The sequence below is a fragment of the Streptomyces hyderabadensis genome (genome assembly GCF_020404845.1).
GTDB classification, from domain to species: domain Bacteria; phylum Actinomycetota; class Actinomycetes; order Streptomycetales; family Streptomycetaceae; genus Streptomyces; species Streptomyces hyderabadensis.
Genome location: NZ_JAIOJZ010000052.1, coordinates 1 through 54,297, shown reverse-complemented (window position 1 = coordinate 54,297; position 54,297 = coordinate 1). Strand labels below are relative to the sequence as shown.

At 71.9% G+C, this 54,297-nt stretch carries 58 protein-coding genes and 1 pseudogene; 11 read left to right on the top strand and 48 right to left on the bottom strand.

Translation table 11 applies throughout. The features are described 5' to 3' along the window. Positions 1-55: 55 nt before the first annotated feature. Both K7854_RS30325 and K7854_RS30320 read right to left on the bottom strand, forming a co-directional pair. Positions 56-2,101: a serine/threonine-protein kinase gene (locus K7854_RS30325; RefSeq protein ID WP_226029743.1), complete on the bottom strand. Its 2,046-nt coding sequence runs from the start codon at positions 2,099-2,101 to the stop codon at positions 56-58. 101 nt (positions 2,102-2,202) lie between these two features. Next, the gene (locus K7854_RS30320) at positions 2,203-3,909 is read right to left on the bottom strand and encodes a glycerol-3-phosphate dehydrogenase/oxidase (protein ID WP_226029741.1); all 1,707 of its coding nucleotides are present in this window, start codon (positions 3,907-3,909) and stop codon (positions 2,203-2,205) included. A 301-nt stretch (positions 3,910-4,210) separates the two neighbouring features. Here K7854_RS30320 and K7854_RS30315 point away from each other — a divergent pair, with 301 nt between their 5' ends. Next, complete coding sequence (locus tag K7854_RS30315) at positions 4,211-5,428, top strand: nucleotide sugar dehydrogenase (RefSeq protein WP_226029740.1); 1,218 nt, start codon at positions 4,211-4,213, stop codon at positions 5,426-5,428. A gap of 632 nt (positions 5,429-6,060) precedes the next feature. Here the strand turns inward: K7854_RS30315 and K7854_RS30310 are convergent. From K7854_RS30310 to K7854_RS30295, 4 genes are all read right to left on the bottom strand, one after another. Then, positions 6,061-7,185, bottom strand: a complete 1,125-nt coding sequence (locus K7854_RS30310; protein ID WP_052839813.1) for a GuaB3 family IMP dehydrogenase-related protein — start codon at positions 7,183-7,185, stop codon at positions 6,061-6,063. A gap of 124 nt (positions 7,186-7,309) precedes the next feature. Continuing rightward, complete coding sequence (guaB, locus tag K7854_RS30305) at positions 7,310-8,815, bottom strand: IMP dehydrogenase (protein WP_226029739.1); 1,506 nt, start codon at positions 8,813-8,815, stop codon at positions 7,310-7,312. A gap of 138 nt (positions 8,816-8,953) precedes the next feature. Beyond that, a complete protein-coding gene (locus K7854_RS30300; RefSeq protein ID WP_031034860.1) occupies positions 8,954-9,541 on the bottom strand; it encodes a sigma-70 family RNA polymerase sigma factor in 588 nt (195 codons plus the stop codon). A 280-nt stretch (positions 9,542-9,821) separates the two neighbouring features. Continuing rightward, on the bottom strand, positions 9,822-10,433 hold the full coding sequence (locus tag K7854_RS30295; RefSeq protein ID WP_003948568.1) for a response regulator transcription factor: 612 nt from the start codon (positions 10,431-10,433) through the stop codon (positions 9,822-9,824). A gap of 381 nt (positions 10,434-10,814) precedes the next feature. Between K7854_RS30295 and K7854_RS30290 the strand changes: the two genes are divergently transcribed. Then, a complete protein-coding gene (locus tag K7854_RS30290) occupies positions 10,815-11,153 on the top strand; it encodes a WhiB family transcriptional regulator (RefSeq protein ID WP_029394253.1) in 339 nt (112 codons plus the stop codon). 80 nt (positions 11,154-11,233) lie between these two features. Here the strand turns inward: K7854_RS30290 and K7854_RS30285 are convergent, their stop codons facing one another. Then, a complete protein-coding gene (locus K7854_RS30285; RefSeq protein WP_226029738.1) occupies positions 11,234-12,148 on the bottom strand; it encodes a LysR family transcriptional regulator in 915 nt (304 codons plus the stop codon). A 95-nt stretch (positions 12,149-12,243) separates the two neighbouring features. Between K7854_RS30285 and K7854_RS30280 the strand changes: the two genes are divergently transcribed. Together K7854_RS30280 and K7854_RS30275 are read left to right on the top strand one after the other, a co-directional pair. Further along, positions 12,244-12,912 carry an MOSC domain-containing protein gene (locus K7854_RS30280; protein WP_226029737.1) on the top strand — a complete coding sequence of 223 codons (669 nt, stop codon included), beginning with the start codon at positions 12,244-12,246 and terminating at the stop codon, positions 12,910-12,912. 54 nt (positions 12,913-12,966) lie between these two features. Continuing rightward, entirely contained in the window at positions 12,967-13,740 is a 774-nt protein-coding gene (locus K7854_RS30275) for an SDR family NAD(P)-dependent oxidoreductase (protein ID WP_226029736.1), read from the top strand. A 228-nt stretch (positions 13,741-13,968) separates the two neighbouring features. Here the strand turns inward: K7854_RS30275 and groL are convergent, their stop codons facing one another. The 4 genes from groL to K7854_RS30255 all read right to left on the bottom strand — a co-directional run bounded on the left by groL (position 13,969) and on the right by K7854_RS30255 (position 18,043). Beyond that, positions 13,969-15,594: a chaperonin GroEL gene (gene groL, locus K7854_RS30270; protein WP_226029735.1), complete on the bottom strand. Its 1,626-nt coding sequence runs from the start codon at positions 15,592-15,594 to the stop codon at positions 13,969-13,971. Between the two features lie 119 nt (positions 15,595-15,713). Then, positions 15,714-16,022 (bottom strand): co-chaperone GroES, encoded by a 309-nt coding sequence (gene groES, locus K7854_RS30265; RefSeq protein ID WP_003974211.1) that lies wholly within the window; start codon positions 16,020-16,022, stop codon positions 15,714-15,716. A 357-nt stretch (positions 16,023-16,379) separates the two neighbouring features. Next, positions 16,380-17,108, bottom strand: a complete 729-nt coding sequence (locus K7854_RS30260; protein WP_226029734.1) for a polysaccharide deacetylase family protein — start codon at positions 17,106-17,108, stop codon at positions 16,380-16,382. Next, on the bottom strand, positions 17,105-18,043 hold the full coding sequence (locus tag K7854_RS30255; protein WP_226029733.1) for a polysaccharide deacetylase family protein: 939 nt from the start codon (positions 18,041-18,043) through the stop codon (positions 17,105-17,107). Before K7854_RS30255 ends, K7854_RS30260 begins: the two co-directional genes overlap by 4 nt. Before the next feature lie 90 nt (positions 18,044-18,133). On the opposite strand from K7854_RS30255, the gene K7854_RS30250 reads away from it, so the two are divergent. Further along, positions 18,134-19,306, top strand: a complete 1,173-nt coding sequence (locus K7854_RS30250) for a THUMP-like domain-containing protein (RefSeq protein ID WP_226029732.1) — start codon at positions 18,134-18,136, stop codon at positions 19,304-19,306. Positions 19,307-19,319: 13 nt separating this feature from the next. On the opposite strand, the gene K7854_RS30245 is transcribed toward K7854_RS30250, so the two are convergent. The 8 genes from K7854_RS30245 to tsaB all read right to left on the bottom strand — a co-directional run bounded on the left by K7854_RS30245 (position 19,320) and on the right by tsaB (position 26,024). Further along, positions 19,320-20,576, bottom strand: a complete 1,257-nt coding sequence (locus tag K7854_RS30245; RefSeq protein WP_226029731.1) for an RNA polymerase sigma factor — start codon at positions 20,574-20,576, stop codon at positions 19,320-19,322. A 64-nt stretch (positions 20,577-20,640) separates the two neighbouring features. Then, entirely contained in the window at positions 20,641-20,997 is a 357-nt protein-coding gene (locus tag K7854_RS30240; protein WP_226029730.1) for a YciI family protein, read from the bottom strand. 108 nt (positions 20,998-21,105) lie between these two features. Beyond that, entirely contained in the window at positions 21,106-22,143 is a 1,038-nt protein-coding gene (locus K7854_RS30235; RefSeq protein ID WP_226029729.1) for an LCP family protein, read from the bottom strand. A 147-nt stretch (positions 22,144-22,290) separates the two neighbouring features. Continuing rightward, positions 22,291-23,349 (bottom strand): LacI family DNA-binding transcriptional regulator, encoded by a 1,059-nt coding sequence (locus K7854_RS30230; RefSeq protein WP_226029728.1) that lies wholly within the window; start codon positions 23,347-23,349, stop codon positions 22,291-22,293. Between the two features lie 84 nt (positions 23,350-23,433). Continuing rightward, a complete protein-coding gene (locus tag K7854_RS30225) occupies positions 23,434-23,727 on the bottom strand; it encodes a hypothetical protein (RefSeq protein ID WP_226029727.1) in 294 nt (97 codons plus the stop codon). Next, complete coding sequence (gene tsaD, locus K7854_RS30220) at positions 23,724-24,845, bottom strand: tRNA (adenosine(37)-N6)-threonylcarbamoyltransferase complex transferase subunit TsaD (RefSeq protein ID WP_226029726.1); 1,122 nt, start codon at positions 24,843-24,845, stop codon at positions 23,724-23,726. The genes K7854_RS30225 and tsaD overlap by 4 nt, the downstream gene beginning before the upstream one ends. Continuing rightward, the gene (rimI, locus tag K7854_RS30215; RefSeq protein ID WP_372481089.1) at positions 24,838-25,374 is read right to left on the bottom strand and encodes a ribosomal protein S18-alanine N-acetyltransferase; all 537 of its coding nucleotides are present in this window, start codon (positions 25,372-25,374) and stop codon (positions 24,838-24,840) included. The genes tsaD and rimI overlap by 8 nt, the downstream gene beginning before the upstream one ends. Continuing rightward, positions 25,371-26,024 (bottom strand): tRNA (adenosine(37)-N6)-threonylcarbamoyltransferase complex dimerization subunit type 1 TsaB, encoded by a 654-nt coding sequence (gene tsaB / locus K7854_RS30210; protein WP_226029725.1) that lies wholly within the window; start codon positions 26,022-26,024, stop codon positions 25,371-25,373. Before tsaB ends, rimI begins: the two co-directional genes overlap by 4 nt. Positions 26,025-26,230: 206 nt before the next feature. On the opposite strand from tsaB, the gene K7854_RS30205 reads away from it, so the two are divergent. After that, positions 26,231-26,785 carry a hypothetical protein gene (locus tag K7854_RS30205; RefSeq protein WP_226029724.1) on the top strand — a complete coding sequence of 185 codons (555 nt, stop codon included), beginning with the start codon at positions 26,231-26,233 and terminating at the stop codon, positions 26,783-26,785. Between the two features lie 59 nt (positions 26,786-26,844). On the opposite strand, the gene K7854_RS30200 is transcribed toward K7854_RS30205, so the two are convergent. The 4 genes from K7854_RS30200 to alr all read right to left on the bottom strand — a co-directional run bounded on the left by K7854_RS30200 (position 26,845) and on the right by alr (position 30,320). After that, the gene (locus K7854_RS30200; protein WP_226029723.1) at positions 26,845-27,096 is read right to left on the bottom strand and encodes a hypothetical protein; all 252 of its coding nucleotides are present in this window, start codon (positions 27,094-27,096) and stop codon (positions 26,845-26,847) included. Between the two features lie 146 nt (positions 27,097-27,242). Continuing rightward, the gene (tsaE, locus tag K7854_RS30195; RefSeq protein ID WP_226029722.1) at positions 27,243-27,785 is read right to left on the bottom strand and encodes a tRNA (adenosine(37)-N6)-threonylcarbamoyltransferase complex ATPase subunit type 1 TsaE; all 543 of its coding nucleotides are present in this window, start codon (positions 27,783-27,785) and stop codon (positions 27,243-27,245) included. Further along, positions 27,751-29,010 (bottom strand): alpha/beta fold hydrolase, encoded by a 1,260-nt coding sequence (locus K7854_RS30190; RefSeq protein WP_226029721.1) that lies wholly within the window; start codon positions 29,008-29,010, stop codon positions 27,751-27,753. Before K7854_RS30190 ends, tsaE begins: the two co-directional genes overlap by 35 nt. A gap of 140 nt (positions 29,011-29,150) precedes the next feature. Continuing rightward, on the bottom strand, positions 29,151-30,320 hold the full coding sequence (alr, locus tag K7854_RS30185; RefSeq protein WP_226029720.1) for an alanine racemase: 1,170 nt from the start codon (positions 30,318-30,320) through the stop codon (positions 29,151-29,153). An 89-nt stretch (positions 30,321-30,409) separates the two neighbouring features. On the opposite strand from alr, the gene K7854_RS30180 reads away from it, so the two are divergent. Continuing rightward, positions 30,410-30,781, top strand: coding sequence for a holo-ACP synthase (locus K7854_RS30180; RefSeq protein ID WP_226029719.1), 372 nt, complete (start codon positions 30,410-30,412; stop codon positions 30,779-30,781). 3 nt (positions 30,782-30,784) lie between these two features. Here K7854_RS30180 and K7854_RS30175 read toward each other — a convergent pair whose 3' ends face one another. Further along, on the bottom strand, positions 30,785-31,411 hold the full coding sequence (locus tag K7854_RS30175; RefSeq protein WP_226029718.1) for a helix-turn-helix domain-containing protein: 627 nt from the start codon (positions 31,409-31,411) through the stop codon (positions 30,785-30,787). A gap of 79 nt (positions 31,412-31,490) precedes the next feature. On the opposite strand from K7854_RS30175, the gene K7854_RS30170 reads away from it, so the two are divergent. After that, entirely contained in the window at positions 31,491-32,951 is a 1,461-nt protein-coding gene (locus K7854_RS30170; protein ID WP_226029717.1) for an NAD(P)H-hydrate dehydratase, read from the top strand. A 60-nt stretch (positions 32,952-33,011) separates the two neighbouring features. On the opposite strand, the gene glmS is transcribed toward K7854_RS30170, so the two are convergent. Both glmS and K7854_RS30160 read right to left on the bottom strand, forming a co-directional pair. Then, complete coding sequence (gene glmS / locus K7854_RS30165) at positions 33,012-34,862, bottom strand: glutamine--fructose-6-phosphate transaminase (isomerizing) (RefSeq protein WP_226029716.1); 1,851 nt, start codon at positions 34,860-34,862, stop codon at positions 33,012-33,014. Between the two features lie 110 nt (positions 34,863-34,972). Next, on the bottom strand, positions 34,973-35,779 hold the full coding sequence (locus tag K7854_RS30160; protein ID WP_226029715.1) for a hypothetical protein: 807 nt from the start codon (positions 35,777-35,779) through the stop codon (positions 34,973-34,975). A 224-nt stretch (positions 35,780-36,003) separates the two neighbouring features. On the opposite strand from K7854_RS30160, the gene coaA reads away from it, so the two are divergent. Both coaA and K7854_RS30150 read left to right on the top strand, forming a co-directional pair. Next, positions 36,004-36,993, top strand: a complete 990-nt coding sequence (gene coaA / locus K7854_RS30155; protein ID WP_226029714.1) for a type I pantothenate kinase — start codon at positions 36,004-36,006, stop codon at positions 36,991-36,993. 35 nt (positions 36,994-37,028) lie between these two features. Continuing rightward, the gene (locus tag K7854_RS30150) at positions 37,029-37,976 is read left to right on the top strand and encodes a DUF389 domain-containing protein (protein ID WP_226029713.1); all 948 of its coding nucleotides are present in this window, start codon (positions 37,029-37,031) and stop codon (positions 37,974-37,976) included. A 128-nt stretch (positions 37,977-38,104) separates the two neighbouring features. Here K7854_RS30150 and glmM read toward each other — a convergent pair whose 3' ends face one another. The 4 genes from glmM to K7854_RS30130 all read right to left on the bottom strand — a co-directional run bounded on the left by glmM (position 38,105) and on the right by K7854_RS30130 (position 42,108). Then, entirely contained in the window at positions 38,105-39,463 is a 1,359-nt protein-coding gene (glmM, locus tag K7854_RS30145; RefSeq protein ID WP_226029712.1) for a phosphoglucosamine mutase, read from the bottom strand. Between the two features lie 224 nt (positions 39,464-39,687). Then, positions 39,688-40,200: a 30S ribosomal protein S9 gene (gene rpsI / locus K7854_RS30140; protein WP_052839842.1), complete on the bottom strand. Its 513-nt coding sequence runs from the start codon at positions 40,198-40,200 to the stop codon at positions 39,688-39,690. A 42-nt stretch (positions 40,201-40,242) separates the two neighbouring features. Next, positions 40,243-40,686, bottom strand: a complete 444-nt coding sequence (gene rplM, locus K7854_RS30135) for a 50S ribosomal protein L13 (protein WP_064729367.1) — start codon at positions 40,684-40,686, stop codon at positions 40,243-40,245. Positions 40,687-40,893: 207 nt separating this feature from the next. Next, positions 40,894-42,108, bottom strand: a complete 1,215-nt coding sequence (locus K7854_RS30130; protein WP_226029711.1) for a glycosyltransferase family 87 protein — start codon at positions 42,106-42,108, stop codon at positions 40,894-40,896. Positions 42,109-42,182: 74 nt separating this feature from the next. Here K7854_RS30130 and K7854_RS30125 point away from each other — a divergent pair, with 74 nt between their 5' ends. Beyond that, positions 42,183-43,091 carry a hypothetical protein gene (locus tag K7854_RS30125; protein ID WP_226029710.1) on the top strand — a complete coding sequence of 303 codons (909 nt, stop codon included), beginning with the start codon at positions 42,183-42,185 and terminating at the stop codon, positions 43,089-43,091. Between the two features lie 9 nt (positions 43,092-43,100). On the opposite strand, the gene truA is transcribed toward K7854_RS30125, so the two are convergent. The 18 genes and pseudogenes from truA to K7854_RS30035 all read right to left on the bottom strand — a co-directional run. Continuing rightward, a complete protein-coding gene (gene truA, locus K7854_RS30120; RefSeq protein WP_226029709.1) occupies positions 43,101-43,955 on the bottom strand; it encodes a tRNA pseudouridine(38-40) synthase TruA in 855 nt (284 codons plus the stop codon). A 143-nt stretch (positions 43,956-44,098) separates the two neighbouring features. Next, positions 44,099-44,602: a 50S ribosomal protein L17 gene (gene rplQ, locus K7854_RS30115; protein WP_226029708.1), complete on the bottom strand. Its 504-nt coding sequence runs from the start codon at positions 44,600-44,602 to the stop codon at positions 44,099-44,101. Between the two features lie 181 nt (positions 44,603-44,783). Beyond that, positions 44,784-45,806 carry a DNA-directed RNA polymerase subunit alpha gene (locus K7854_RS30110; RefSeq protein WP_003966937.1) on the bottom strand — a complete coding sequence of 341 codons (1,023 nt, stop codon included), beginning with the start codon at positions 45,804-45,806 and terminating at the stop codon, positions 44,784-44,786. A 133-nt stretch (positions 45,807-45,939) separates the two neighbouring features. Continuing rightward, positions 45,940-46,344 carry a 30S ribosomal protein S11 gene (gene rpsK / locus K7854_RS30105; protein ID WP_007443997.1) on the bottom strand — a complete coding sequence of 135 codons (405 nt, stop codon included), beginning with the start codon at positions 46,342-46,344 and terminating at the stop codon, positions 45,940-45,942. 66 nt (positions 46,345-46,410) lie between these two features. Next, entirely contained in the window at positions 46,411-46,791 is a 381-nt protein-coding gene (gene rpsM, locus K7854_RS30100; protein WP_004984507.1) for a 30S ribosomal protein S13, read from the bottom strand. Between the two features lie 188 nt (positions 46,792-46,979). Beyond that, entirely contained in the window at positions 46,980-47,093 is a 114-nt protein-coding gene (gene rpmJ / locus K7854_RS30095) for a 50S ribosomal protein L36 (RefSeq protein WP_003974245.1), read from the bottom strand. A 68-nt stretch (positions 47,094-47,161) separates the two neighbouring features. Then, a complete protein-coding gene (gene infA, locus K7854_RS30090; RefSeq protein ID WP_003948620.1) occupies positions 47,162-47,383 on the bottom strand; it encodes a translation initiation factor IF-1 in 222 nt (73 codons plus the stop codon). Positions 47,384-47,853: 470 nt separating this feature from the next. Beyond that, a complete protein-coding gene (gene map / locus K7854_RS30085; protein WP_226029707.1) occupies positions 47,854-48,690 on the bottom strand; it encodes a type I methionyl aminopeptidase in 837 nt (278 codons plus the stop codon). A gap of 165 nt (positions 48,691-48,855) precedes the next feature. Further along, entirely contained in the window at positions 48,856-49,509 is a 654-nt protein-coding gene (locus K7854_RS30080) for an adenylate kinase (protein ID WP_226029706.1), read from the bottom strand. Continuing rightward, positions 49,509-50,822 carry a preprotein translocase subunit SecY gene (gene secY / locus K7854_RS30075; RefSeq protein ID WP_226029705.1) on the bottom strand — a complete coding sequence of 438 codons (1,314 nt, stop codon included), beginning with the start codon at positions 50,820-50,822 and terminating at the stop codon, positions 49,509-49,511. Before secY ends, K7854_RS30080 begins: the two co-directional genes overlap by 1 nt. A gap of 256 nt (positions 50,823-51,078) precedes the next feature. Next, entirely contained in the window at positions 51,079-51,534 is a 456-nt protein-coding gene (rplO, locus tag K7854_RS30070; protein WP_023547373.1) for a 50S ribosomal protein L15, read from the bottom strand. A 2-nt stretch (positions 51,535-51,536) separates the two neighbouring features. Beyond that, positions 51,537-51,719, bottom strand: a complete 183-nt coding sequence (gene rpmD / locus K7854_RS30065) for a 50S ribosomal protein L30 (protein WP_003974250.1) — start codon at positions 51,717-51,719, stop codon at positions 51,537-51,539. A 2-nt stretch (positions 51,720-51,721) separates the two neighbouring features. After that, complete coding sequence (gene rpsE, locus K7854_RS30060) at positions 51,722-52,327, bottom strand: 30S ribosomal protein S5 (RefSeq protein ID WP_003974251.1); 606 nt, start codon at positions 52,325-52,327, stop codon at positions 51,722-51,724. A gap of 43 nt (positions 52,328-52,370) precedes the next feature. Then, complete coding sequence (gene rplR, locus K7854_RS30055; RefSeq protein WP_043381015.1) at positions 52,371-52,754, bottom strand: 50S ribosomal protein L18; 384 nt, start codon at positions 52,752-52,754, stop codon at positions 52,371-52,373. A 3-nt stretch (positions 52,755-52,757) separates the two neighbouring features. Then, on the bottom strand, positions 52,758-53,297 hold the full coding sequence (rplF, locus tag K7854_RS30050) for a 50S ribosomal protein L6 (RefSeq protein ID WP_165288014.1): 540 nt from the start codon (positions 53,295-53,297) through the stop codon (positions 52,758-52,760). Positions 53,298-53,321: 24 nt separating this feature from the next. Next, positions 53,322-53,720, bottom strand: a complete 399-nt coding sequence (rpsH, locus tag K7854_RS30045; RefSeq protein WP_026248232.1) for a 30S ribosomal protein S8 — start codon at positions 53,718-53,720, stop codon at positions 53,322-53,324. A 209-nt stretch (positions 53,721-53,929) separates the two neighbouring features. After that, on the bottom strand, positions 53,930-54,115 hold the full coding sequence (locus K7854_RS30040) for a type Z 30S ribosomal protein S14 (RefSeq protein ID WP_003948630.1): 186 nt from the start codon (positions 54,113-54,115) through the stop codon (positions 53,930-53,932). 5 nt (positions 54,116-54,120) lie between these two features. After that, positions 54,121-54,297 (bottom strand): annotated as a pseudogene (locus K7854_RS30035) (50S ribosomal protein L5); the annotation flags it as partial.

Genomic DNA, 54,297 nt, shown 5'->3' with positions numbered 1-54,297 from the left:
CAAACCCGGTGCCCGGCACCCCGGCACCGGCGCCCCCGCACCGGCTCGCCTCCGCTCAGGACTTGGGTTCGAAGGTCTTCGACAGGGTCCGCCAGGTGTCCCGGCGCAGATCGCCGCCCCAGTCGGCGGCCTTCGCGGTGTACATGAGCGCGTAGCCCTGGTGGTCGTTGACGACGAACCCCCGGTCCACGGTGCGGTACTTGGTGCCGCCGTCGGTGTAGGTGAACTCCCAGTCGGCCGCGTTCCAGCCCCGGTAGCCCACCTTCTCTATGCGGATCTTCCGGTAGTTGGAGCGGACCATGTACTGCTCCTGGTTCTTCCAGTCCGCCACCGGGTCGCCCTTGGGCGTGGAGGTCCAGGCGACCAGCAGCTTCTGTCCGCGGGGCCCGGTGAACCGGTCGCCCGAGGAGCCCGTGGTGGTGAACTTCCAGCCCTCGGGCAGCCCGATGCGGTACCCCTGGCCGCCCTCGTGGGTGGTGGCCACGCCCTCGTCGTCGTCGGACTTCCCCGCGTCATCCGACTCGCCGTCCGCCTCGCCGGAGGCGCTCGCTCCGGCGTCCGGGGCGCCGGTCGCGTTCGCGTCCCCGCTCGCGGCGGTCTCGGAGGCCGCCCCGTCGGTGCCGGTGCCGCTCTCCCCGTCCCGCTTGGTGTCGCCGCTCGCCCCGGCGGAGGCGACTGCCTTGCCGCCGCTGCCGCCCTCGGCGCCCTTGTCGTCGTCGCCCCCGCCGAGCGTGAGCGCCAGCACGGTGCCGAGCACCGCCAGCGCCACGACCACCGCGATGACGATCAGCGTCCGGCGCGGCACCACGTCGGTGAGCGGGGCCCGGGGCACGGGCCGGGCGGGCAGGTCCGGCGGCGGTACGACGGGCCAGCCGGAACTCTGCGCGCCCCCGGCGGCGTGCGACGCGCCGGGCCGTGCACCCGCACCCGGGGCCGACCCCGCCCTCGGGGCCGGCGGCGCGGCGGCCGTCCCGGCGGACCCGTGGGCCGCCCTCGTCCCCGCGGCTCCCGCCGTCGTCCGGTCCTCGCCGCCCGGCCTGGTCCGCGCGGCGGCCGCCGCACCGGCGGCACCGGCCCCGACGGCGGCCTTGCGCACGGAACGCAGTGCTCCGCGAAGCTTCTCCCCGGCCTCCTCGCCCAGCTTGCCGCCGGGCCCCTGGGCACCGCCGCGGCGCCTGCGCCCGTCCGGCTGCGGGGGCAGCGGCACCACCTTGGTGGCGTCGACCGGTTCGGCCCCGGCCGCCTGCTCCGGGGCGTGGATGACCTTGTTGAGCATGGCGCGGGCGCCCGCGTCGTCGAGCCGCTGGGCCGGGTCCTTGGTGAGCAGCCCGTAGATGACGTCCCGCAGCGGGCCCGCGTTCTTCGGCTCCTCCAGGCTCTCCGTCATCACCGCGGTGAGCGTCGCGATCGCCGAGCCCCGGTCGTAGGGCGGGGTGCCCTCGACGGCGGCGTACAGCAGTCCGCCCAGCGACCACAGGTCGGCGGCCGGTCCGGGCTTGTGGCCGCGGGCGCGCTCGGGCGAGATGTAGGAGGGGGCGCCGACGAGCATGCCGGTGGAGGTGATGGAGGGGTCGCCCTCGACCTGGGCGATGCCGAAGTCGGTGAGCACGACCCGGCCGTCCTCGGCGATCAGCACGTTGGACGGCTTCACGTCGCGGTGCAGGATGCCCTCGCGGTGCGCGGAGCGCAGCACGTCCAGGACGGCCAGCCCGACCTCGGCGGCCCGCTTCGGCTCCAGCAGGCCGTCCTCACGGATGGCCTCGGCGAGCGACTTGCCCTCGACGAGTTCCATCACGATCCACGGCCGGTCGTCCTCCTCGACGACGTCGTAGACCGTGACGGCGCTGTTGTTGCGGATCCGCGCGATCGCCTTGGCCTCGCGCAGCGTGCGCGTGATCAGGCGCCGCTTCTCCTCCTCGTCGATGTTCCCCGGGAACCGCAGCTCCTTGACGGCGACCGTGCGTCCGAGGGTCTCGTCCTCGGCGCGCCACACCGTCCCCATGCCGCCGCGGCCGAGCACGTCTCCCAGCCGGTACCGCCCGGCGAGGAGACGTGCGCTCTTGTCCGTACGGGATGTCCCCGCCCGCTCCGCCTCCGACATGCGTCCCCTCATGCAACCCGCCCTGACAGAGCCTTCATTGTCCCTCACCCGACAAGTGCTCTACGCCCAGGGTGCCCGCAGGGTTCCCTCCCGGCCCCTCCTCACCTCGCCACGATGTCCGGCGCCCCCAGCCTGGCCGCGTCGGCCGTCAGGTCGTCGGGCTGGCGCTGCGACTCGCGCTCGGCCTCGACCCGCTTCTCGTAGTGCTGGATCTCCCGTTCGACCTGGCCCTTGTCCCAGCCGAGGACCGGCGCCATCAGCTCGGCGGCCTCGCGGGCGCATTGCGTGCCCCGGTCGAAGGTCTCGATGGAGATGCGGGTGCGCCGGGTGAGTACGTCGTCCAGGTGCCGGGCGCCCTCGTGCGAGGCGGCGTAGACGACTTCGGCGCGCAGGTAGTCGTCGGCGCCGGTGAGCGGCTCGCCCAGGGAGGGGTCGGCGGCGACGAGTTCGAGCAGTTCCTCCGTCAACGCGCCGTACCGGTTGAGCAGATGCTCGACGCGCACGACGTGCAGTCCGGTGCGGGCGGCGATCCGGGCCCGCGCGTTCCACAGCGCGTGGTAGCCCTCGGCGCCCAGCAGCGGGGTCTCCTCGGTGACGCAGTCGGCGACCCGCAGGTCGAGCCCGTGCACGGCCTCGTCCACGGCGTCCTTGGCCATCACCCGGTACGTCGTGTACTTGCCGCCCGCCACCACGACCAGCCCGGGCACCGGATGCGCGACGGTGTGCTCGCGCGACAGCTTGCTGGTGGCGTCCGACTCGCCGGCCAGCAGCGGCCGCAGCCCGGCGTACACGCCCTCGACGTCGTCGCGCGTGAGGGGCACCGACAGCACCGAGTTGACGTGTTCCAGCAGGTAGTCGATGTCGGCGCTGGAGGCGGCCGGGTGGGCCTTGTCGAGGTCCCAGTCGGTGTCCGTGGTGCCGATGATCCAGTGCCGGCCCCAGGGGATGACGAACAGCACGGACTTCTCGGTGCGCAGGATCAGCCCGGTGGTGGAGTGGATGCGGTCCTTGGGCACGACCAGGTGGATGCCCTTGGAGGCCCGCACGTGGAACTGGCCGCGCTCGCCCACCATGGCCTGGGTGTCGTCGGTCCACACCCCGGTCGCGTTCACCACCTGCTTGGCGCGGACCTCGTACTCGCCGCCCGCCTCTACGTCCCGCACCCGCGCGCCGACCACCCGTTCGCCCTCGCGCAGGAAGGAGGTGACCCGGGCGCGGTTGGCGACCTTGGCACCGTACGCCGCCGCGGTACGCACCAGCGTGGCCGTGAAGCGGGCGTCGTCCATCTGGGCGTCGTAGTACTGCAGCGCGCCGACCAGCGCGTCCTTCTTCAGGGCCGGTGCCACCCGCAGCGCGTGACGGCGGCTCAGGTGCCGGTGCAGCGGCAGGCCCCGGCCGTGCCCGCGGGCCATGGACATGGCGTCGTAGAGCGCGACGCCCGAGCCCGCGTACAGCCGCTCCCACCCCTTGTGCTGGAGCGGGTACAGGAACGGCACCGGCTTCACCAGGTGCGGCGCCAGCCGTTCGAGCAGCAGCCCGCGCTCCTTCAGCGCCTCCCGCACGAGCGCGAAGTCCAGCATCTCCAGATAGCGCAGCCCGCCGTGGATCAGCTTGCTGGACCTGCTGGAGGTCCCCGAGGCCCAGTCCCGGGCCTCGACCAGCCCGACGGACAGGCCGCGCGTCACGGCGTCGAGCGCGGTGCCCGCACCGACCACGCCGGCGCCCACCACCAGTACGTCGAGCTCGCGCTCGGCCATGGCGGCGAGCGACTCGGCGCGCTGCGCCGGCCCAAGGGTCGCTGTCCTCACTGCTGCCTCCCGCTGTCGGTCGCGTCGGCCGCACCCGTCGGGCGAGCCCGGTTCCTGGTACCCACCATGCCCAGATTCTGACCGGCCTGCCCGACTTCGGCAGCCGCAGACCCCAACCTGTGGACAACTTCCCCACGGTCCCTACCGGCAGCCGGCGCGCCGTCGACACTCGCCGAAACTCCGCAGATCAATACCGCAAATCGGTCATATTTACTCCTAGTCTGACGTTGTGCTCGCCCGTCCTGTCCACCGGGCTTGCGCACCTGTCCCGCTTCGGCTACTGGGAAGGACGGCCCACGCCATGCCCGCAGATCTCGCCGTCATCGGACTCGGCCCGTACGGCCTGCCGCTGGCCCAGGCCGCCGTCGCCGCCGGCATCCCCACCCTCGGCTACCGCACCGGCCCCGAGGCCGACCCACTCACCCCCGCCGAGGTGCGCCGGATGCTCGCCACGGGCTTCCGCACCCCGACGGGACCGACCGGACCGGCCGAGCTGGGCCGGGTCCGCACCGCGGTCATCTGCGCGCCCACGCCGCCGGGCGCGGACGGCGGCCTGGACCTCACCCAGGTGGAGGCCGCGGCCCGCACCCTCGCCGCCCACATGCGCCCGCACACCACCGTCATCCTGGAGTCGCCGGTGCGGCCCGGGACGACGGAGGAGTTCCTGCGCCCGCTCCTGGAGCAGGGCTCGGGGCTGCGGGCCGGCCGCGACTTCCACCTCGCCTACTCCCCCAGCCGCGTGGACCCCGGCAACCGCGACTTCACCCCGGCCAACACCCCGAAGGTCATCGGCGGCCTCACCCCCGCCTGCACCGAGTCGGCCGCCGCCTTCTACAGCCGCCTCACGGACAAGGTGGTCCGCGCGCGGGGACCGAGGGAGGCGGAGACGGTCCAGCTCCTGGAGACCAACTTCCGGCATGTGAACATCGCCCTGGTCAACGAGATGGCCGTGCTCTGCGACGACCTCGGCGTCGACCTGTGGGACGTGCTGCGCTGCGCGGAGACCAAGCCCTTCGGCTTCCAGGCCTTCCGCCCCGGACCCGGCGTCGGCGGCCACTCCGTCCCCCAGGACCTCACCGGCCGGGCCCCGCACAGCCTGCGCATGGTGGAGCTGGCCCAGCAGGTCAACGCCCAGATGCCCCGCTACGTCGTCCAGCGCGCCGCCGCCCTCCTCAACGAGCACGGCAAGTCCGCGCGCGGCGCCCGCATCCTCCTGCTCGGCGTCACCTACAAGGCCGACCTCGCCGACCAGCAGGCCACCCCGGCCGAGGAGATCGCGACCCGCCTGATGTCCATGGGCGCCGCCGTGAGCTACCACGACCCGCACATCCCGTCCTGGAACGTCGCCGACCGCCCCGTCCCCCGCGCCGACTCCCTCTACGAGGCCGCCGCCGACGCCGACCTCACGATCCTCCTCCAGCAGCACCGCACCTACGACCTCCAGGGCTTGTCGGTCAAGGCCCAGCTCCTCCTGGACACCCGGGGCGCCACACCCACGGGGGCGGCGCACCGGTTGTGAGCCGGGGGCGCACGGGGGTGACCGTGCCACGGGGTTGGTGGTGGGAGGGCGGCTGCGCCGGTACGGTGAGGAGCGGATGGTGCCCACCGCAGGGGCTTTGCGGCCGGGTATGGGTGTCCACCCCTATTTCTCCTAGGGACGGCCGCTCACCATCCACAAAGGGTGGAGCCCACCGCACTGGGAATGCGGCAGGCTCCAAAGAAGTGAACGGAGTGTCCACCCCTACCTCTCATAGGGGTGGCCGCTCACTTCCCATAAATCCACAAGATGCACCTCCTCCGGAACTTCACCATCCGCAGACGGAGCCGGTCCCAGCGGGTGGACTTGCGGTGACGGCCCATGGCGCGCCCCCTTCCACGATGCCGCCCATATCCCGGTGGGGCGGTCCGTCTGGAATTCGGGCCGGGCCCCGAGGAGCGGGGTCCGGAACGGTTCCTTGGAAGGGGGCGCCCCAGAGAGCGGGTCGCCGATCAGGGACACTACCGATCCGGCACAGCCCTCCCGCGCGTATTCGCCCCGAACACCACCGCACGCCCCCGCGCCGCGTCACGCGCCCCCTCAGGAGCCCCCGAGCACGCGAAAGGGGCCGGTCACCCCACCCGGGTGACCGGCCCCTTCACATGCCGTGGCGGCTACCGCCGGTGCTGCGAGTCCGCGACCGTGACCTCGACGCGCTGGAACTCCTTCAGCTCGCTGTAGCCGGTGGTGGCCATGGCGCGGCGCAGGGCGCCGAAGAAGTTCATCGAGCCGTCGGGGTTGCGGGACGGGCCGGTGAGGATCTCCTCGATGGTGCCGACCGTGCCGAGGTCGACCTTCTTGCCGCGCGGCAGCTCCTCGTTGACGGCCTCCATGCCCCAGTGGTTGCCCTTGCCCGGCGCGTCGGTCGCGCGGGCCAGCGGGGAGCCCATCATCACGGAGTCGGCGCCGCAGGCGATGGCCTTGGGCAGGTCGCCGGACCAGCCGACGCCGCCGTCGGCGATGACGTGCACGTACCGGCCGCCGGACTCGTCCATGTAGTCCCGGCGGGCGGCGGCCACGTCGGCGACCGCGGTGGCCATGGGCACCTGGATGCCCAGCACGTTGCGCGTGGTGTGGGCGGCGCCGCCGCCGAAGCCGACGAGGACGCCCGCGGCACCGGTGCGCATCAGGTGCAGGGCGGCGGTGTAGGTGGCGCAACCGCCGACGATCACCGGGACGTCCAGCTCGTAGATGAACTGCTTCAGGTTCAGCGGCTCGTGCGAGCCGGAGACGTGCTCCGCGGAGACCGTGGTGCCGCGGATGACGAAGATGTCCACGCCCGCGTCCACGACGGCCTTGGAGAACTGGGCGGTGCGCTGCGGGGAGAGCGCGGCGGCGGTGACCACGCCCGAGTCGCGCACCTCCTTGATGCGCTGCCCGATCAGCTCCTCCTTGATGGGAGCGGCGTAGATCTCCTGGAGGCGGCGGGTGGCGTTGTCGGTGTCCAGCTCCGCGATCTCGTCGAGCAGCGGCTGCGGGTCCTCGTGCCGGGTCCAGAGCCCTTCCAGGTTGAGGACGCCGAGGCCGCCCAGCTCGCCGATGCGGATGGCGGTGGCCGGGGAGACGACCGAGTCCATGGGAGCGGCCAGGAACGGCAGCTCGAAGCGGTAGGCGTCGATCTGCCAGGCGATCGAGACCTCCTTCGGGTCCCGCGTACGGCGGCTGGGGACGACGGCGATGTCGTCGAAGGCGTACGCCCGGCGGCCGCGCTTGCCGCGCCCGATCTCGATCTCAGTCACGTCTGTGGCCTTTCCCTGATGCGTTGCAGCGCCTTCCAGTATCCCCGACGGGTGCGCCGGGGCACCGCAGAGGGCGGCCCCGGATGCTCCGGAGCCGCCCTCGGAAGGCTGCCGCCTGCGGTGCTTACTTACTGCGGCTGTAGTTCGGCGCCTCGACCGTCATCTGGATGTCGTGCGGGTGGCTCTCCTTGAGGCCCGCGGAGGTGATCCGGACGAAGCGGCCCTTGGACTCCATCTCGGCGATGGTGGCGGCGCCGACGTAGCCCATGGTCTGGCGCAGGCCGCCGACGAGCTGGTGCAGGACGTTGGCGAGCGGGCCCCGGTAGGGGACCTGGCCCTCGATGCCCTCGGGCACGAGCTTGTCGTCGGAGGCGACCTCGGCCTGGAAGTAGCGGTCCTTCGAGTACGACTTGCCCTGGCCGCGGGACTGCATGGCGCCCAGCGAGCCCATGCCGCGGTACGACTTGAACTGCTTGCCGTTGATGAACTGCAACTCGCCCGGCGACTCCTCGCAGCCCGCCAGCAGGCTGCCCAGCATCACGGTGTCGGCACCGGCGGCCAGCGCCTTGCCGATGTCGCCGGAGTACTGCAGGCCGCCGTCGCCGATCAGAGGCACCCCGGCGGCACGGGCGGCGAGGGAGGCCTCGTAGATCGCGGTGACCTGCGGGACGCCGATGCCGGCGACGACGCGGGTGGTGCAGATGGAGCCGGGGCCGACACCGACCTTGATGCCGTCCACACCGGCGTCGATCAGGGCCTGGGCGCCGTCCCGGGTGGCGACGTTGCCGCCGACGACATCGACGCCGACGCTCGACTTGATCTTCGACATCCAGCTCAGCGCGTTGCTGTTGTGGCCGTGCGAGGTGTCGACGACGAGGAAGTCCACCCCGGCCTCGGCGAGGGCCTGGGCGCGGTCGAGCGCCTCGGGGCTGGCGCCGACGGCGGCGCCGACGAGCAGGCGGCCCTCCGCGTCCTTGGCGGCGTGCGGGTACTGCTCGGCCTTGACGAAGTCCTTGACCGTGATCAGGCCCTTGAGGACGCCGTCGCCGTCGACCAGCGGAAGCTTCTCGATCTTGTGGCGGCGCAGCAGTTCCATGGCGTCCACGCCGGAGATGCCGACCTGGCCGGTGACCAGCGGCATCGGCGTCATGACCTCGCGCACCCGCCGGGTGCGGTCGGTCTCGAAGGCCATGTCGCGGTTGGTGACGATGCCGAGCAGCTTGCCCGCGTCGTCGGTGACCGGGACGCCGCTGATGCGGAACTTGGCGCACAGGGCGTCGGCCTCGCCGAGGGTGGCGTCCGGGTGGATGGTGATGGGGTTGGCCACCATGCCCGACTCGGAGCGCTTCACCAGGTCGACCTGGTTGGCCTGGTCCTCGATGGACAGGTTGCGGTGCAGGACGCCGACGCCGCCCTGGCGGGCCATGGCGATGGCCATCCGGGACTCGGTCACCTTGTCCATGGCCGCGGACAGCAGCGGGATGTTGACCCGCACGTTGCGGGAGATGCGGGACGAGGTGTCGACCGCGTTCGGAAGCACCGCGGAGGCGCCCGGCAGCAGCAGCACGTCGTCGTAGGTCAGCCCGAGTGTCGCGAATTTCTCGGGCACTCCGTCGACGTTGGCAGTCATGACACCTTCCCCAAATGGCCTTGATCGGTGCGGATGTCCATGCTAACGGGAAGTGGACGTGGCTCATTCCACGATCAAGGAAGCGTGCGGCCTTCGTGCTTTTGTACGAGGCGGACCGGTCCCTGGGCGCCTCGTGAACTACTGCTCCGCCAGCGCCCGCAGCCGGCTCAGCGCCCGGTGCTGGGCGACCCGCACCGCGCCCGGTGACATTCCCAACATCTGGCCGGTCTCCTCGGCCGTGAGGCCGACCGCGATGCGCAGCAGGAGCAGCTCGCGCTGATTCTCCGGGAGGTTGGCCAGCAGTTTCTTGGCCCAGGCGGCGTCGCTGTTGAGCAGTGCCCGCTCCTCGGGGCCCAGTGAGTCGTCCGGCCGCTCGGGCATCTCGTCGGAGGGGACGGCCGTCGAGCCGGGGTGGCGCATCGCGGCGCGCTGGAGGTCGGCGACCTTGTGGGCGGCGATGGCGAAGACGAACGCCTCGAAGGGGCGTCCGGTGTCCTTGTAGCGGGGCAGCGCGAGCAGCACCGCGACGCAGACCTCCTGGGCGAGGTCCTCGACGAAGTGCCGGGCGTCGCCGGGCAGCCGGGACAGACGCGTGCGGCAGTAGCGCAGCGCCAGGGGGTGGACATGGGCGAGCAGGTCGTGCGTGGCCTGCTCGTCCCCGTCTACGGCGCGGTGGACGAGCCCACCCACCGTCCCCTGGTCCGGGGGCGCCTCGTCGTCACGCATCGGTCCATGGTGCCTTGCGGCCGTCCGATCCGTGGCTCCGTGCCCGTTGTTGTGCACCGAAGCGTTATGAGCAGGTGCGCCGGAACTCATCCCCTGCGCCCTCCCCTTCCGCTCGACCGACTCGTCCCCGAGGAACTCCACACCTCAAGGATGCGTCATCCGCGGCGAAACGGGCAGCGGGCATCCGGCGGGTCGCCTTGTCACCCCCGCTCACCTCGCGATAAGCGGGGATCGCCATGCCCCCGACGGGCCCGGTCGGACTCCATCGCACGGGGAGGCCCTAGCGAACCAGGCCCCACCGGAAGCCGAGCGCCACGGCGTGCGCCCGGTCCGAGGCGCCGAGCTTCTTGAAGAGCCGACGGGCGTGGGTCTTGACCGTGTCCTCGGAGAGGAACAGCTCACGGCCGATCTCCGCGTTGGAACGGCCGTGGCTCATGCCCTCCAGGACCTGGATCTCACGCGCGGTGAGCGTGGGCGCGGCGCCCATCTCGGCCGAGCGCAGCCGGCGCGGGGCGAGCCGCCAGGTCGGGTCGGCGAGGGCCTGGGTGACGGTGGCGCGCAGCTCGGCGCGCGAGGCGTCCTTGTGCAGATAGCCACGGGCGCCGGCGGCGACCGCGAGGGCCACGCCGTCCAGGTCCTCGGCGACGGTGAGCATGATGATGCGCGCACCGGGGTCGGCGGACAGCAGCCGCCGGACGGTCTCGACGCCGCCCAGGCCGGGCATGCGCACGTCCATCAGAATCAGGTCCGAGCGGTCGGCTCCCCAGCGGCGGAGGACTTCCTCGCCGTTGGCGGCCGTCGTCACGCGCTCGACGCCGGGCACGGTCGCGACCGCGCGGCGGAGCGCCTCTCGGGCAAGCGGGGAGTCGTCGCAGACGAGGACGGAAGTCATGGCCGTCCTCCGCAGCTGATGCGCGTCACGTTGAGCCTCCAGGCTGGTACGAAATCGTCACCTGTGCGGTCGACCGTCCCGGACGCCCGCCCGAGCACTTGTTCCTTCAACCGCCTCCGCACTCTCAACGATGGTCACTCGAAAGAGTTACGGGGCTGTGTGTCGTCTTCGGCACTCTACGTGAGGGGGCGGCCACGCAGCAGACATGCGCGTGGGACCCGCGCCGTTTCATCACAAGCGGTGCCCCATTCAGCCGCTTTTCTTCCACTTCGCTGGTGTCTGCGGCTAGATTCGCAATGAGTCATATTTTCATCTCCTTAGATCGTAGTTGTACGGTCGTGGACACCGTATCCACCCAGAACGGCTACAAGGGGTCACGCAATGGCAGATTTCTCCCGCCTTCCCGGACCGAACGCGGACCTGTGGGACTGGCAGCTCCTGGCTGCGTGCCGCGGGGTGGACAGTTCGCTCTTCTTCCATCCGGAAGGCGAACGCGGTGCGGCACGGAGTGCTCGCGAGAACTCGGCCAAGGAGGTCTGCATGAGGTGCCCGGTCCGCGCCGAGTGCGCGGCGCACGCGCTGGCGGTGCGTGAGCCGTACGGCGTGTGGGGCGGGCTGACCGAGGACGAGCGCGAGGAGCTCATGGGACGGGCCCGCAACCGCCTGGTGGCGGCGACGGCATCGGCGTCGGCCGGCGGGGAGGCGGCCGCACCTCACTGAAGGAACGTTTCTCTGGAAGAACGCGACGAACGGCTCGGCGCAAGGCTCTCAGGAACCCGCCGCCCGACTCCCCCGCGCGGTCAGCGCGCCGCCGACTGGCGCGCCCCCGCCCGGGCCAGCTCGTCCAGGGTGGCGGTCACCGCCGGCACCTGCGCCAGGTCGGGCAGCGTGAGCGCGACGATCTCCCGCCGCACGGCCGGCTCCAGCGCGACCGTGCGCACTCCCCGGGGACGTACGGAATCCACGGCGAGCTGGGGCAGCACGGCCACGCCCAGGCCCGCGCCGACCAGGCCGGCCACCGCCGGGTAGTCGTCGGTCGCGAAATCGATGCGGGGGGTGAAACCGGCGCCCTCGCACACCTCGACCAGCTGGCCGCGACAGCGCGGGCAGCCCGCGATCCAGGACTCCCGGGCCAGCTCCCCGATGGCCACGGACCCTTCGGTGCGGGCGAGCCGGTGCCCCTCGGGGACCAGCGCCACCAGCCGGTCGGTCAGCAGCGGGCGGACGACCAGGTCGTCCCACTCCTCCGCGCCGGCCGCCCCCTCGTAGCGGAACGCGAGCGCCACGTCGCAGTCGCCCTCGCGCAGCAGCTCGACGGAGTTCGGCGGCTCGGCCTCCTCCAGGAAGACCCGGGTGCCGGGGTGCGCGGCACGCAGCGCGGCCAGGGCGGTCGGTACGAGGGTGGAGCTGCCGCTGGGGAAGGACACCAGCCGGACCCGGCCGGCGCGCAGCCCGGCGATCGCGGCGACCTCCTCCTCGGCCGCCGTGAGCCCGGCGATGATCCCGGCGGCGTGCCGCACCAGCGCCTCTCCGGCCTGGGTCAGCCGCATCTCGCGTCCGGTCCGCACCAGCAGGGGCGTGCCGACGGAAGCCTCCAGGGCCTTCATCTGCTGGCTGACGGCGGGCTGGGTGCAGCCCAGCTCGCGCCCCGCGGCGGAGAAGGAACCGGTCGATGCCACGGCGCGCAGCACGCGGAGATGACGAGCCTCGATCACACCCCGAGGATAAGCGACCCTTTGACCGGACGGCGAATAATGCGTCGCCGCTTTGACCAGGCATGACCTACCGTTCTCGCATGCACCTTCCCGCCATGAGGCTTCTGTCCGTCAACCTGGGCCGCGCGAAGGCGGTGCCGTACACCGACCAGCCCGAGGGCGTCACCGGCATCGACAAGCGTCCGGCCGACGGCCCCGTGCGGGTCGCGGCGCCCGGGGCGAAGGGGGTCGGGGCGAGCGGCCTGGCCGGCGACACGGTCTGCGACACCCGGCACCACGGCGGCGACGACCAGGCGGTGTACGCGGTGGCGCGCGAGGACCTGGACGACTGGGAGCGCGAGCTGGGCCGTGCGCTGCCGAACGGCTCCTTCGGCGAGAACCTCACCACCACCGGCCTCGACCTCGCCGGCGCCCTGATCGGCGAGCGCTGGCGGGTCGGCCCCGAGCTGCTCCTGGAGGTGACGTCCGGACGCATCCCCTGCCGCACCTTCCAGGGCCACATGGGTGAGCCGCGCTGGGTGAAGCGCTTCATGGAGAAGGGGGTGCCGGGCGCGTACTTCCGCGTCCTGGAGCCCGGTGAGATCCGGGCCGGGGACCCGGTGCGGATCGTGCACCGGCCCGCGCACGAGGTGACGGTGGCGCTGCAGTTCCGCGCGGTGACGACCCAGCGGGAGCTGCTCCCCCGGCTGCTCGCGGCGGGCGACGCGCTGCACCCGGAGGCGCTGGCGTCGGCGCGGAAGTACGTGGCGGAGTACGGCGCCTGAACGAAGCGGACCGGCTCGGTCCGCACCCGCGATCCGGCACCCTAACCTTGCGCCATGACAACGGCATTGATTACGGGCTCGACGGCGGGCCTCGGCGCCGCGTTCGCGCGTCGGCTGGCGGCCGACGGACACGACCTGGTGCTGGTGGCGCGTGACACCAAGCGGCTGCGCGAACAGGCCACCGAACTGCACGACCGGCACGGCATCGAGGCGGAGGTGCTGACGGCGGACCTGTCCACGGACGCCGGCATCGACGCCGTGGCCGACCGGCTCGGCTCCCGCCGGAGCCCCGTCGACCTGCTGATCAACAACGCCGGCTTCGGCAACAAGGGCCGTTTCCTGGACGTGCCCATGGCCGACGAGCTGACCATGCTCAAGGTGCACTGCGAGGCGGTGCTCCGGCTGACCTCGGCGGCGGTGGAGGCGATGCGGGAGCGGGGCCGCGGCGGCGTCGTCAACGTGGCCTCGGTCGCCGCCTTCGTCCCGCGCGGCACCTACGGCGCCTCCAAGGCGTGGGTCGTGCAGTTCACCCAGGGCGTGGCGAAGGACCTGGCCGGCAGCGGCGTACGCCTGATGGCCCTGGCCCCCGGCTTCGTGCGCACGGAGTTCCACGCCCGGGCCGGCATGGGCACGGACAACATCCCGGGCTGGATGTGGCTCGACGCGGACAAGGTCGTGGCGGCGGCCCTCGCCGACCTGTCCCGCGGCAAGTCCCTGTCGATCCCCGACCCCCGCTACAAGACCCTGATGGGCGCGGCCAAGCTGGTGCCGCGGGGCCTGCTGGGCGGGATCACGTCGCGGACGGGGCGCAAGTACGGGCCGCAGTAGGGCCGTCGGCGTGATCCGCTGCGGTCCGTCCTGAACCGTGGCGCTTTTCTGAGGCTCGTCAGGTGCGACGCCCCCAGGGGCGCGGGGAACTGCGCGTCCAGCCACAACGGCGCCGCGCCCGGCGACGAACCCGGCGGGGCGGACGCCCCCCGGCACCGGCGCCCCGAAGCAGCGGTGCCCGGCCCCCCGCAGGGGACCGGGCACCGTTCGCTCAGCTCAGCGCAGCGCTCAGTGGGCGTGGCCGTGGCCGTGGCCCGCGGCGGCCGGCTCTTCCTCTTCCTTCTTCTCGACGACCAGGGTCTCGGTCGTCAGCAGGAGGGAGGCGATGGAGGCGGCGTTCTCCAGGGCGGAGCGGGTGACCTTCACCGGGTCGATGACGCCGGCCTTGACCAGGTCGCCGTACTCGCCGGTGGCGGCGTTGAAGCCCTGGCCCTTGTCCAGCTCGGCGACCTTGGAGGTGATGACGTAGCCCTCCAGGCCGGCGTTCTCGGCGATCCAGCGCAGCGGCTCGACGGCGGCGCGGCGGACGACCGCGACACCGGTGGCCTCGTCGCCGGTCTTGCCGAGGTTGCCCTCCAGCACCTTGACGGCGTGGACCAGCGCGGAGCCACCACCGGAGACGATGCCCTCCTCGACCGCGGCGCGGGTCGCGGAGATGGCGTCCTCCAGACGGTGCTTGCGCTCCTTCAGCTCCACCTCGGTGGCGGCGCCGACCTTGATCACGCACACGCCGCCGGCCAGCTTCGCGAGGCGCTCCTGGAGCTTCTCGCGGTCCCAGTCGGAGTCCGTGGCCTCGATCTCGGCCTTGATCTGGTTGATGCGGCCCTCGACCTCGTCGCGCTTGCCGGCACCGTCGACGATCGTGGTGTCGTCCTTGGTGACGGTGATGCGGCGGGCGGTGCCGAGCACGTCCAGGCCGACCTGGTCGAGCTTGAGGCCGACCTCCTCGGAGATGACCGTGGCGCCGGTCAGGACGGCCATGTCCTGCAGCATCGCCTTGCGGCGGTCGCCGAAGCCGGGCGCCTTGACGGCCACCGCGTTGAAGGTGCCGCGGATCTTGTTGACGACGAGGGTGGAGAGCGCCTCGCCCTCCAGGTCCTCGGCGATGATCAGCAGCGGCTTGGAGGCGTTGGCCTGGATGACCTTCTCCAGCAGCGGCAGCAGGTCCGCGATGGAGGAGATCTTGCCCTGGTTGATCAGGATGTACGGGTCGTCGAGGACGGCCTCCATGCGCTCCTGGTCCGTCACGAAGTACGGCGACAGGTAGCCCTTGTCGAAGGCCATGCCCTCGGTGAAGTCCAGTTCAAGACCGAAGGTGTTGGACTCCTCGACGGTGATGACACCGTCCTTGCCGACCTTGTCCATCGCCTCGGCGATCAGCTCGCCGACCTGCTGGTCCTGGGCGGACAGCGCGGCCACGGCGGCGATGTCGGACTTCTCGTCGATCGGGCGGGCGGTGGCGAGGAGGTCCTCGGAGACGGCCTTGACGGCGGCGTCGATGCCCTTCTTGAGCAGCGCCGGGGAGGCACCCGCGGCGACGTTCTTCAGGCCCTCGCGCACCAGCGCCTGGGCGAGCACGGTGGCGGTGGTGGTGCCGTCACCCGCGATGTCGTTGGTCTTGGTCGCCACCTCCTTCACCAGCTGGGCGCCGAGGTTCTCGTACGGGTCCTCGACCTCGACCTCACGGGCGATGGTGACGCCGTCGTTGGTGATGGTGGGGGCGCCGAACTTCTTGTCGATGACGACGTTGCGGCCCTTGGGGCCGATCGTCACCTTCACGGTGTCGGCGAGCTTGTTGACGCCGCGCTCGAGGGCGCGACGGGCGTCCTCGTCGAACTTCAGGATCTTCGCCATGGGAGCGTGAGCCCTCTTCCGGAAATCTTGGGGTTATACGGCACTGCGCCCCCGACGCCCGGCTACCTGTGGGTTGCGGGGGCCAGGGGCGCAGTTGAGAAGCAGGATGCTTCGGTGAATTACTTCTCGACGATCGCGAGCACGTCGCGGGCCGAGAGGACGAGGTACTCCTCGCCGTTGTACTTCACCTCGGTGCCGCCGTACTTGCTGTAGAGCACGACGTCGCCGACGCTGACGTCGAGCGGAAGACGGTTGCCGTCCTCGAAGCGGCCCGGGCCCACGGCCAGGACGACGCCCTCCTGGGGCTTCTCCTTGGCGGTGTCCGGAATGACCAGGCCCGACGCCGTGGTCTGCTCGGCGTCGAGCGGCTGGACCACGATGCGGTCCTCGAGCGGCTTGATGGCAACCTTGGAGCTGGTGGTCGTCACGATCCGACCTCCCCCTTCGGAGATCTCACGGGGTTAACTGTCTGAGGTGGCGACCAGGTGGATCCGTCGTCGCGGGTGCCGGACCTGCCCGTCGCGTAGTTGGCACTCTCCACTGGGGAGTGCCAGAGCCGAGACTATGACTGGGATTAGCACTCGGTCAAGCGGAGTGCCAATGCCTGCGGCGCGTCGGCGGGGTTTTCTGGTGAACGCCGGTTTGTGGGGGCACCCTGCGTGGGTGCGGGCGGCGGTGGGGCTGCCGCCCCCCAGACCCCCGCTTCGGCCCTGAACGGGCCTCGTCCTCAAGCGCCGGACGGGCTGGAGGATGCCGGCCGGCATCAAGAAGCCGGCATCAGGAAGTCAGAGGTAGTCCTCCAGGTTGCCCACCCTCAGCCCCTGCCCCTCGATCGTCTCCAGCAGGCGTTCCGTGCGGGCCGTCAGGTTCGCGGCCGTCGGGTGGTCCGGGTCCACGGCGATGATGTCGCCGGGGTGGAGGCGGTGGTCGCCGCGGGTGTAGGTGAGGTCGCCGCCGGCGTCGAGGGTGGCGCGCCACAGGACCAGGGCGGTGATGCCGCAGTCGGCGGCGGCGCGCAGGGTCGTGGTGTCGTACGTGCCGTGCGGCGGGCGGAAGAGGCGGGCGCGGACGCCGAAGCGGGACCTGAGCTTGGTCTGCTGGCCGCAGATCTCGGCGCGCTGGCCGGCATAGGGCAGGCCGCGCAGGGAGCGGTGGTCGAGGGTGTGGTTCTGCAGGCTCGCGCCGAACGGGCGCAGCCGGGCGAAGTCGCCGTACGCCGGACCGGCGACGGTGTCGGTGAGGAACAGGGTGACCGGGAGCCGCCGTTCGCGGACCAGGCCGGCGAAGGCCGGGTCGCGCTCGGCGCTGTCGTCGTAGGTGAGGAAGACGACCGGGTCGTCGGTGCGGACGTGGTCCACGACGGGCGGCAGCCGGCGCCCCCGGTCGGCGCCCTGGGCGGGGTCCCCGGCCGCCGCCGCGGGTCGGGCGGGGGAGGCGGGGCGGTCGCAGGCGGCGAGCGGGAGCAGCAGGGCGGCCAGGGCGGCGCCGGCCGGACGGAACCGCCCTCGCCTCACAGGTAGTCCTCCAGGCGGGCCACCGCGTACCCGTCGGCGGTGATCCGGTCCAGGAAGCGGCGGACCATGTCGGTCATGGTGCCGTCCCAGTCGTCGGTGCCCCGGAAGTGGGTGAGGACGATGTCGCCGGGGTGCAGGTCCTGGTCCCACTCGCGGTACTCCCAGTGGTCGACGTACACCTCCTCGCTCCAGATCGGGGCGTACTCGATGCCGCAGGACTTGGCGGCGCGCAGGGTGTCGCGGTTGTAGTTGCCGTAGGGCGGGCGGAAGAGGACGGGGCGCTTGCCGTAGTGCTTCTCCAGCACGTCCTGCATGCCGCAGATCTCCCGCTTCTGCTCCTCGTAGGACAGGGCGGGCAGGTAGGGGTGGCTCAGGGTGTGGTTGTTGAGGGTGACGCCGCGGGCCTGCATCTTCTTGAAGTAGCCGTAGTCGTCCTTGATCTCCTCGTCGGTGAGGAAGACGGTGTACGGGATCTTCAGCTCGCTCATCATCCGCAGGAACGCCGGGTCCTTCTCGGCGCCGTCGTCGATGGTGAGGAAGACGATCTTCTCCTTGGTGGGGACCGTGGTGAAGACCGGCGGCAGCGCGTCCTCCTCCTGGCCGTCGACCTCGAAGCCCTCGCGGGCCTTGATCTCCGGCTTCTTCGCCGGCGGCGCGGGCGCCGTCAGGGGGACCTTCTTGAGGTCCCAGCGCTTGGCCGCGGCGGCCAGGGCGGCCCGGGCCTCGCGCGCCTTCGCCGCGCCGTCGACGGCGCGGGCGGGGGGCGCCTCCGGCGCCTGCTGGCCGGCGGCGCCGCGCACCCCGTGTCCGTCGCCCTGCGCGCAGCCGGCGGCGAGAGCGGCGAGGACGGCGACAGCGAGGGCGGCGGTGGGACGAGGTGCCCGGGACCCGCGACGCGACGCCCGACTTTTGTCATTTTGTACGACTTCTCGCATGGTGCCGGATCTTCGCAGTCCCCTGCCGCCGAACCCCGCCCGACACCGCGCCGGAGGCACACCATCCACCGACTGGCCCACAATGACCCGGTGAACGACCTCGACCTCCTCCTCACCCCCGAAGGCCGCGCGCTCCTCGACGAGGTGCGCGACACCGACCCCGCGCGCGAGCTGGCGGTCGCGACCCGGCTGCGGCGCACGCATCCCGTCGAGCTGGTGTCGGCGGCGCTCGGGCAGGCCCGGCTGCGGCAGCGCGCGGCGGCGAAGTTCGGGGCCGAGGACGCCGGGCGGATGTTCTTCACGCCCAACGGGGTGGAGCAGTCGACGCGGGCGAGCGTGGCGGCGTACCGGGCCGGGCGGTTCGCCGCGCTGGGCGTGACCTCCGTCGCCGACCTGTGCTGCGGGATCGGCGGCGACGCGATCGCGCTGGCCCGCGCCGGGATCCGGGTGCTCGCCGTCGACCGGGACCCGGTCACGGCCGCGGCGGCCCGTGCCAACGCCGGGGCGCTGGGGCTCGGCGAGCTGATCGAGGTGCGCGAGGCGGATGTCTCGGAGGTGGACACAGCGGGGTACGACGCCGTGTTCGTCGATCCCGCGCGCCGGGGCGGGCGGGGCCGGATCTTCGATCCCGAGGCGTACTCGCCGCCGTTGTCCTGGGCCGTGCGGGCGGCCCGTACGGCCTCCCGGGCCGCCGCGCTGAAGGTGGCGCCCGGCATCCCGCACGAGGCGGTGCCCGAGGACGCCGAGGCGGAGTGGATCTCCGACGGCGGGGACGTGAAGGAGGCCGTGCTGTGGTTCGGGACCGGCGCGGCGCCGGGGGCGGTGCGGGCCACGCTGCTGCCCGGCCCCCGCACCCTGCCCGGCACGGGCCTGCCCGACCCCGGGGTGCGCACGCCCGGCCGGTACCTGTACGAGCCGGACGGCGCCGTCATCCGGGCCCACCTGGTCGCCGAGGTCGCCGCGGACCTGGACGGCGGGCTGCTCGACCCGACCATCGCCTACGTCACCGCCGACGAGCTGCGCAGCACGCCGTACGCCACCGCCTACGAGATCACCGACCGGATGCCCTTCAACGTCAAGAAGCTGAAGGCGCTGCTGCGGGAGCGCGGGGTCGGGACGCTGACCGTGAAGAAGCGGGGCTCGGCGGTGGAGCCGGAGGAACTGCGGAAGAAGGTCAAGCCGGAAGGGCCGAACGCCGCGACCGTGTTCCTGACCCGGGTCGCGGGGGCGCCGACGATGCTGATCGGGCATCCGGCGGGTTAGGGCCTGTCCGGCCCTAGTCGGCCGCCTCCCGGGCGCGGCGCAGCAGGAGCGCGCGTTCGCGTGCGTTGCGGGTCAGGGACGCGGCGCGTTCGAACTCCGCGCGCGCCTCGGCCGTACGGCCCAGGCGGGCCAGGAGGTCGCCGCGGACGCTGGGGAGCAGGTGGTAGTCGCGCAGGGCGGGTTCGGCGGCGAGGGCGTCGACGAGGGCCAGGGCGGGGGCCGGACCCTGGGCCTTGGAGACGGCGACCGCGCGGTTGAGTTCCACGACCGGGGACGGGGCGCGGGCCGCCAGCAGGCCGTAGAGCGTGGCGATACGGGGCCAGTCGGTCTCCTCGTAGGTGTGGGCCGTGGCGTGGCAGGCGGCGATCGCGGCCTGGAGGACGTACGGGCCCGGGGCGCCCGAGCCGGTGGTGGCGCGGGCGTGGTCGAGGGCGGTGACGCCGCGGGCGATGAGCAGGCGGTTCCAGCGGTGGCGGTTCTGGTCCTCCAGGAGGACCGGCTCGCCGTCCGGGCCGGTGCGGGCGGCGGTGCGCGAGGACTGGAACTCCAGCAGCGCGGTCAGGCCGTGGACCTCGGGTTCCTTCGGCATCAGGGCGGACAGGACGCGGGCCAGGCGCAGTGCGTCCTCGCACAGGGCGGGGCGGAGCCAGTCGTCGCCCGCGGTGGCCGCGTAGCCCTCGTTGAAGATCAGGTAGATGACCTCGAGGACCGAGCCGAGGCGGGCCTCGCGGTCCGGTCCGTACGGCACCTCGAAGTCGATGTTCTTCCTGGCCAGGGTGCGTTTGGCGCGCACGATGCGCTGGGCGACGGTCGGTTCGGGGACGAGGCAGGCGCGGGCGATCTCCGGCGTGGTCAGACCGCCGAGCAGCCGGAGGGTGAGGGCGATGCGGGCCTCGGCGGACAGCACCGGGTGGCAGGCGGTGAAGACCAGCCGGAGCAGGTCGTCGTCGATGTCCTCGGGGCCGGCGGGCTCCTCGGGCGGCGGCGCCGAGGCGGGCAGGTCCCGGCCGATCTCCGCGAGCTTGCGGGCGTAGGTCTCCCGGCGCCGGATCAGGTCGACGGCGCGGCGGCGGGCGGTGGCCATGAGCCAGGCGCCCGGGTTGTCGGGCACGCCGTCGCGGGGCCACTGCTCCAGGGCCGCGACCAGGGCGTCCTGGGTGAGTTCCTCGGCGATGCCGACGTCCCTCACGAGCCGGGCCACGCCGGCGATGACCCGGGGCGACTCCAGCCGGAAGACGGTTTCGAGGGCGGCGGTGGGCTGCGGTTCCACAGCCCACCATGCAACACCCTCGGGCCGCCGGGGCAAAACGGGGCGCGGCTCGCGCTGCGGCGGCTCAGCCCTCCATCAGCTCGCGCACCTCGCAGGTCACCGTCCAGTACTCCTCGTGGGTCTTCAGGAACCGCTTGGTCCACTCGATCGCCTCGGCCCGGTCCTTGGCCTGGAGGAGGGAGTAGCCGCCGATGACCTCCTTGGTCTCGGTGAAGGGCCCGTCGGTGACGGAGAGCTGCCCGCCCTCGTAGTGGACGCGGGCGCCCTGGGCGGTGGGGGTCAGGCCGGCCGTGTCCAGCAGGACGCCGGCCTTGGTCATCTCCTCCATCAGCTTCTCCATCCGCTGCACCAGCTCGGGGCTGGGGCCGCCGGACAGGGCGTCGGACTCCTCGATGCGGATCAGCGACAGGAAGCGGGGCATGGTGACTCCTCGGTGGTTCCGGTGCCGGGTCCCTCCCGGCCTCTCACCCCTGCGTCGAACGGGAGGGCCGTGGATCGACACCCGCCGCGAGATTTCCCGGAGAATCTTTCAGCGCAGCGATTCCCACAGGTCGGCCGCTTCCGGCTGGTCCGCCACCACCCGGTTGGGGTCGGAGGGCGCGGGCAGCACCGGCATGGTCAGCGTGCGTACGTCGTCCGCGCCGAGGTCCCCGAGGCTGCGGCCCAGGTCCGTCAGCTCGCCCAGCGAGTCCAGGCCGGTGTCGGTGGTGAGGCTGCCGGTGAGCGCGTCGGCGACCTGGTAGAGCTTGGCGGGGTCGGTGAGCAGGTCGGTGGCGGAGATCTGCTCCAGCAGCGCCTTGACGAGCTTGTGCTGGAGCTCGATCCGGGCGAGGTCGCTGCCGCCCGCCAGCCCGTACCGGGTGCGGGCCAGGCCGAGCGCCTCGGTGCCGTCGAGGTGGTGGGTGCCGGCGTCCAGGTGCAGATGGCTCTTGTCGTCGTCGATGTCGACGTCCGTGGTGACCGTGACCCCGCCGAGCGCGTCGACCAGGTCGGCGAAGCCGGAGAAGTCGACCTCGACGTAGTGGTCCATGCGCACGCCGGTGAGCGTCTCGACGGTCTTCACGGCGCAGACCGGGCCGCCCAGTTCGTAGGCGGTGTTGAACATCGCGCCGCTCGCCTCGCGGGTCGTGCCGCCGGACGGCAGCGGACAGGCGGGCCGCTCGACGAGCGTGTCGCGGGGGATGCTGACGACGGTGGCGGCGGTGCGGCCCGCGTCGAGGTGGACGACCATCGCCGTGTCCGAGCGGGCGCCGCCGCTGTCGCCGCCGCCGAGTTCCCGGTTCTCCTCGCCGCTGCGCGAGTCGGAGCCGAGGACGAGGAGGTTCAGGGCGCCGGTGGGCACCGGGGAGGCGGCGGGCGAGGTGGAGGGGACGGTGACCGGTCGTGCGGGGCGGTCGTCGCCGAGCGCGCCGTTGATGTCGACGCTCTTGATGTTGCCGTTCAGGTGCCAGTAGGCCCAGCCCGCCGCTCCGGCCCCGAGCAGCAGGGCGGCGGCCAGTGCCAGTACGGCCGCCCGCAGCCCCCTGCGGCGGCCGGCCCGCCCGTCCTGTCCGCCCCGCGCCGCCATGCGTCAGCCCCCGCCCCGCCCGTTTCGTTCGCGTCCCCACCCGGATGCCCCGCCGGAAGGAACATAAGTCCGAATTATTGAAACTGGAACAGGTGGGTCGGACTTCTGCGGAATTTCTCAGACTGGGGGCCGGCCCGCTCTCCCCTGTCAGCCTTGCCCCTCCTGGGGCGGCGCCGTGCTGCTGCGCACCTCCAGGCTGGTGGCCAGCTCCACCCGGGTGGCCGTCGAGGAGCCGTCGTCCCGGCCCAGGTCCAGCACCAGCCGGGCCGCCGCCTCGGCCATCTCCATCAGCGGCTGGCGCACGGTCGTCAGCGGCGGCCCCACCCAGCGGGCCACCGGCAGGTCGTCGAACCCGACCACGCTCAGGTCGTGCGGGATGCGCAGCCCCAGCTCGCGCGCCGCCTCGTACAGGCCGAGCGCCTGGAGGTCGTTGCCGGCGAAGACGGCGGTCGGCCGGTCCGGGCGGCGCAGCAGCTCCAGGCCCTGGCGGTAGCCGGCCTCGTGATGGAAGTCGCCGGTCACGATCAGGCCGGGGTCGACGGGCAGCCCCGCGGTCTCCAGGGCGGCGCGGTAGCCGTCGACGCGGGCGCGGCTGCACATCATGCGGGTGGGTCCGCTGATCGCGCCGATGCGGGTGTGGCCGAGGTCGACCAGGTGCCGGGTGGCGGCGAGGCCGCCCTGCCAGTTGGTGGCGCCGATGGACGGCACGTCGGCGCCCGGGTCACCGGCCGGGTCCATCACCACGAACGGGATGGAGCGGCTGGTGAGCAGGGCCCGCTGGGACTCGTCGAGGCCGGACAGCACGAGGATCACGCCGTGCGGGCGGCGGGCGGCGACCTGGTCGGCCCAGGTCCGGCCGGGCGTGAGGCGGCCCGCGCTCTCGGAGAGCACGACGCTGAGCCCGGCGTCCCTGGCCACGTTCTCCACGCCGCGGATGACCTCCATCGCCCAGGCGCTCTCAAGCTCGTGGAAGACCAGGTCGATCAGGGGCGAGCGGGTGGACTCGGCCCGCCTGCGCCGGTAGCCGTGGACGCGGAGCAGCTCCTCGACGCGGGCCCGGGTGGACGGGGCGACGTCGGCGCGGCCGTTGAGCACCTTCGAAACAGTCGGCGCCGACACACCGGCCTCACGCGCGATCTCGGCGAGGGTAGCGGTCTGCGGGGACCGCTTTTGCGTCCGGGTTTCAGCGGGCTGCGGAGATGTCATGGCGGCGATCGTAACCCCACGAGGCCGCCTGACGAAGGGGACGACGACCCGAAGGCCACCGGAACATTCGGTGCAGCCGCCGAATCATTCGGCCCGGCTGTCGCTTCTGCCGGCCCGCTCCGCGTCGTCCTCGGCCGACTCGAACCGCCAGCGGTGCACCGCCCGCGCCACCAGCGCCCCGTCCGGTTCGGGCAGCTCCGGGAGTTCGGCGTCGTACGCGGCGTCCCACCAGGTGATGACGAGGACGCGGTCCTGCGGGGCCCGCAGGGTCTCCCGGCGCAGCGGCCGCAGCGGCAGCTCCTGGCGCCGCGCCCAGGCCAGCAGCTCCCCGCCCCGGCCGGGCACGGCCCGCGCCTCCCACATCAGCGCGACGGTCACGAGTACAAGTTCTCCTTGCTCACTTCGTGGACGTGGTCGTGGCCGTGGTGGCCGTGCGGGTGGCCCTGGCCCGGCACGTGCGGGTCGGTCACCGGGAGGGAGGAGTCCGCGGAGAGGTCCCAGTCGGAGGCGGCCCGGTTGCGGGCGACCATCTCGGCGCCGAGCGCGGCGACCATCGCGCCGTTGTCGGTGCACAGCTTGGGACGCGGCACCCGCAGCCGGATGCCGGCCGCCTCGCAGCGCTCCTGGGCCAGCGCCCGCAGCCGGGAGTTGGCGGCCACGCCGCCGCCGATCATCAGGTGGTCGACGCCCTCGTCCTTGCAGGCCCGCACCGCCTTGCGGGTCAGCACGTCCACGACCGCCTCCTGGAAGGAGGCCGACACGTCGCGCACCGGCACCTCCTCCCCCGCCGCCCGCTTCGCCTCGATCCAGCGGGCCACGGCCGTCTTCAGACCGGAGAAGGAGAAGTCGTACGCCGGGTCGCGCGGACCGGTCAGACCGCGCGGGAAGGCGATCGCGTCCGGGTCGCCCTCGCGCGCGTACCGGTCGATGACCGGGCCGCCGGGGAAGCCGAGGTTGAGCACCCGGGCGATCTTGTCGAAGGCCTCGCCGGCCGCGTCATCGATGGTGGCGCCGAGCGGGCGGACGTCGGAGGTGATGTCCGTGGAGAGGAGCAGGGAGGAGTGGCCGCCGGAGACCAGCAGGGCCATCGTCGGCTCGGGCAGCGCGCCGTGTTCGAGCTGGTCGACGCAGATGTGCGAGGCGAGGTGGTTGACCCCGTACAGCGGTTTGCCGAGCGCGTAGGCGTACGCCTTGGCCGCCGAGACGCCGACCAGCAGGGCGCCCGCGAGGCCGGGACCCGCGGTGACGGCGATGCCGTCGAGGTCGCGGGGGCTCACCCCGGCCTCCTTGAGGGCGCGGTCGATGGTCGGCACCATCGCCTCCAGGTGGGCGCGGCTCGCCACCTCCGGCACCACACCGCCGAAGCGGGCGTGCTCGTCGACGCTGGAGGCGACGGCGTCGGCCAGCAGGGTGGTGCCGCGCACGACACCGACGCCGGTCTCGTCGCAGGAGGTCTCGATCCCCAGTACGAGAGGCTCGTCGCGTGAGTCAGCCATGGTTCTCGGTTCCTCGTTCGGTTCCCGGTACGGAGGTGGACGGGTCGGTCAGGCGCATCACCAGGGCGTCCACGTTCCCCGGCTGGTAGTAGCCGCGTCTGAAGCCGATGGGCTCGAAGCCGAAGCGCTCGTAGAGGCGCTGGGCGCGGGTGTTGTCCACCCGGCACTCCAGGAGCACCTCGGTGCACTCGAAGTCGGTCGCCGCGCGCAGCAGCTCGGTGAGCAGCCGCGCGCCGAGGCCGGTGCCCCAGTGGTCGCGGGCGACGGCGATGGTCTGCACGTCGGCCTGCTCCCCGGAGGTGACCAGCCCCGCGTAGCCGACGACGTGGCCGGCCTCCTCGGCGACCAGGTAGCGCCGGGTCGCCCCGGGCCCGCGCGCGTGCGCCAGCTCGGACCAGAACATCCCGCGCGACCAGGCGTCCTCCGGGAACAGCTCGCGCTCCATGCGCAGCACGGGGTCGATGTCCCACCAGCGCATCTCGCGCAGTACGGCGGGCGGCGCGGGCTCGGCGGTGGCTGGCTCGGTCACTTGGGGGTGACCACCTTGTAGTTCTTGGGGACCTGGGCGTCGGGCCGGCGCAGGTAGAGCGGCCGGGGCGCGGGCAGCTCCTCGCCGGCCGCCAGCTTCTCGGCGGCCAGCCGGGCCAGGGCCGCGGCGGACACGTGCTCCGGCTCGTGCACCCGGGGGAAGGTGTCCGGGTACAGCAGCGCGCCCGCGCCGACGGCCGGGAGCCCGGCGACCTGCCCGGCGATGTCGGCGGGCCGGTCGACGGCCGGGTCGGTGAGGCGGGTGCGGGAGTCGGCGTACCGCGCCCAGTAGACCTCTTTGCGGCGGGCGTCGGTGGCCACCACGAAGGGGCCCTCCAGGTCGGCGGCGAACGCGAGGCCGTCCAGCGTGCACAGGCCGTGCACGGGCACGCCGAGCGCGAGCCCGAAGGCGTCCGCGGTCATCAGGCCGACGCGCAGCCCCGTGTACGGGCCGGGGCCGATGCCGGCGACGATGCCGGTGACGGCGTCGAGCCGCAGGCCGGCCTCGGCGAGCACCCGGTCGACGGCGGGCAGCAGCAGCTCACCGTGGCGACGGGCGTCGACCTGGCTCGACGAGGCGAGGACGTCCGTGCCGTCGTGCAGCGCGACGGTGACGGCGGGTGTGGCGGTATCCAGAGCGAGCAAGAGCACGCAAACAGCCTACGGCGCCGCGCGACCCGCGTCGGACGCCCTGTGGACAACCCGGGTGCGCCCGGCCGCCCCGCCCGGACAGTTCCGTGTCGCACACCGCGTCCACCCGGTCACGTACTGCTACCGTCGCCCGGGGGCAGGGCACGCGGGACGCATGAGTACGACGACGAGTCCGACGCACGAGTACGACGACGAGGTGGTCGCCAGTGGCAAGCAGCAGCGCCGGTATCGTCACCGGCCTCACGGCGGCGGCCCTCGTGACCATCGGCGTCCTCGCCCACCAGGCGTCCGTCAGCGCCCCGGAGGAGCTGGCCCCGGCCCGGGCCACCAGCAGCCCCGCCCCGGGCGCCGCCAAGGCGCCGCGCGACAAGCGCCACCCCGACGCCCTGCCCGCCATGTCCGGAACGGGTGAACGGGTGGTGTACTCGGTGGACGACGACCGGGTCTGGCTGGTCGGCCCCGGCAACAAGGTGCAGCGCACCTTCGAGGTCACGCCCAGCACGGTCGACCCGGCCCCGGGCGCCTACACGGTCACCTCCCGCTCCAACCGGATCACCGGGTCCGACGGCATCCCGGTCGAGCACGTGGTGCGCTTCGCCGGCGCCCAGGGCGTGGCCATCGGGTTCAGCGCGGCGGTCGACGGCTCGACGACCCCGCCCGACCCGGACCGGCCCACCGGCGGCATCCGCGAGTCACGCGCGGACGGCGACGCGATGTGGAAGTTCGCGACGATCGGACGACAGGTTGTCGTCGTCCCCTGACGACGCGCGGGCCGCCCCGTCGCGGGCACCGGCTGCCCCGCCGGGCCCCCGCGGGGGTGTCAGGCGGCCTCGCGGTGGCCGTGGAGGTCCTGCTGGTCGCGCTGCTCCTGGTCGTCGTGGCCCCGCTGCTCGTGGTGGCCCTGCTGGTCGCGGACCGGCCGGCGGGTCTCCGGTTCGGGGGCGCGGGGCGGCGTCGAGACCGCCGTCGCGGCGGCGCAGGAGGCGAGCAGGTCCCGCATCGACACCCCGGCGGGCGCGGGCGGCTGCGGCCTCGGGCGGCCCTGCGGCCGGGCCTGGGACGTGGACGACATGGACGCCTCCTGAAGCTCGGGGGCGGCGTAGTAAGGCATGCCTAACTACGAGCTGAGTACCATGTGACCACGCCCGAGTCCCGGAACGCAATCTTTTGCCGACGTCTTGTCGGAAATCCGGCGGGAGCCGGCCCCGCCCGCGCGGCTCAGCCGGCCAGCACGCGCACGTCGGCCGTGGCCCACCGCTCGCCGAGCCCGGTCACCGTCACGTGCCGCACCTCGTCGGTGGTGTCGCCGACGGCCCGCTCGATCCGGACCCGCAGCCGGTCCTCGGTCAGCTCCTCGACCTTGCCCTCGCCCCACTCGACCACGATTACCGAGTCGGACAGGGAGACGTCGAGATCGAGGTCCTCCATCTCGTCCAGGCCGCCGGACAGCCGGTAGGCGTCCACGTGGACGAGCGGCGGACCGTCGCCGAGCGCGGGGTGCACCCGGGCGATCACGAAGGTCGGGGAGGTCACGGCGCCCCGCACGTCGAGGCCCTCGCCGAGCCCCCGGGTCAGCGTCGTCTTGCCGGCGCCCAGCTCCCCGCTGAGCATCACCAGGTCACCGGCGCGCAGGAGCCCCGCGAGCCTGCGGCCCAGCTCCCGCATCTGCTCGGGCGAGGTGACGGTGATCTCGACGTCGGGCGCGGACACGGCGGACCCGGAGGGCTCAGCCGGGCCCTGCGCTGCTGCTGGTGCTTCCATAGCCGTCCACGGTAGCCGCTGTAGGCACCGCGCCCGCGCGGGCGAGCAGGTCGGCGAGGCGGTCGGTGACCAGCTCGGGGTGTTCCAGCATCACCAGGTGCCCCGCGTCGGGGACCAGCACCAGCTCGGCGTCCGGCAGCAGACCGGCGATGGCCTCGCTGTGCTCGCTCGGTGTCACCAGGTCCCGCACCCCGGCCAGGACCAGCACCGGGAGACCGGCGAAGTGGGCGAGGGCCTCGGTCTTGTCGTGGTCGTTGAAGGCCGGGTAGTACTCGGCGACGACGTCGATCGGCGTCGACTCGATCATCCGCTCGGCGAACCGGGCCACGGCCGGGTCCACGTCCCGGGACGCGAACGAGTACCGCTTGATGATCCCGGCGAACAGGTCCGCCGTCGCCCGCCGTCCCCGCTCCACCAGCTCGGCCCGCTGCCCCAGCGCCCTGAGCACGCCCGGCAGCACCCGCCGCACCGCGTTGACGCCGGCCACCGGCAGCCCGAAGTTGACCTCGCCGAGCCGCCCGGACGAGGTACCGACGAGGGCGACGCCGACGACGCGCTCGCGGACCAGGTCGGGGAAGGCGTCGGCCAGGGCCATCACGGTCATGCCGCCCATCGAGTGCCCGACCAGCACGAGCGGGCCCTCGGGCGCGGCCGCGTCGATGACCGCCTTGAGGTCGCGGCCCAGCTCCTCGATGCTGACCGGCCGGTCGTCCCGGGTCTGCGTCACGCCCCGCCCGGACCGGCCGTGGCTGCGCTGGTCCCAGTAGACGCTGCGGACCACGCCCCTGAGGGCGGCCCGCTGGAAGTGCCAGGAGTCCTGGTTGAGGCAGTAGCCGTGGCTGAAGACGACGGTGACGGGCGCCGGCGTCCTGCGGCCGAACAGCCGCCTGCGGCGCGGGGCGCGGTCGGCCTCGGCCGCCGGGTCGAGGTCGTCGACCTCGTAGTACAGCTCGGTGCCGTCCTCGGCGTACGCCTTGCCCGGGGTGCCGCGCAGTCCGCCGTACGGGCCCGCCGAGTCGAGGGCGAGGCGGGCCTTCTGGCGCATCCCGCGGCCGACGGTGAGCCGCTCTATCGCCACTCCGGCCGCGGCACCGGCCGCGACCACGCCTATCGCGACCCCGGCGATGCCGGTCGCCCGGCGCCAGCCGCCGGCGGCGACCTCGCCGGCGGCCTCCGTGGCGGAGGCGACGGCCGCCGCGACGGCCTCCCCGCTGCTCTCGCTCACGTACACCGCTCCTCTTCGCCTGGTCCGCCGGTTCACCGGGCCGCTGTGCGCCTACCCGCCGCCGGTCGCCGTGTCACCCGGACGCGCGTCACAGGGGACCGTCACTCGTTCCGGTGACTCGTTCTCGTCAGTCGTTCCTGTCACTCGTCGACGTAGACGCGCGGCACGCGGCTTCCGATCCGGGTGACGATCTCGTACGCGATGGTGCCCGCCGCCTGGGCCCAGTCCTCGGCGGTGGGCTCGCCGCGGTCGCCGGGCCCGAACAGCACCGCCTCGGCGCCCGGCTCGGGCCGGTCACCGCCGAGGTCGACGACGAACTGGTCCATCGCGATCCGCCCCGCGACCGTGCGCCACTTGCCGTCGACCAGGACGGGGCCGGTGGAGGAGGCGTGGCGCGGGATGCCGTCCGCGTAGCCGAGCGGGACGAGGCCGAGGGTGGTCTCGCCGGGGGTGGTGTAGTGGTGCCCGTAGCTGACGCCGTGGCCGCCGGGGACCTGCTTGACCAGGGCCAGCGAGGCGGCCAGCGTCATCACGGGCCGCAGCCCGAAGTCGGCCGGGGTGCCGATCTCGGGGCTGGGCGAGACGCCGTACATCGCGATGCCGGGCCGCACCAGGTCGAAGTGGGTGCCGGGGAGGGTGAGGGTGGCCGGGGAGTTGGCGATGTGCCGCACCTCGGGGCGCAGTCCCTGCCGCTCGGCGTACGCCGTCATCTCCCGGAAGCGGGTGAGCTGCGCGGCGATGGAGGGGTGGCCGGGCTCGTCGGCGCAGGCGAAGTGGGACCAGAGCCCGGTGACCCGCAGCAGCCCCTCCCGCTCGGCGCGCAGCGCGGCCGCGACCAGCTCCTCCCAGTCCGCGCCGGGCTGGCAGCCGTTCCGGCCGAGCCCGGTGTCGGCCTTCAGCTGGACGCGCGCGGGCACCCCGGCCGCCCGGGCCGCCTCGGTGACCTCCGCCAGGGCCCACATCCCGCTGACGGACACGTCGAGCCGCGCCTCGACCGCCTCCCGCCAGGGCCCGCCGGGCGTCCACAGCCAGCACATGATCCGTACGTCGTCCGGCAGTCCGGTCCCCGCCGCCCGGAGCGCGAGGGCCTCCTGCGGGGTGGCGGTGCCGAGCCAGGTCGCGCCCGCCTGGACGGCGGCGCGGGCGCAGGGGACGGCGCCGTGGCCGTAGGCGTCCGCCTTGACGACGGCCATGACGGCCGCCCCGGGGGCCCGTTCGCGCAGGGCGCGGACGTTGGCCCGCAGGGCGGCCAGGTCGATCTCGGCCCGGGCGCGCAGTACCGCGTCCCGCCGAGCAGCTGTCTCACTCATCGTGCCCCCAGTCTCTCAGAGCACCGGGCCGCCCCCGCCCCGCGCCGCCGGGGAGGGGTTGCCGCCCGGCAGTGGTTAGGGTGCCCGGCATGAGCATCATCGGGGTCGGGATCGACGTGGCCGAGGTCGAGCGGTTCGGGGCGTCGCTGGCGCGCACACCGGCCCTGGCGGGGCGGCTCTTCCTGGAGAGCGAGCTGCTGCTGCCCGGCGGCGGGCGCCGCGGCGTCGCCTCGCTCGCCGCCCGCTTCGCGGCGAAGGAGGCGCTGGCCAAGGCGCTGGGCGCACCGGCGGGGCTGCTGTGGAGGGACGCCGAGGTGTACGTCGAGGACAACGGGCAGCCGCGGCTGCGGGTCACCGGGACGGTGGCGGCCCGGGCGGCGGAGCTGGGCGTGGCGTCCTGGCACGTGTCGCTGAGCCATGACGCGGGGATCGCGTCGGCGGTGGTGATCGCGGAGGGGTGACGGTCAGGGGGCGTCGTCCGGCCGGTCGGTGGCCGGGCGGACCCGGATGTGCATGCGCTCGCCCTGTGCGCCGTACAGGGCGATCCACTCGACGGGCCGGTCCCCGGCGTTGGCGATGCCGTGCGGGACGCGGGTGTCGAACTCCGCCGTCTCCCCGGCCGTCAGGATCAGGTCGTGCTCGCCGAGCGCGAGGAGCAGGCGGCCGGAGAGCACGTAGATCCACTCGTGGCCCTCGTGGGAGCCCTGTTCGGGGCGGGGCGTCCACTCGGTCCGCGGGGTGGCCGGGGCGGGGAGGATCTGCTTGTAGGCGTGCAGGCCGTCGTTCGGGTTGCGGGTGAGCGGGACCCACGTCTGTCCGTGCCGGGTGAAGGGGCGGGGGTGGACCCGGGGGTCGCCGGTGCGCGAGCCGACGAGTTCGTCCAGGGGGAGCCGGTGCGCCCGGGCCAGCGGCAGCAGGTGCCGCAGCCCCGGCTCGCGCCGCCCCGACTCCAGCCGGGACAGGGTGCTCACGGAGATGCCGGTGACGGCGGCGAGCTGGGCCAGGGTGAGCCCGCGGGCCTGCCGGATCGCGCGCAGGCGGGCCCCGAGCGAGGTCATCACCTGGGCCGTCTCTTCGTCACCGCCGGTCATGGCACCACTGTCCCCCATCGCGGATTCCGGGAAGCGGCGGGCCGTGCGTGTTCCGGGCCTACGGGGAAGACTCGACGGCATGCGGACTGCGTACAGCGTGGAAACGGTCAGGAACGCCGAACGGGAGCTGATGGCACGGCTGCCGGAGGGGGCGCTGATGCAACGGGCCGCGGCCGGTCTTGCCGCCGCCTGCGCCCAGGTGCTGGTCCGGGTGGCCGGGCGGGTCTACGGCAGCCGGGTGGTGCTGCTGGTCGGCAGCGGCGACAACGGCGGCGACGCCCTGTACGCGGGCGCGCGGCTGGCCCGGCGGGGCGCGGGCGTGACGGCGGTGCTGCTCGCGCCGGAACGGGCGCACGGCGGCGGGCTGGCGGCGCTGCGCCGGGCCGGCGGCCGGACGCTGGACGCCCGGGCGGCCTCCGCGGCGGCGTCGGACCGGATCGCGCGGGCCGACCTGGTCCTCGACGGCATCGTCGGGATCGGCGGCAAGGGCGGGCTGCGGGAGGAGGCCGTACCGCTGGCGGACGCGGCCGCGCGGTCCCGGGCCGCCGTGGTCGCCGTCGACCTGCCGAGCGGCGTCGACGCGGACACCGGCCAGGTCCCGGGGGACGTGGTGCGGGCCGACCTGACGGTGACGTTCGGGACGCACAAGCCGGGGCTGCTGATCGATCCGGCGCGGGAGTACGCGGGTGCGGTGCGGCTGGTCGACATCGGCCTGCCCCTGCCGCGCGAAGGGGCGGAACTGGAGGCGTTGCAGCACGCGGACGTGGCACGGCTGCTGCCGGTCCCGGCGGCCGAGAGCGACAAGTACCGGCGCGGGGTGGTGGGCATCGCCGCCGGGTCGGCCCGCTACCCCGGCGCGGCCGTGCTGGCCGTCGCGGGCGCGCTGCGGGGCGGGGCCGGGGCGGTGCGGTACGTCGGCCCGGCCGGGGACGCGGTGATCGCCCGCTACCCGGAGACGCTCGTGTCCGACCAGGGGCCGAAGCGGGCGGGGCGGGTCCAGGCCTGGGTGGTCGGGCCGGGCGCCGGTGACGACGCGGCGACGGTGGCTCAGGTGCTGGCGGCCGAGGTGCCGGTGCTGATCGACGCGGACGGCCTGCGGCTGGCCGACGCGGACGCGGTACGGGCGCGCACGGCGCCGACGCTGATGACCCCGCACGCCGGGGAGGCGGCGGCGCTGCTCGGGGTGGCCCGGGAGGAGGTCGAGGGCGCCCGGCTGGCCTCGGTGCGCGAACTGGCGGCGCGGTACGGGGCGACGGTGCTGCTGAAGGGCTCGACGACACTGGTGGCCAGTGCGAAGGGCGGCCCGGTCCGGGTCAACGCGACGGGCACCTCGTGGCTGGCCACGGCCGGGAGCGGGGACGTGCTGTCCGGCCTGGCGGGGTCACTGCTGGCGGCGGGCCTGTCGGCGCTGGACGCGGGGAGCGCGGCCGCGTACCTCCACGGCCTGGCGGGCCGCTTCGCGGCGGACGGAGCACCGGCGGGCGCCCACGACGTGTCGGACGCGATCCCGCGGGCCTGGCGGGACGTACGGGGGAACTGAGCGGGCCCCGGGCCGCCGCGCTGCCCGGTGCGGCCGGCGCGGGGACCCGCGTCGGGGTTGCTACTCCACCGTCACCGACTTGGCCAGGTTTCGCGGCTGGTCCACCTCGTTGCCGCGGGCCGTCGCCAGTTCGCAGGCGAAGACCTGCAACGGCACCGTGGCCACCAGGGGTTGCAGCAGCGTCGGGGTGGCCGGGACCCGGACGAGGTGGTCGGCGTAGGGCACGACCGCCTCGTCGCCCTCCTCGGCGATGACGATGGTGCGGGCCCCGCGGGCGCGGATCTCCTGGATGTTGGACACGATCTTGTCGTGCAGGATCGAGCGGCCGCGCGGCGAGGGCACCACGACCACCACCGGCAGGTCCTCCTCGATCAGCGCGATCGGCCCGTGCTTCAGCTCGCCCGCCGCGAAACCCTCGGCGTGCATGTACGCCAGCTCCTTGAGCTTGAGGGCGCCTTCGAGGGCGACGGGGTGGCCGACGTGCCGGCCGAGGAAGAGCACCGTGTTCTTGTGGGCGAGGGAGCGGGCCAGCTCGCGCACCGGGTCCATGGTCCCGAGGACCCGTTCGACCGCCCCGGAGATGCCGGACAGGTCGCGGACGACGTCGCCGATCTCGTCGCCGTACTTGGTGCCGCGCACCTGGCCCAGGTACAGGGCGACCAGGTAGCAGGCGACCAGTTGGGTGAGGAAGGCCTTGGTGGAGGCGACGGCGACCTCCGGGCCCGCGTGGGTGTAGAGCACGGCGTCGGACTCGCGGGGGATCGTCGAGCCGTTGGTGTTGCAGATCGCCAGGACCCGGGCGCCCTGCTCGCGGGCGTGGCGCAGGGCCATCAGGGTGTCCATGGTCTCGCCGGACTGGGAGATGGCGACGACCAGGGTCTGCTGGTCGAGGATCGGGTCGCGGTAGCGGAACTCGCTGGCCAGTTCCACCTCGCAGGGGATCCGCGTCCAGTGCTCGATGGCGTACTTGGCGATCAGACCGGCGTGGTAGGCGGTACCGCAGGCGACGACGACGACCTTGTCGACCTCCCGGAGCACCCCGGCGGGGATGCGCACCTCGTCCAGGCTCAGCGTGCCGGAGCCGTCGACGCGGCCGAGCAGGGTGTCGGCGACGGCCTTCGGCTGCTCGGCGATCTCCTTGAGCATGAAGGAGGCGTAGCCGGCCTTCTCGGCGGCCGAGGCGTCCCAGTCGACGTGGTAGGAGCGGACGTCGGCCGGGGTGCCGTCGAAGGCGGTGACGCTGACGCCCTCGTCCCGGCGCAGTTCCACGACCTGGTCCTGGCCCAGCTCGACGGCGTCCCGGGTGTGCGCGATGAAGGCCGCGACGTCCGAGGCGAGGAAGTACTCGCCCTCCCCCACGCCCACCACCAGCGGCGAGTTGCGGCGCGCGCCGACCACCACGTCCGGCGCGTCCGCGTGCACCGCGACCAGGGTGAACGCGCCCTCCAGCCGCCGGCACACCAGCCGCATCGCCTCGGCCAGGTCGGCGCAGGCCGAGTACTCCTCGGCGAGCAGGTGGGCGACGACCTCGGTGTCGGTCTCGGAGGGCAGTTCGTGGCCGCGCTCGGCCAGCTCGGCCCGCAGCGGCGCGAAGTTCTCGATGATGCCGTTGTGGACCACGGCCACCCGGCCCGCGTTGTCGAGGTGCGGGTGGGCGTTGGCGTCGGTGGGGCCGCCGTGGGTGGCCCAGCGGGTGTGGCCGATGCCGGTGGCGGCGGACGGCAGCGGGTGTTCGGACAGTTCCTTGTCGAGGTTGACGAGCTTGCCGGCCCGCTTGGCGGTGGCGAGGCCGCCGTCCGCGAGCACGGCGACGCCCGCCGAGTCGTATCCCCGGTATTCGAGCCGCTTCAGTCCGGCCATCACGACATCGAGTGCCGACTGAGACCCTACGTATCCCACGATTCCGCACATAAGCGGCAGCCTACGAGCAGGATCGACCTCGCGGCGGCCGCTCAGCGGGCCTCACGTGCCCGAAATCGGAAATTCCCACCGGGGTACGAACGCCGTCCGCGCTCCGTGCGTCAGCCGAGCTTGGCGACCTGCGCGTCGACGACGTCGGCGGGGACCTCGAACTCCGCGCCGGTCATCATCGAGGAGAGGTTGACCGCGCTGAAGGTGGCGAGGGTGGCTCCCTTGCGGACCACGACGAGCTTCATGAGCCCGCTCTTGTCCCCGCCGGTGGCCACACCGATGTTGACGGCGAGCCCCTCGTCCCCGCCCTTGGGGGCGTCCCCGCCGCTCACCTCGGTGACCCGCATCTTGTCGCCGCCCGCGGTGGCGTCGAAGCCGCCGGCGCACTTCTCGACGGCCGCCTTCAGGCCCGCCATCGCCTCCTCGGCGCCGCCGTCCGCGTAGGAGGCGACGTTCAGCAGGATCTTGTTCACGTCGATGTCGGTCATGTCCTGGCCGTCCGGGCCCTTGCTCTCGGAGGGCGACTCCGTCTGGCCCTGCCAGGAGCGTTGCACGTCCGCCGCCGGCTCGCCCTGGGCCACCGCGCCCTGGACGTACACGAGCGGCAGGCACGCCTTGTCGTCCGCCGAGATCTGGTCCTTGGCCACCTGGTCGTCCGCCGACAGTTCGGTGGCGACCTCGCCGCTCTTGACGTCGGCCTGGGCCAGGGCGACCTTCTCCAGTTCGGCGGCGGTCAGCGCCTTGCCCGCCGGCGCGGACTCGCCGGCGCCCTCCGCCGGGGCGGACCGCTCCGCCTTCGCCTTGTCGTCACCGGCCGCGGAGTCGTCGTCGGACGACCCGCCGCAGGCGGTGACGAGCAGGGCCAGGGCGGCGGCGGAGGCCGCGAGGGCGGTACGGCGGACAGCGGTCGAACTCACGGCAGCACTCTTTCGTCGGTTCACTTCGGGGGGATGCCGACTCGCGTCGGAATCTGTCGGCTCACGTCGGGGCCGGTGATGAGATCCGGTCGACTTTGCCCGCACCATACCTACGGCAATCGCACGCACGATCGATAACCGGCCGTCCGAGATCCGACCGTGATCTCGACCGGACGTGACACAGCCCACCTGCCGCCCGGTTCGTACTCCGTTAACAATGGACTGTGATCTCTCCGGTCCCCTCGATTCCCCGGAGCGCCCACCGGTCCCGGCCGGAGGCGACTCCCTACGTCGACCTCACCCGCCCCGAGTGGAGCGCGCTGCGCGACAAGACGCCGCTGCCGCTGACCGCCGAGGAGGTCGAGCGGCTGCGCGGCCTCGGCGACGTCATCGACCTCGACGAGGTGCGGGACATCTACCTCCCGCTGTCCCGGCTCCTCAACCTCTACGTCGGCGCCACCGACGGACTGCGCGGCGCGCTGAACACCTTCCTCGGCGAGCAGGGCTCCCAGTCCGGCACCCCCTTCGTCATAGGGGTCGCGGGTTCGGTGGCGGTCGGCAAGTCCACCGTCGCCCGCCTGCTCCAGGCACTGCTGTCCCGCTGGCCCGAGCACCCGCGCGTGGAGCTGGTCACCACCGACGGCTTCCTGCTGCCCACCCGGGAGCTGGAGGCGCGCGGCCTGATGTCGCGGAAAGGTTTCCCCGAGTCCTACGACCGCCGGGCGCTGACCCGGTTCGTCGCCGACATCAAGGCGGGCAAGGCGGAGGTGACCGCCCCGGTCTACTCCCACCTGATCTACGACATCGTCCCGGACCAGCGGCTCGTCGTCCGCCGCCCCGACATCCTGATCGTCGAGGGCCTCAACGTGCTCCAGCCCGCGCTGCCCGGCAAGGACGGCCGCACCAGGGTCGGACTCGCCGACTACTTCGACTTCAGCGTGTACGTCGACGCACGCACCGAGGACATCGAACGCTGGTACCTCAACCGCTTCCGCAAGCTGCGCGCGACCGCCTTCCAGAACCCGTCCTCGTACTTCCGCAAGTACACCCAGGTGTCGGAGGAGGAGGCCCTGGACTACGCCCGCACCACCTGGCGCACCATCAACCAGCCCAACCTGGTGGAGAACGTGGCCCCCACCCGGGGCCGGGCCACCCTGGTGCTGCGCAAGGGCCCCGACCACAAGGTGCAGCGCCTGAGCCTGCGCAAGCTGTGAGGCGGGCGGGGCGGGCGGCGCGGTAGAAATACCGGATGCTGCATCTGCGCCTGATCACCCCGGCCGACCGCACCGACGAGGTGGTCCGCCTGATCGACCGTACGGTCGGCACCACCCATCTCGTCGTCCTGCCGGGCGCCGCCCGCGAACCCGAGGGCGACGTCGTGATGTGCGACGTGGCCCGCGAGGCCGGTGACGAACTCATCAACGGCCTGCGGGCGTTGGGCATCGACAGCTGCGGCGCCATCACCGCCGAGAACATCGACCTGTCGCTCTCGGAGCGCGCCGACCAGGCCGAGCGGGACGCGCCCGGCGAGGCGGCCGACGCGGTGCTGTGGGAGCAGCTGGAGGAGGCGACGCACGAGGAGTCGACCCTCTCCATCACCTACGTCGCCTTCATCACGCTCGCCACGATGATCGCGGCCTGCGGTGTCGTCCTCGACAACGCGATCCTGATCGTGGGCGCGATGGCGGTCGGCCCGGAGTTCGGCCCGCTCGCCGGCATCTGCACGGCGGCCGTCCAGCGCGCCCCGCGCCTGGCCCTGCGCTCGGCGATCGCCCTGCTGGTGGGCTTCGCCGTGGCGATGGCGGTGACGGTGGGCTTCAGCTGGATCATGGCCGCCCTCGACCTGTTCAGCGAGGGCAAGCTGGAGGGCGACCGGCCCAACACCGGCTTCGTCTACGCCCCCGACGCCTTCTCCTTCGTGGTGGCGGTCCTCGCCGGCATCGCGGGCACCCTGTCCCTGACCTCGGCGAAGTCCGGCGCCCTGGTCGGCGTCGCCATCTCGGTCACCACGGTGCCGGCGGCCGCGAACGCCGCCGTCGCCCTGAGCTTCGGCGACACCGACCAGACGGTGGGCTCCACCGAACAACTCCTCCTCAACCTGGCAGGAATCGTGGTCGCCGGAACCCTCACGCTGCTGGCCCAGAAGGCGTTGTGGTCAACCCAGCGCTCACGACTGACGAAGCCGGACGCGCCCTGAGGGGGCATCACCTTCCGACGCAGAGCGGGGTCATGCCCTGAAGGGGCGCGGGGAACTGCGCGACCAGCCACAACGAACCCGCAGCCCGCATCACACAGCACCCCCCACCCCGAACCCGGCACCGAAAACTACCCCAGCGCGGACTTCACCGAATCCGCCAACCGCCCCGCCACAGCCCGAGCCTGCTCGATATCGGCCGCCTCCACCATCACGCGCACCAGCGGCTCCGTCCCGGAGGGACGCAACAGCACTCGCCCGGTGCTGCCCAGCTCCCGCTCCGCCTCGGACACCGCTGCGGCCAGCTCGGCAGAGGTACTCACCCGCGACTTGTCCACGTCCGGCACATTGACCAGCACCTGCGGCAGCCGCTCCATCACGGACGCGAGGTCCCGCAGCGTACGGCCGGTCTGCGCGACCCGCGCCGCCAGCATCAGGCCGGTCAGCGTGCCGTCGCCGGTGGTGGCGTGGTCGAGGATGATGACGTGCCCGGACTGCTCGCCGCCGAGGGCGTAGCCGTGCTCCTTCATCTCCTCCAGCACGTACCGGTCGCCGACGCCGGTCTGCACGAACCGGATGCCCTCGCGCTCCATGGCCAGTTTGAAGCCCAGGTTGGACATGACGGTGGCGACGACGGTGTCCGCGCGCAGCGCGTCCCGCTCCCGCATCGCCAGGGAGAGCACGGCGAGGATCTGGTCGCCGTCGACCTCCGCACCGGTGTGGTCCACGGCCAGGCAGCGGTCGGCGTCGCCGTCGTGTGCGATGCCGAGGTCGGCGCCGTGCTCGACGACGGCGGCCTTGAGCAGGTCGAGGTGGGTGGAGCCGCAGCCGTCGTTGATGTTGAGGCCGTCGGGCACCGCGCCGATGGTGACCAGTTCGGCACCGGCCCGCGCGAAGGCCTCCGGAGAGACCCGGGAGGCCGCGCCGTGCGCCTCGTCGAGGACGATCTTCAGTCCGTCGAGGCGGTTGGGGAGCACGCCGACGAGGTGGGCGACGTACTGGTCGAGCCCCTCGTCGTAGTCCCGGACCCGGCCGACGCCGGCGCCGGTCGGGCGGTCCCAGGGGGCGCCGGTGCGGTGCTCGGCGTAGACGGCCTCGATGCGGTCCTCCAGCTCGTCGGCGAGCTTGTGGCCGCCGCGGGCGAAGAACTTGATGCCGTTGTCGGGCATGGCGTTGTGGCTGGCGGAGAGCATCACGCCGAGGTCGGCGCCGAGCGCGCCGGTGAGGTGGGCCACCGCGGGCGTCGGCAGCACGCCGACCCGCAGCACGTCCACCCCGGCGCTGGCCAGGCCCGCGACCACCGCGGCCTCCAGGAACTCCCCGGAGGCGCGTGGGTCCCGGCCGACCACCGCGGTCGCCCGGTGCCCGGCGAAGGTGCCCGCCTCGGCCAGTACGTGCGCCGCGGCGACGGAGAGGCCCAGCGCCAGCTCGGCCGTCAGATCCGCGTTGGCGACACCGCGCACGCCGTCCGTGCCGAAGAGTCGTCCCACTTGTCCTCCTGAGGAAACGTCAATTCCGGGAGCGGCTGCCGGTGAGTGCGGCCCACGCAGTCGGCTCCCGAAGACCCGGGCACGCAGCGCCCGACCAACGATCACATAAGCCTTAGAACGTCTTGTGCCGTTATACGCCCAACGGCAGGGATAAACGAATGCCCCGGCAGCACAGTGGCGTGCCGCCGGGGCGTTCGGAGTACAGCCGGACCAGCCGGTACGACTTAGCGCTTGCTGTACTGCGGAGCCTTGCGGGCCTTCTTCAGACCGGCCTTCTTCCGCTCGACCGCGCGGTCGTCGCGGCGCAGGAAGCCGGCCTTCTTGAGGGCGCCGCGGTTGTTGTCCACGTCGGCCTCGTTCAGGGCGCGGGCGACACCGAGACGGAGCGCGCCGGCCTGGCCGGAGACACCGCCACCGGCGATGCGGGCGATGATGTCGTAACGGCCTTCCAGCTCGAGCACCTTGAAGGGCTCGTTGACTTCCTGCTGGTGCACCTTGTTCGGGAAGTAGTCCTCGAGGGTGCGGCCGTTGATCTTCCACTTGCCGGTGCCCGGGACGATCCGGACGCGGGCGATGGCGTTCTTGCGGCGGCCCAGGCCGGCGGCCGGCTGGGGCTCGCCGAAGGCGGAGGCCATGGACTCCGAGGTGTACTCGCCCTCGACGGGGACCTCGGACTCGGTGGTGTAGCTGTCGATGTCGATCTCTTCGAGCGGCTGCTCGGCAGTGGTCTCGGCCACGATGCTCCTCAGATTCTCTTCAGTCTTAGGGGGTGGCCGGACTTACTGCGCGACCTGGGTGATCTCGAACGGCTGCGGCTGCTGCGCGCCGTGCGGGTGCTGGTCACCCTTGTAGACCTTCAGCTTCGAGAGCATCTGACGGCCCAGGGAGTTCTTCGGGAGCATGCCCTTGACGGCCTTCTCGATGGCCTTCTCCGGGTTCTTGTCGAGCAGCTCGTCGTAGCGGACGGAGCGCAGACCGCCGGGGTAGCCGGAGTGGCGGTACGCCATCTTCTGGGTCCGCTTGTTGCCGGAGAGGTGCACCTTGTCGGCGTTGATGATGATGACGAAGTCACCGGTGTCGACGTGGGGCGCGTAGATCGGCTTGTGCTTGCCGCGCAGGATGGAGGCCGCAGTGGTGGCCAGACGTCCCAGGACGACGTCCTGAGCGTCGATGACGTGCCACTGGCGCGTCACATCGCCGGGCTTGGGGCTGTACGTACGCACGGTTCGTAGCCTTCGCTTCTTCAGTGAGTGGTCCTGACATGGTCACCGAAGACGATCACGACAGCCTTGACCGCACCGCGGTGACGCATACCGCGTGCAGGTCGCTGGTCATCGGTCCCGGTGGACCGGTGTAAGGGCCCCTCACGTGAGAATGAGCAAGCCAATACACATACAGCTGTGCAGAATACCCGGGCCCCGGCGGCCGGGTCAAAACGGGGCCGCGGGGGCCCGGTCCGGCTCCGGCGCCCGCCCCGGCGGTACCCGTTCCCCGGCGCCCGCCGGACCGTTCCGGGGGGTCAGCGCCTGCCGGGCGACCGTCACCGCCAGCACACCCAGCGTGAACGCGTCCCGGAACGCCCGCCGCCGCTCCCCCTCCAGCCAGGGCCAGGTCAGACCGGGTGCCTGGGGCACCAGGGCGATCCAGAACCACGCCCCGCGGGCCACCGACCCGGCGTACGGCAGCCCGGCGAGCAGCAGCGGCAGGGCGACCAGGAGGTAGTGGTCGTAGGACGGCCGGGAGACCAGGAACGCCGAGAGCATCAGCCCGGCGCCGGTCTCCGCGAGCCGCAGCGGACCGGGGTCGGCGCGCCGCCAGCGCCGGTACGCGCACAGCACCCCGGCCGAGGCCGCCGCGACCGCGAGCCCCTGCGCGAGCGCCGGCGGCACCCCGAGCCGGGGCAGCACGGCCGCCGGGGACGCCTCGTAGAGCCGGACGAAGCCGTCGTCGCCGTGCAGCAGGAAGGGCAGGGTGCGGGTGAAGAAGCCCGCGGGGTCGGGCATCGCCAGCGCCGCCGCGGCGGAGGCCAGCGCGGGCACCAGGACGGCGGCGGCCAGGGCGCGCCACCGCCCGGCGAAGAGGAAGAGCAGGACGACCGGCGCGAGCAGCGGCTTGAGCGCCACGGCCGCCCCGATGACGACCCCGGCACCCGTCCAGCGCCCCCGGCTCGCCAGCAGCAGGGCCAGCGGCAGCGCCACCGTCGCCGTCACCGTCCAGTTGCCGAGCCGCACCAGGTGCCCGAACGGCGCGAAGCCCAGCGCCAGCCCGGTCAGCCCGAGGACCGCGAGCCGGCTGCCCAGCGGCACCCGGTGCAGCCGCAGCGCGCAGGCCCAGGCCAGGGCCAGCAGTACCGTCACCGCGCCCGGCACCAGCACCCGCAGCACCGCCCCGGGCAGCAGCGCCTGCGGCACGGCGGCCAGGACGGCGCTCGGCAGGTAGAGGAAGTGCGGGTCGTCGTAGGGGGAACCGCCGGCCAGCCAGGTGCGGGCGGCCCGCACGACGATCGCGTTGTCCATCCCGCCGTCCGGGACCGTCCGCGCCGCGTGCACGGCGGACGCCGCCAGCACCGTCACGAGCACCGCCCACGGATGCCGTCCCGCCGGTCGCACCAACCACCCGGAGATGTCGCTTTTGCCCGTCCGCATGAACGGAACGCTAGGCCCTGCGGGCCCCAAGTCCCCGCACCAGCACGCCCTTCGGCCCGTCTAAGATGCGCCCCATGAGCTTTGGGCAGGGGGGACCTCAGTCGCAGTGGGATCCCTGGACACCGCAATCGCAGCAGCAGCCGCAACCGCAGCAGTCGCAGCAGCCCTGGAACAGCGGGAACAGTGACAACACCCCGGACTGGGCCGCCCTCGCCGAGGCCTCCGAGGCCCGTGCCAAGCGGCGGCGGCTGCTCTTCATCGGCGGCGGCGCGCTGGCCACCGTGGCGATAGCCGGCGCCGTCGCCCTGGCCGTGGTCTCGGCGAACGGTTCCGGCCAGGCCTCCGACGGCCCCTCCGGGCAGCTCCCGTCGACGGCGGACATACCCAGCTCGACGGCGACCGAGCCGTCCTTCGCCCCGACCAGCGCCCCGCCCCCGCTGGACCCGAAGGACTTCGTCTCCAGCGTCAAGAAGGACAAGGCCCCGCTCAGCCCGGACCTGCTCTTCCCCGGGACCCAGCTGACCATGGGCGAGACGGTCTACAAGAAGGGCCCGACGGCCGACACCCGCACCTGCGGCTCCGCCGCCCAGGGCACCCTGCCGAAGGTCCTCGACGCCAACGGGTGCACGCGCCTGATCCGCGTCACCTACACCGAGGGCGACACGGCCGTGACGGTCGGCGTGGCCGTCTTCGACACCGAGGCGCAGGCCACGAAGGCGAAGAAGGACGCCGACAAGAAGAGCATCGTGCGCTCGGTGTCCGGCGGCGGCGTGAAGTCCTTCTGCACCGGCGCCGTCTGCCGCTCCACCACCAACTCCTACGGCCGCTACGCCTACTTCACCGTCGCCGGGTTCACCGACGGCAAGGACGTCACGGAGAAGTCCACCGGTGTGTTCCGGGCCGGTGACGACCTGGCGGAGTTCGCCTTCCGGCAGATCCGCCGGCGCGGTGAGGCCCAGGCGTCGGCGGCGGCGGAGGGCTGACGCTCCCGCTCAGCAGCAGCCGGCCCCCGGCAGCGACCGCTTGTTGCGCGCCTCCTTGTTCCGGGCCGCCAGCAGCTCGTCGGCCGGGTAACCGACCTCCTCCAGCGTCAGCCCGTGCGGCCGCACCACGTGCACGGCGGAGTCCCGCACGCCCGCGGCCAGCACCTTCGCCGGCCAGTCCGGGCCGCGGTGCCCGTCGCCGACGAACAGCAGCGCGCCGATCAGCGAGCGCACCATGTTGTGGCAGAAGGCGTCGGCCCGCACGGTGGCGGTGACGATCCCGTCCTCGCCCCGCACCAGGCTCAGCTCCTGCAGCGTCCGGATGGTGGTCGCCCCCTCCCGCTTCTTGCAGTAGGCGGCGAAGTCGTGCTCGCCCAGCAGCCCCCGGGCGGCCTCGTTCATGGCGTCCACGTCGAGCGGCCAGTCGTGCCACAGGACGTGTCCGCGCAGCAGCGGGTCGACGCCGCCGGGGTTGTCGGTGACCCGGTAGGCGTAGCGCCGCCAGACCGCCGAGAACCGCGCGTTGAAGCCGCTCGGCGCCTCCCTGAGCGCCCACACCCGCACGTCCCTCGGCAGCCGCCCGGCGAGCCGTTTGAGCAGCTTCACGTGGTGCTCGGCCCACACCTCGCGCGGCAGGTCGACATGGGCGACCTGACCCCGGGCGTGCACACCGGCGTCGGTCCGCCCGGCCACGGTCAGCTCGTACGTCTCCCGCGACCGCGTCACGGTCCGCAGCGCGTCCTCGATCTCCCCCTGCACGGTCCGCCGCCCCCCGGCCTGCTTGGCCCACCCGGAGAACTCGCTCCCGTCGTACGAGAGATCCAGCCGCACCCGCACGAACCCGGCCTCAACTTCGTCACTCACCCAGGAATCCTCTCACCCACACGAAAGCGGGCCCGCCCCTGAAAAGGAACGGACCCGCAAACACCCTCAAGGGGCGCGGGGAACTGCGCGACCGGCCACGGCGAAGGCCGCAGCCGCACTCACACAGCCACCCGGCAGAACGCTTACGCGTCCTTGGACTCCTCGGCGGGAGCCTCGTCGGCCTTGGTCGTGTCGACCTTGGCCTCGGCAGCCTCGGCGGAGCCCTCCGCGTCCTTGGCGGCACGCTTCGTCGCGGCCTCGGCCTCGCCCGTGGCCTGCTGCGCCACGGTCAGCGCCTCGACCAGCTCGATGACGGCCATGGGCGCGTTGTCGCCACGGCGGTTACCGATCTTGGTGATCCGGGTGTAGCCACCGGGACGGTTCTCGTAGCGCGGGCCGATCTCGGTGAAGAGCGTGTGGACGACGCTCTTGTCCGTGATCACCTGGAGCACCTGACGGCGGTTGTGAAGGTCGCCCTTCTTCGCCTTGGTGACCAGACGCTCGGCGTACGGACGCAGCTTGCGCGCCTTCGCCTCGGTGGTGGTGATCCGGCCGTGCTCGAAGAGGCTCTTCGCCAGGTTCGCGAGGAGCAGCTTCTCGTGCGCGGCACTGCCGCCCAGACGGGCACCCTTGGTGGGCTTCGGCATGGTGTTTCTCCTAGGTGTCTGCCCCGGCCGTATCAGGTACCGGGGTCAGTATCTGAGCAGACGGTTGTCTGTCAGAGATCCGGAGACTGCCCCGAAGGGGCGTCTCCGGAAGGGGCGCGGGGAACTGCGCGACAAGCCACAGCGCACCCGCACCCGAGAACGGACCGGCTGGCCCGATCTCTCAGTACTGCTCGGTCTCCACGAACCCGGCGTCCGCGTCGTCGTCGGCGCCGAAGGCATCGGCGGCGGCGGTCGGGTCGAACCCGGGAGGCGAGTCCTTGAGCGCGAGGCCCATACCCGCGAGCTTCGCCTTGACCTCGTCGATGGACTTCGCACCGAAGTTGCGGATGTCCAGCAGGTCCGCCTCGGAGCGGGCGACCAGCTCACCCACGGAGTGGATGCCCTCGCGCTTGAGGCAGTTGTACGACCGGACGGTCAGCTCCAGCTCCTCGATCGGAAGAGCCAGGTCGGCGGCGAGCGCGGCGTCCGTCGGGGACGGACCCATGTCGATGCCCTCGGCGTCGATGTTCAGCTCGCGGGCGAGACCGAACAGCTCGACCAGGGTCTTGCCCGCCGACGCCATGGCGTCACGCGGCCGCATGGCCTGCTTGGTCTCGACGTCGACGATCAGCTTGTCGAAGTCGGTGCGCTGCTCGACACGCGTGGCCTCGACCTTGTACGTGACCTTGAGGACCGGCGAGTAGATCGAGTCGACCGGGATGCGCCCGATCTCCTGACCGACCTGCTTGTTCTGCACGGCGGAGACGTAGCCGCGACCGCGCTCGACGGTCAGCTCCATCTCCAGCTTGCCCTTGCCGTTGAGCGTGGCGAGGACGAGGTCGGGGTTGTGCACCTCGACACCGGCCGGGGGCGCGATGTCGGCGGCGGTGACCAGACCCGGGCCCTGCTTGCGCAGGTACATCACGACCGGCTCGTCGTGCTCCGAGGAGACGACCAGCTGCTTGATGTTGAGGATCAGGTCGGTGACGTCCTCCTTGACGCCCGGCACGGTGGTGAACTCGTGCAGGACACCGTCGATGCGGATGGACGTGACCGCCGCACCCGGGATCGAGGACAGGAGGGTCCGGCGCAGGGAGTTGCCGAGGGTGTAGCCGAAGCCCGGCTCCAGCGGCTCGATGACGAACCGGGAGCGGAACTCGTCGACGACCTCTTCGGTCAACGAGGGACGCTGAGCGATCAGCATGTGGTGATCCTTCAGTCAGGGGCGCCCGCTATTTGACGCCCGACTAGTACTGCAAGGGTACGGGCGATACGACCCGAAAGAGCCGTACCGCCCGGAAAACCCTGGTGAAGCGAGGCCTGAACGACCGCGAGGGTCAGACGCGGCGACGCTTCGGCGGACGGCAGCCGTTGTGCGGGGTGGGCGTGACGTCCTGGATGGAGCCGACCTCGAGGCCGGTCGCCTGCAGGGAGCGGATGGCGGTCTCACGACCGGAACCCGGGCCCTTGACGAAGACGTCGACCTTGCGCATGCCGTGCTCCTGCGCGCGGCGGGCAGCCGACTCGGCGGCCATCTGCGCGGCGAACGGCGTGGACTTCCGGGAGCCCTTGAAGCCGACGTGGCCGGCGGAGGCCCAGGAGATCACGTTGCCGGTCGGGTCCGTGATGGACACGATCGTGTTGTTGAACGTGCTCTTGATGTGCGCGTGGCCGTGAGCGACGTTCTTCTTTTCCTTGCGGCGCACCTTCTTGGTCGCGCCCTGACGTCCCTTGGGGGGCATGTCGTTCTCCTACGGGAGGTGGTCGGTCCTACAGCGAAGACCGCTGGACGGCGAGTCCGCTGCGGACTACTTCTTGCCCGGCTTCTTCTTGCCGGCGATGGCGCGACGCGGGCCCTTGCGGGTGCGAGCGTTGGTGCTGGTGCGCTGACCGCGGACGGGCAGACCGCGACGGTGACGGAGACCCTGGTAGGTGCCGATCTCGACCTTGCGGCGGATGTCGGCCTGGATCTCGCGACGGAGGTCACCCTCGGTCTTGATGTTGTTGTCGACGTACTCGCGGATCGCGACGAGCTGCTCCTCGGAGAGGTCCCGGACACGGGTGTTCGGGTCCACGCCGGTGGCGGCGAGCGTCTGCTGCGAGAGGGTCCGGCCGATGCCGAACACGTAGGTGAGGGCGATCTCCACGCGCTTTTCGCGCGGGATGTCAACACCGGAAACGCGTGCCATTCAATGGCTCCAGTTGGTTGTCGGAGGTCTTCCACAGAACCGGTCCCCGGCCGCCGTATGAGGTACGGATCGGGTCCCCGGCCTCCGAGCCGGGGGTGTCGGACGATCGCTCGTCCGGGTCCTGCGTATGAACATGTTCAGCTCGCGTCGCGCGAAGTCATGCGAATCGCGGAGGGAACGGTCAGGCGTCAGCCCTGGCGCTGCTTGTGGCGCGGGTTGTCGCAGATGACCATGACCCGACCGTGACGGCGGATCACCCTGCACTTGTCGCAGATCTTCTTGACGCTCGGCTTGACCTTCATGGGTGTGAGGTTCTCCGGGTCAGTTGCCGGCGGACCCGCGCGCGGGGCACGCGGGACGTGGGCAAGATCTACTTGTACCGGTAGACGATCCGGCCACGCGTCAGGTCGTACGGAGACAGCTCCACCACGACCCGGTCGTCAGGGAGGATGCGGATGTAGTGCATGCGCATCTTGCCGCTGATGTGTGCCAGGACCTGGTGGCCGTTCTGGAGCTCGACCTTGAACATGGCGTTCGGAAGAGACTCGACGACAGTGCCCTCGATCTCGATGGCACCTTGCTTCTTGGCCACGCTTCGCCCTTCGAATCGACTACCTTGATCGACTCACCTGCACCCCGCACGACATGCGGGCACACGTGAGCCGACGAGTCAGTCTACGTCAGCAGACCCGGAAAGGCGAAACGAGAAAGTCTGCCCCGGATGCGAGATCGTTATGCAAGGGGGCCCGGCGCCGCCGTGATCCCCAGCTCGGCCAGCTTCGCCTTGCCGCCGACCGCTCCCCCACGCCCCTCTCGCGGGCTCGGCGCCAGGGGCGCCTCACAGGCTTCGAGCGGCTGCGCCGGCCTCCGACCGGCGGAAGCAGGTGCGGACCGGAGTCACGCCAGCGGGTCCGGCGCCGCCGTGATCCCCAACTCCGCCAGCTTCGCCTTGCCGCCGACCGCTCCCCCACGCCCCTCTCGCAGGCTCGGCGCCAGGGGCGCCTCACAGGCTTCGAGCGGCTGCGCCGGCCTCCGACCGGCGAAAGCGGGTACGGACCGGAGTCACGCCAGCGGGTCCGGCGCCGCCGTGATCCCCAGCTCGGCCAGCTTCGCCTTGCCGCCGTCGGGGGCCGTCAGGACCAGCGGGCCCTGCTCGGTCAGGGCCACCGAGTGCTCCCAGTGGGAGGACCAGGTGCCGTCCGTGGTGATGACGGTCCAGTCGTCCGACAGGACCTCGGTGCGGGGGGTGCCGAGGGAGACCATCGGCTCGATGGCGAGGCAGAAGCCGGGGACGAGCTTGGGGCCCTTGCCGCGGCGCCGGTCGACGTAGTTCAGCAGGTGCGGGTCCATGTGCATCTCGGTGCCGATGCCGTGGCCGCCGTAGTCCTCGATGATCCCGTACTTGCCGCCGCCGGGCTTGGGCTGGCGGCGGATGTAGGTCTCGATGGCGCGGGAGACGTCCACCAGGCGGTTGCCCTGCTTCATGGCCGCGATGCCCGCCCACATCGACTCCTCGGTCACCCGGGACAGCTCGACCAGCTCCGGGGAGTGACCGGAGCCGACGAAGGCCGTGTAGGCGGCGTCGCCGTGCCAGCCGTCGATGATCGCGCCGCAGTCGATGGAGATGATGTCGCCGTCCTTGAGGACCACCTCGTCGGACGGGATGCCGTGGACGACGACCTCGTTGACCGAGGTGCAGATGGTGGCGGGGAAGCCGCCGTAGCCGAGGAAGTTCGGCTTGGCGTCGTGCTCCGCGAGGACCTTGCGGGCGACCTGGTCCAGGTCCCTGGTGGTCGCGCCGGGCACGGCGGCCTCACGGGTGGCCGCGTGGATGGCGGCGACGACCAGCCCCGCTTCGCGCATCTTGGCGATCTGCTCGGGGTTCTTGATCTGCACCATGGGGGCTGCGGCCTTTCTGGACGGGACGGGACCGGCGGGGAGGGACGGGAAGGGCAACGGTTCCCACGATACGGGGCGGAGCCGCGCCCACCCCACAGCACAGCCGCGGCCCCGGGCGAGGGACCGCGGCTGCGGCGAGCGGGCGGCGTACTGCGTGGGGCGCGACTACTGGTCGCGCTTGAGCGCCTCCAGCGCGCGGCGGGTGACCTCGTCCACGGGTCCCGTCGCGGCGATGGTGGCGACCAGGCCCTGCGACTTGTAGTAGTCGATGATCGGCTCGGTCTGCGTGTGGTAGACCTCCAGCCGCTTGCGGACCGTCTCCTCGGAGTCGTCGTCCCGCTGGTACAGCTCGCCGCCGCAGATGTCGCAGACGCCTTCCTTCTTCGGCGGGGTGTACGTCACGTGGAAGACGTGGGCCGAGTCGTTGCGGCAGACCCGGCGGCCGGCGATGCGCTTGACGACCTCGTCCTCGGGGGCCTCCAGGTCCAGCACCGCGTCGAGCTTCATGTCCTCGGTCTCGAGCAGCTCGTCCAGCGCCTCGGCCTGGGAGACGTTGCGCGGGAAGCCGTCCAGCAGGAAGCCGCCCTCGGCGTCGGGCTGCTCCATGCGGTCCTTCGCCATGGCGATGGTGACCTCGTCCGGCACGAGATTGCCGGCGTCCATGTAGGACTTCGCGAGCTTGCCCAGTTCGGTCTGCTGGCTGATGTTCGCGCGGAACAGGTCGCCCGTGGAGATGTGCGGAATGTGCAGCGTCTCGGCAAGGCGGGTGGCCTGCGTTCCCTTTCCGGCACCCGGAGGCCCGACGAGGACGATTCGCATCAGCGGAGGAACCCTTCGTAATTGCGCTGCTGGAGCTGGCTCTCGATCTGCTTCACCGTCTCGAGACCGACACCCACGATGATCAGGATGCTGGTGCCACCGAACGGGAAGTTCTGGTTTGCCCCGAAACCAGCCAACGCCATTGTCGGGACGAGAGCGATCAGACCCAAGTACAGCGAACCCGGCCAGGTGATCCGGTTGAGTACGTAGCTCAGATACTCAGCGGTCGGTCGGCCAGCCCGGATGCCCGGGATGAAGCCACCATACTTCTTCATGTTGTCCGCGACTTCCTCGGGGTTGAACGAGATGGCCACGTAGAAGAAGGCGAAGAACACGATCAGGAAGAAGTACAGGATGATGTGCGGCGTCGCCGCGGTGTCCGCGAGGTTCTTCTGGATCCAGGTGGCCCAGCCCGCGGTCGACCCGGAGAACTGGACGATCAGCGCCGGGATGTAGAGCAGCGACGAGGCGAAGATGACGGGGATGACGCCCGCCTGGTTCACCTTGAGCGGGATGTACGTCGAGGTGCCGCCGTAGGAGCGGCGGCCGATCATCCGCTTCGCGTACTGCACCGGGATGCGGCGCTGGGCCTGCTCCACGAAGACCACCAGGCCGACCATCACCAGGCCGACGAGGATGACGGTGCCGAACTCGATCCAGCCGCCCGCCAGGTCGCCCTGCTTCTTGATGGCCCACAGGGCGGAGGGGAAGGTCGCGGCGATCGAGATGAACATCAGGATCGACATGCCGTTGCCGATGCCGCGGTCGGTGATCAGCTCGCCGAGCCACATGACGACGCAGGTACCGGCGGTCATGCAGATGACCATGACGACGGTGGTGAAGATCGCCTGGTCGGGGACGATCTGACCGGCGACGGTGCAGCCGGAGAAGAGGGCGCCGCTGCGGGCGGTGGCCACCAGGCCGGTGCCCTGCAGGATGGCGAGCGCGACGGTCAGGTAGCGGGTGTACTGCGTGATCTTCGCCGTACCCGCCTGGCCCTCCTTCTTGAGGGCTTCCAGGCGCGGGATCACGACGGTCAGCAGCTGCAGAATGATGCTCGCCGTGATGTACGGCATGATGCCGAGCGCGAAGACCGTGATCTGCAGCAGGGCGCCACCGCTGAACATGTTGACCAGGCCGAAGAGGCCCTGGTTGCCGGACGCCTGGTCCACGCACTCCTGGACGTTCTTGTAGTCGACACCGGGAATGGGGATGTGGGTACCGAGGCGGTACACCACGATGATGCCGAGCGTGAAGAGCAGCTTCTTGCGCAGGTCGGGCGTCTTGAACGCCCGGGCGAACGCGGTGAGCACGGTGCCTCCTGCGACCCCCGCGCTACTGCGTCAAGGGTGACGGTCTTGAGGTTCGACTGACGACTGATAAGTGGACGGCTAAGGGAGTAACGCTGAACCGCCGCCAAGAGTGCCTCATGTGACGCACCCGTGAAAGAGGGCAGCGCAGGCCACCTTACCGGCGGGAGCACTCCCCTTGGAACGACCAACCGGGGATACCCCTTTTGTGGGGCATCCCCGGTCGGGATCGCTCATGTCATCGACACGCCCGAGTAGTTCAGACGAGCTCGGTGACGGTACCGCCGGCGGCGGTGATCTTCTCCTTGGCGGAGCCGGAGACGGCGTCGACCGTCACCTGCAGCGCCACGGAGATCTCGCCCTGGCCGAGGACCTTGACGAGGCTGTTCTTGCGAACGGCACCCTTGGCCACCAGGCCCTCGACGGTGACCTCGCCACCCTCGGGGTACAGCGCGGCCAGCTTGTCGAGGTTCACGACCTGGAACTCGGTCTTGAACGGGTTCTTGAAGCCCTTCAGCTTCGGAAGGCGCATGTGGAGGGGCATCTGGCCACCCTCGAAGCGCTCCGGAACCTGGTAACGGGCCTTCGTACCCTTCGTACCACGACCGGCCGTCTTACCCTTCGACGCCTCACCACGACCGACACGGGTCTTGGCGGTCTTGGCGCCGGGGGCGGGACGGAGGTTGTGGATCTTGAGCGGGTTCTGCTCCGCCATGATCAGTCGACCTCCTCGACCGTCACGAGGTGGCGGACGGTGTGCACCATGCCGCGGAACTCGGGGCGGTCCTCCTTGACGACCTGCGTGTTGATCCCCTTGAGACCGAGGGAGCGCAGGGTGTCACGGTGGTTCTGCTTGCTGCCGATGTAGGACTTGACCTGCGTAATCTTGAGCTGCGCCATGATTACGCACCCGCCCCGGCACGCGCACGGAGAAGGGCCGCGGGGGCGACGTCCTCGAGCGGCAGACCGCGGCGGGCCGCGATCTCCTCGGGACGCTGCAGGCCCTTGAGGGCCTCCACGGTCGCGTGCACGATGTTGATCTGGTTGTCGGAGCCGAGCGACTTCGACAGCACGTCGTGGATGCCGGCGCACTCGAGCACGGCGCGCACCGGACCACCGGCGATAACACCGGTACCGGGCGACGCGGGCTTGAGCAGCACGACGCCGGCCGCCTTCTCACCCTGGATGGGGTGCGGGATGGTGCCCTGGATGCGGGGGACCTTGAAGAAGTGCTTCTTGGCCTCCTCAACGCCCTTGGCGATGGCGGCCGGCACCTCCTTGGCCTTGCCGTATCCGACACCCACGGTGCCGTCACCGTCGCCCACCACGACCAGCGCGGTGAAGCTGAAGCGACGACCACCCTTCACAACCTTGGCGACGCGGTTGATCGCGACGACGCGCTCAACGTAAGCGGTCTTCTCGGCGGCACCTGCGCCACCGTCACGGCCCTTCCGGTCCCGCCGCTCGCCGCCACCGGCACCGCTGCCGCGGCGCTGGGGTCCAGCCATTGGAATTACCTCTCTCTGTTTCCGCTAGCGATACGGAACCGGCTCAGAACTTCAGACCGGCTTCGCGGGCGGCGTCCGCCAGGGCGGCGATGCGCCCGGCGTACTGGTTGCCACCACGGTCGAACACGACGGCCTCGACACCGGCGGCCTTGGCGCGCTCGGCGACCAGGGCGCCGACCTGCTTGGCCTGCGCCGACTTGTCGGCCTCGCCGCCACGGATCGAGCTGTCCAGGGTGGACGCCGACGCAAGGGTGTGACCCTTGAGGTCGTCGATCACCTGGGCCACGATGTGGCGGTTCGAACGGGTAACGACCAGACGGGGACGCTCCGCCGTACCCGAGAGATTCTTGCGAATCCGGATGTGGCGGCGCTTGATCGCGGCGCGCTTGTAGGCGTCGCCCTTGAGGATCTTCTGTCCGTATGCCATGGCTTACTTACCCGCCTTTCCGACCTTGCGGCGGATGACTTCGCCCTCGTACTTGACGCCCTTGGCCTTGTACGGGTCGGGCTTGCGCAGCTTGCGGATGTTGGCCGCAACCTCGCCGACCTTCTGCTTGTCGATGCCCTCGACCGAGAAGTGGGTCGGGTTCTCCACCTTGAAGGTGATGCCCTCGGGGGCCTCGACCAGGATCGGGTGGCTGTAGCCGAGGGAGAACTCCAGGTTCGAACCCTTGGCGATCACTCGGTAACCGACACCGCTGATCTCGAGCTTCTTCACGTAACCCTGGGTCACGCCGGTGATCATGTTCGCCACCAGCGTGCGGGACAGGCCGTGCAGGGCCTTGCTCTGACGCTCGTCGTTGGGGCGGGTGACGTTCAGCACGCCGTCCTCACCCTTGGCGATGTCGATCGGCGCCACGACGGTGTGGGTCAGCGTGCCCTTGGGGCCCTTGACCGAGACCGTACGGCCGTCGATGGTGACGTCCACGCCGGCGGGAACCGCGATGGGGAGCTTGCCGATGCGCGACATAGCTGTTTCCTCCGTTCCCTTCCGTTACCAGACGTAGGCGAGGACTTCTCCGCCTACGCCCTTCTTGCCGGCCTGCTTGTCGGTGAGGAGCCCGTGCGACGTGGAGATGATCGCCACGCCGAGGCCGCCCAGCACCTTGGGCAGGTTGGTGGACTTCGCGTACACCCGGAGACCGGGCTTGGAGATCCGCTTGATGCCCGCGATGGAGCGCTCACGGTTCGGGCCGAACTTCAGCTCGAGGACGAGGTTCTTGCCGACCTCGGCGTCCTCGGTCTTCCAGCCCGTGATGAAGCCCTCCTGCTGGAGGATCTCCGCGATGTGAGACTTGATCTTGGACGCCGGCATCGTCACGGAGTCGTGGTACGCCGAGTTCGCGTTCCGCAGACGCGTAAGCATGTCTGCGATCGGATCAGTCATGGTCATGAATTGGCCTTCGGCCTCTCTCGCCGGGGTTTCCTGGTGCGCCATCCCTCTCCCCGATCCGAGACGGGACGGGTGCGGCGCGGTGGACCTACGGCGTAGTAAGTCGTACGGGCGGCAGACGCCCAACCCCGCAAGCCTACGGCATGCGAGGGCGGGCTTCTGCCGACCCAGATGCTTACCGAGAGTCTGAATAACCCGGGATTACCGGATTACCAGGAGCTCTTGGTCACGCCCGGCAGCTCGCCACGGTGAGCCATCTCACGAAGGCACACGCGGCACAGGCCGAACTTGCGGTAGACGGAGTGCGGACGGCCGCAGCGCTGGCAGCGCGTGTAGCCGCGGACACCGAACTTGGGCTTGCGAGCAGCCTTGGCAATCAGAGCCTTCTTCGCCATCTCGCTCACGCCTCCTTGAAGGGGAAGCCGAGGTGACGGAGGAGCGCGCGGCCCTCAGCGTCGTTGGTCGCCGTGGTCACCACGGTGATGTCCATACCCCGGGTGCGGTCGATCTTGTCCTGGTCGATCTCGTGGAACATGACCTGCTCGGTGAGACCGAAGGTGTAGTTGCCACGGCCGTC

Excerpts from the sequence above, each read along its gene's own strand:
- K7854_RS30230 (WP_226029728.1), bottom strand. The coding sequence starts at position 23,349 with ATGACATCTCCGCAGCCCGCTGAAACCCGGACGCAAAAGCGGTCCCCG.
- K7854_RS30325 (WP_226029743.1), bottom strand. The coding sequence starts at position 2,101 with ATGTCGGAGGCGGAGCGGGCGGGGACATCCCGTACGGACAAGAGCGCA.
- K7854_RS30240 (WP_226029730.1), bottom strand. The coding sequence starts at position 20,997 with ATGCCCCGCTTCCTGTCGCTGATCCGCATCGAGGAGTCCGACGCCCTG.
- K7854_RS30130 (WP_226029711.1), bottom strand. The coding sequence starts at position 42,108 with ATGCGGACGGGCAAAAGCGACATCTCCGGGTGGTTGGTGCGACCGGCG.
- rplR (WP_043381015.1), bottom strand. The coding sequence starts at position 52,754 with ATGGCATACGGACAGAAGATCCTCAAGGGCGACGCCTACAAGCGCGCC.
- K7854_RS30125 (WP_226029710.1), top strand. The coding sequence starts at position 42,183 with ATGAGCTTTGGGCAGGGGGGACCTCAGTCGCAGTGGGATCCCTGGACA.
- K7854_RS30180 (WP_226029719.1), top strand. The coding sequence starts at position 30,410 with ATGAGCATCATCGGGGTCGGGATCGACGTGGCCGAGGTCGAGCGGTTC.
- K7854_RS30040 (WP_003948630.1), bottom strand. The coding sequence starts at position 54,115 with ATGGCGAAGAAGGCTCTGATTGCCAAGGCTGCTCGCAAGCCCAAGTTC.
- map (WP_226029707.1), bottom strand. The coding sequence starts at position 48,690 with ATGGTGCAGATCAAGAACCCCGAGCAGATCGCCAAGATGCGCGAAGCG.
- K7854_RS30255 (WP_226029733.1), bottom strand. The coding sequence starts at position 18,043 with ATGCGAGAAGTCGTACAAAATGACAAAAGTCGGGCGTCGCGTCGCGGG.
- K7854_RS30275 (WP_226029736.1), top strand. The coding sequence starts at position 12,967 with ATGACAACGGCATTGATTACGGGCTCGACGGCGGGCCTCGGCGCCGCG.
- K7854_RS30295 (WP_003948568.1), bottom strand. The coding sequence starts at position 10,433 with ATGACTTCCGTCCTCGTCTGCGACGACTCCCCGCTTGCCCGAGAGGCG.
- K7854_RS30290 (WP_029394253.1), top strand. The coding sequence starts at position 10,815 with ATGGCAGATTTCTCCCGCCTTCCCGGACCGAACGCGGACCTGTGGGAC.
- tsaD (WP_226029726.1), bottom strand. The coding sequence starts at position 24,845 with ATGGCTGACTCACGCGACGAGCCTCTCGTACTGGGGATCGAGACCTCC.
- guaB (WP_226029739.1), bottom strand. The coding sequence starts at position 8,815 with ATGACTGCCAACGTCGACGGAGTGCCCGAGAAATTCGCGACACTCGGG.
- rpsE (WP_003974251.1), bottom strand. The coding sequence starts at position 52,327 with ATGGCTGGACCCCAGCGCCGCGGCAGCGGTGCCGGTGGCGGCGAGCGG.
- K7854_RS30300 (WP_031034860.1), bottom strand. The coding sequence starts at position 9,541 with ATGCGTGACGACGAGGCGCCCCCGGACCAGGGGACGGTGGGTGGGCTC.
- K7854_RS30315 (WP_226029740.1), top strand. The coding sequence starts at position 4,211 with ATGCCCGCAGATCTCGCCGTCATCGGACTCGGCCCGTACGGCCTGCCG.
- rplQ (WP_226029708.1), bottom strand. The coding sequence starts at position 44,602 with ATGCCGAAGCCCACCAAGGGTGCCCGTCTGGGCGGCAGTGCCGCGCAC.
- K7854_RS30200 (WP_226029723.1), bottom strand. The coding sequence starts at position 27,096 with ATGTCGTCCACGTCCCAGGCCCGGCCGCAGGGCCGCCCGAGGCCGCAG.
- glmS (WP_226029716.1), bottom strand. The coding sequence starts at position 34,862 with ATGTGCGGAATCGTGGGATACGTAGGGTCTCAGTCGGCACTCGATGTC.
- rpmJ (WP_003974245.1), bottom strand. The coding sequence starts at position 47,093 with ATGAAGGTCAAGCCGAGCGTCAAGAAGATCTGCGACAAGTGCAGGGTG.
- K7854_RS30280 (WP_226029737.1), top strand. The coding sequence starts at position 12,244 with ATGAGGCTTCTGTCCGTCAACCTGGGCCGCGCGAAGGCGGTGCCGTAC.
- groL (WP_226029735.1), bottom strand. The coding sequence starts at position 15,594 with ATGGCGAAGATCCTGAAGTTCGACGAGGACGCCCGTCGCGCCCTCGAG.
- rpsK (WP_007443997.1), bottom strand. The coding sequence starts at position 46,344 with ATGCCCCCCAAGGGACGTCAGGGCGCGACCAAGAAGGTGCGCCGCAAG.
- K7854_RS30110 (WP_003966937.1), bottom strand. The coding sequence starts at position 45,806 with ATGCTGATCGCTCAGCGTCCCTCGTTGACCGAAGAGGTCGTCGACGAG.
- rplF (WP_165288014.1), bottom strand. The coding sequence starts at position 53,297 with ATGTCGCGCATCGGCAAGCTCCCCATCGCGGTTCCCGCCGGCGTGGAC.
- rpsH (WP_026248232.1), bottom strand. The coding sequence starts at position 53,720 with ATGACCATGACTGATCCGATCGCAGACATGCTTACGCGTCTGCGGAAC.
- tsaE (WP_226029722.1), bottom strand. The coding sequence starts at position 27,785 with ATGGAAGCACCAGCAGCAGCGCAGGGCCCGGCTGAGCCCTCCGGGTCC.
- rpmD (WP_003974250.1), bottom strand. The coding sequence starts at position 51,719 with ATGGCGCAGCTCAAGATTACGCAGGTCAAGTCCTACATCGGCAGCAAG.
- K7854_RS30150 (WP_226029713.1), top strand. The coding sequence starts at position 37,029 with ATGCTGCATCTGCGCCTGATCACCCCGGCCGACCGCACCGACGAGGTG.
- rpsM (WP_004984507.1), bottom strand. The coding sequence starts at position 46,791 with ATGGCACGCGTTTCCGGTGTTGACATCCCGCGCGAAAAGCGCGTGGAG.
- rplO (WP_023547373.1), bottom strand. The coding sequence starts at position 51,534 with ATGGCGGAGCAGAACCCGCTCAAGATCCACAACCTCCGTCCCGCCCCC.
- alr (WP_226029720.1), bottom strand. The coding sequence starts at position 30,320 with ATGAGTGAGACAGCTGCTCGGCGGGACGCGGTACTGCGCGCCCGGGCC.
- K7854_RS30235 (WP_226029729.1), bottom strand. The coding sequence starts at position 22,143 with ATGGCGGCGCGGGGCGGACAGGACGGGCGGGCCGGCCGCCGCAGGGGG.
- K7854_RS30175 (WP_226029718.1), bottom strand. The coding sequence starts at position 31,411 with ATGACCGGCGGTGACGAAGAGACGGCCCAGGTGATGACCTCGCTCGGG.
- K7854_RS30170 (WP_226029717.1), top strand. The coding sequence starts at position 31,491 with ATGCGGACTGCGTACAGCGTGGAAACGGTCAGGAACGCCGAACGGGAG.
- K7854_RS30080 (WP_226029706.1), bottom strand. The coding sequence starts at position 49,509 with ATGCGAATCGTCCTCGTCGGGCCTCCGGGTGCCGGAAAGGGAACGCAG.